The sequence below is a fragment of the Streptomyces sp. NPDC047706 genome, assembly GCF_043204795.1.
Lineage (GTDB): Bacteria > Actinomycetota > Actinomycetes > Streptomycetales > Streptomycetaceae > Streptomyces.
Genome location: NZ_JBIDCW010000002.1, coordinates 227,506 through 284,099 on the forward strand (window position 1 = coordinate 227,506; position 56,594 = coordinate 284,099).

Annotated in this window: 53 protein-coding genes (2 of these 53 only partly in view); 31 read left to right on the plus strand and 22 right to left on the minus strand. The window is 69.1% G+C overall.

The annotated features are described in order from the left end of the window. Nucleotides 1-158: the beginning of a (Fe-S)-binding protein gene (locus ACGF8A_RS02970; RefSeq protein WP_393103566.1), read on the minus strand. Its footprint begins 2,125 nt before the window's first position; only the first 158 of its 2,283 coding nucleotides appear in the window; the start codon lies at nucleotides 156-158; the stop codon falls past the left edge of the window. 205 nt (nucleotides 159-363) lie between these two features. Here ACGF8A_RS02970 and ACGF8A_RS02975 point away from each other — a divergent pair, with 205 nt between their 5' ends. The 7 genes from ACGF8A_RS02975 (at nucleotide 364) to ACGF8A_RS03005 (ending at nucleotide 8,535) form a co-directional block, all read left to right on the plus strand. Beyond that, complete coding sequence (locus tag ACGF8A_RS02975; protein ID WP_393103568.1) at nucleotides 364-1,389, plus strand: MraY family glycosyltransferase; 1,026 nt, start codon at nucleotides 364-366, stop codon at nucleotides 1,387-1,389. Nucleotides 1,390-1,483: 94 nt separating this feature from the next. Further along, on the plus strand, nucleotides 1,484-3,322 hold the full coding sequence (gene dnaK / locus ACGF8A_RS02980) for a molecular chaperone DnaK (RefSeq protein ID WP_393103570.1): 1,839 nt from the start codon (nucleotides 1,484-1,486) through the stop codon (nucleotides 3,320-3,322). After that, on the plus strand, nucleotides 3,319-3,969 hold the full coding sequence (grpE, locus tag ACGF8A_RS02985; RefSeq protein WP_393103572.1) for a nucleotide exchange factor GrpE: 651 nt from the start codon (nucleotides 3,319-3,321) through the stop codon (nucleotides 3,967-3,969). The genes dnaK and grpE overlap by 4 nt, the downstream gene beginning before the upstream one ends. 33 nt (nucleotides 3,970-4,002) lie before the next feature. Continuing rightward, a complete protein-coding gene (gene dnaJ / locus ACGF8A_RS02990; RefSeq protein WP_393103574.1) occupies nucleotides 4,003-5,199 on the plus strand; it encodes a molecular chaperone DnaJ in 1,197 nt (398 codons plus the stop codon). A 14-nt stretch (nucleotides 5,200-5,213) separates the two neighbouring features. Continuing rightward, nucleotides 5,214-5,666, plus strand: a complete 453-nt coding sequence (locus ACGF8A_RS02995) for a heat shock protein transcriptional repressor HspR (protein WP_393103836.1) — start codon at nucleotides 5,214-5,216, stop codon at nucleotides 5,664-5,666. Between the two features lie 420 nt (nucleotides 5,667-6,086). Beyond that, entirely contained in the window at nucleotides 6,087-7,196 is a 1,110-nt protein-coding gene (locus tag ACGF8A_RS03000) for a substrate-binding domain-containing protein (protein ID WP_393103576.1), read from the plus strand. Between the two features lie 292 nt (nucleotides 7,197-7,488). After that, the gene (locus ACGF8A_RS03005) at nucleotides 7,489-8,535 is read left to right on the plus strand and encodes a LuxR C-terminal-related transcriptional regulator (protein WP_393103578.1); all 1,047 of its coding nucleotides are present in this window, start codon (nucleotides 7,489-7,491) and stop codon (nucleotides 8,533-8,535) included. Nucleotides 8,536-8,636: 101 nt separating this feature from the next. On the opposite strand, the gene ACGF8A_RS03010 is transcribed toward ACGF8A_RS03005, so the two are convergent. Then, the gene (locus tag ACGF8A_RS03010; protein WP_393103580.1) at nucleotides 8,637-9,650 is read right to left on the minus strand and encodes a helix-turn-helix transcriptional regulator; all 1,014 of its coding nucleotides are present in this window, start codon (nucleotides 9,648-9,650) and stop codon (nucleotides 8,637-8,639) included. Between the two features lie 289 nt (nucleotides 9,651-9,939). On the opposite strand from ACGF8A_RS03010, the gene ACGF8A_RS03015 reads away from it, so the two are divergent. Beyond that, complete coding sequence (locus tag ACGF8A_RS03015; protein ID WP_393103582.1) at nucleotides 9,940-10,275, plus strand: hypothetical protein; 336 nt, start codon at nucleotides 9,940-9,942, stop codon at nucleotides 10,273-10,275. 298 nt (nucleotides 10,276-10,573) lie between these two features. Then, complete coding sequence (gene clpB, locus ACGF8A_RS03020; protein ID WP_393103584.1) at nucleotides 10,574-13,171, plus strand: ATP-dependent chaperone ClpB; 2,598 nt, start codon at nucleotides 10,574-10,576, stop codon at nucleotides 13,169-13,171. 33 nt (nucleotides 13,172-13,204) lie between these two features. On the opposite strand, the gene ACGF8A_RS03025 is transcribed toward clpB, so the two are convergent. After that, nucleotides 13,205-13,762 (minus strand): hypothetical protein, encoded by a 558-nt coding sequence (locus tag ACGF8A_RS03025; RefSeq protein WP_393103586.1) that lies wholly within the window; start codon nucleotides 13,760-13,762, stop codon nucleotides 13,205-13,207. A 134-nt stretch (nucleotides 13,763-13,896) separates the two neighbouring features. On the opposite strand from ACGF8A_RS03025, the gene ACGF8A_RS03030 reads away from it, so the two are divergent. Together ACGF8A_RS03030 and ACGF8A_RS03035 are read left to right on the plus strand one after the other, a co-directional pair. Then, nucleotides 13,897-14,424, plus strand: coding sequence for a YbjN domain-containing protein (locus tag ACGF8A_RS03030; RefSeq protein ID WP_393103588.1), 528 nt, complete (start codon nucleotides 13,897-13,899; stop codon nucleotides 14,422-14,424). 145 nt (nucleotides 14,425-14,569) lie between these two features. Then, entirely contained in the window at nucleotides 14,570-15,010 is a 441-nt protein-coding gene (locus ACGF8A_RS03035) for a UPF0158 family protein (protein ID WP_393103590.1), read from the plus strand. 256 nt (nucleotides 15,011-15,266) lie between these two features. Here ACGF8A_RS03035 and ACGF8A_RS03040 read toward each other — a convergent pair whose 3' ends face one another. Further along, nucleotides 15,267-15,527, minus strand: coding sequence for a Txe/YoeB family addiction module toxin (locus tag ACGF8A_RS03040; RefSeq protein ID WP_067029017.1), 261 nt, complete (start codon nucleotides 15,525-15,527; stop codon nucleotides 15,267-15,269). Between the two features lie 10 nt (nucleotides 15,528-15,537). Next, complete coding sequence (locus ACGF8A_RS03045) at nucleotides 15,538-15,795, minus strand: type II toxin-antitoxin system Phd/YefM family antitoxin (protein WP_393103592.1); 258 nt, start codon at nucleotides 15,793-15,795, stop codon at nucleotides 15,538-15,540. 828 nt (nucleotides 15,796-16,623) lie between these two features. Between ACGF8A_RS03045 and ACGF8A_RS03050 the strand changes: the two genes are divergently transcribed. The 5 genes from ACGF8A_RS03050 (at nucleotide 16,624) to haaN (ending at nucleotide 23,546) form a co-directional block, all read left to right on the plus strand. Beyond that, complete coding sequence (locus ACGF8A_RS03050; RefSeq protein ID WP_393103594.1) at nucleotides 16,624-18,393, plus strand: hypothetical protein; 1,770 nt, start codon at nucleotides 16,624-16,626, stop codon at nucleotides 18,391-18,393. Nucleotides 18,394-18,703: 310 nt separating this feature from the next. After that, nucleotides 18,704-21,457: a cyclophane-containing RiPP biosynthesis TPR protein HaaT gene (haaT, locus tag ACGF8A_RS03055; protein ID WP_393103596.1), complete on the plus strand. Its 2,754-nt coding sequence runs from the start codon at nucleotides 18,704-18,706 to the stop codon at nucleotides 21,455-21,457. Between the two features lie 139 nt (nucleotides 21,458-21,596). Further along, the gene (haaA, locus tag ACGF8A_RS03060) at nucleotides 21,597-21,800 is read left to right on the plus strand and encodes a HaaA family cyclophane-containing RiPP peptide (protein WP_393103598.1); all 204 of its coding nucleotides are present in this window, start codon (nucleotides 21,597-21,599) and stop codon (nucleotides 21,798-21,800) included. Between the two features lie 13 nt (nucleotides 21,801-21,813). Continuing rightward, entirely contained in the window at nucleotides 21,814-22,974 is a 1,161-nt protein-coding gene (locus ACGF8A_RS03065; protein ID WP_393103600.1) for an FxsB family cyclophane-forming radical SAM/SPASM peptide maturase, read from the plus strand. Nucleotides 22,975-23,066: 92 nt separating this feature from the next. Beyond that, nucleotides 23,067-23,546: a cyclophane-containing RiPP N-acetyltransferase HaaN gene (gene haaN, locus ACGF8A_RS03070; RefSeq protein WP_393103602.1), complete on the plus strand. Its 480-nt coding sequence runs from the start codon at nucleotides 23,067-23,069 to the stop codon at nucleotides 23,544-23,546. 465 nt (nucleotides 23,547-24,011) lie between these two features. On the opposite strand, the gene fxlM is transcribed toward haaN, so the two are convergent. The 6 genes from fxlM to ACGF8A_RS03100 form a co-directional block, all read right to left on the minus strand. After that, nucleotides 24,012-25,235, minus strand: coding sequence for a methyltransferase, FxLD system (gene fxlM / locus ACGF8A_RS03075; RefSeq protein ID WP_393103604.1), 1,224 nt, complete (start codon nucleotides 25,233-25,235; stop codon nucleotides 24,012-24,014). Between the two features lie 87 nt (nucleotides 25,236-25,322). Continuing rightward, the gene (locus ACGF8A_RS03080; protein WP_393103606.1) at nucleotides 25,323-26,498 is read right to left on the minus strand and encodes a lanthionine synthetase C family protein; all 1,176 of its coding nucleotides are present in this window, start codon (nucleotides 26,496-26,498) and stop codon (nucleotides 25,323-25,325) included. After that, nucleotides 26,498-29,548 carry a lantibiotic dehydratase gene (locus ACGF8A_RS03085; protein WP_393103608.1) on the minus strand — a complete coding sequence of 1,017 codons (3,051 nt, stop codon included), beginning with the start codon at nucleotides 29,546-29,548 and terminating at the stop codon, nucleotides 26,498-26,500. The genes ACGF8A_RS03080 and ACGF8A_RS03085 overlap by 1 nt, the downstream gene beginning before the upstream one ends. A gap of 79 nt (nucleotides 29,549-29,627) precedes the next feature. After that, nucleotides 29,628-29,831 carry an FxLD family lanthipeptide gene (gene fxlA, locus ACGF8A_RS03090; RefSeq protein WP_393103610.1) on the minus strand — a complete coding sequence of 68 codons (204 nt, stop codon included), beginning with the start codon at nucleotides 29,829-29,831 and terminating at the stop codon, nucleotides 29,628-29,630. Nucleotides 29,832-30,016: 185 nt separating this feature from the next. Then, the gene (locus ACGF8A_RS03095; protein ID WP_201301891.1) at nucleotides 30,017-30,184 is read right to left on the minus strand and encodes a hypothetical protein; all 168 of its coding nucleotides are present in this window, start codon (nucleotides 30,182-30,184) and stop codon (nucleotides 30,017-30,019) included. A gap of 8 nt (nucleotides 30,185-30,192) precedes the next feature. Further along, nucleotides 30,193-30,600 (minus strand): hypothetical protein, encoded by a 408-nt coding sequence (locus ACGF8A_RS03100; protein ID WP_393103612.1) that lies wholly within the window; start codon nucleotides 30,598-30,600, stop codon nucleotides 30,193-30,195. Between the two features lie 212 nt (nucleotides 30,601-30,812). On the opposite strand from ACGF8A_RS03100, the gene ACGF8A_RS03105 reads away from it, so the two are divergent. Further along, nucleotides 30,813-31,358: an ATP-binding protein gene (locus tag ACGF8A_RS03105; protein WP_393103614.1), complete on the plus strand. Its 546-nt coding sequence runs from the start codon at nucleotides 30,813-30,815 to the stop codon at nucleotides 31,356-31,358. Here ACGF8A_RS03105 and ACGF8A_RS03110 read toward each other — a convergent pair. Together ACGF8A_RS03110 and ACGF8A_RS03115 are read right to left on the minus strand one after the other, a co-directional pair. After that, entirely contained in the window at nucleotides 31,254-31,958 is a 705-nt protein-coding gene (locus ACGF8A_RS03110; RefSeq protein ID WP_393103616.1) for a 2'-5' RNA ligase family protein, read from the minus strand. The two genes, ACGF8A_RS03105 and ACGF8A_RS03110, sit on opposite strands and share 105 nt — an antisense overlap. 55 nt (nucleotides 31,959-32,013) lie before the next feature. Beyond that, on the minus strand, nucleotides 32,014-33,354 hold the full coding sequence (locus ACGF8A_RS03115) for a tetratricopeptide repeat protein (RefSeq protein ID WP_393103618.1): 1,341 nt from the start codon (nucleotides 33,352-33,354) through the stop codon (nucleotides 32,014-32,016). 221 nt (nucleotides 33,355-33,575) lie between these two features. Between ACGF8A_RS03115 and ACGF8A_RS03120 the strand changes: the two genes are divergently transcribed. The 4 genes from ACGF8A_RS03120 (at nucleotide 33,576) to ACGF8A_RS03135 (ending at nucleotide 35,580) form a co-directional block, all read left to right on the plus strand. Then, nucleotides 33,576-34,457 (plus strand): helix-turn-helix domain-containing protein, encoded by an 882-nt coding sequence (locus ACGF8A_RS03120; RefSeq protein WP_393103620.1) that lies wholly within the window; start codon nucleotides 33,576-33,578, stop codon nucleotides 34,455-34,457. Continuing rightward, on the plus strand, nucleotides 34,454-34,711 hold the full coding sequence (locus tag ACGF8A_RS03125) for a DUF397 domain-containing protein (RefSeq protein ID WP_393103622.1): 258 nt from the start codon (nucleotides 34,454-34,456) through the stop codon (nucleotides 34,709-34,711). The genes ACGF8A_RS03120 and ACGF8A_RS03125 overlap by 4 nt, the downstream gene beginning before the upstream one ends. A 27-nt stretch (nucleotides 34,712-34,738) precedes the next feature. After that, nucleotides 34,739-34,873, plus strand: coding sequence for an FAD-binding protein (locus ACGF8A_RS03130; RefSeq protein ID WP_393103624.1), 135 nt, complete (start codon nucleotides 34,739-34,741; stop codon nucleotides 34,871-34,873). Between the two features lie 269 nt (nucleotides 34,874-35,142). Then, nucleotides 35,143-35,580: a hypothetical protein gene (locus ACGF8A_RS03135; protein ID WP_393103626.1), complete on the plus strand. Its 438-nt coding sequence runs from the start codon at nucleotides 35,143-35,145 to the stop codon at nucleotides 35,578-35,580. Nucleotides 35,581-35,678: 98 nt separating this feature from the next. On the opposite strand, the gene ACGF8A_RS03140 is transcribed toward ACGF8A_RS03135, so the two are convergent. Further along, nucleotides 35,679-35,852, minus strand: coding sequence for a hypothetical protein (locus tag ACGF8A_RS03140; protein ID WP_393103628.1), 174 nt, complete (start codon nucleotides 35,850-35,852; stop codon nucleotides 35,679-35,681). Between the two features lie 33 nt (nucleotides 35,853-35,885). Then, nucleotides 35,886-37,265 (minus strand): hypothetical protein, encoded by a 1,380-nt coding sequence (locus tag ACGF8A_RS03145; RefSeq protein ID WP_393103630.1) that lies wholly within the window; start codon nucleotides 37,263-37,265, stop codon nucleotides 35,886-35,888. 375 nt (nucleotides 37,266-37,640) lie between these two features. Here ACGF8A_RS03145 and ACGF8A_RS03150 point away from each other — a divergent pair, with 375 nt between their 5' ends. Beyond that, on the plus strand, nucleotides 37,641-39,362 hold the full coding sequence (locus ACGF8A_RS03150) for a DUF262 domain-containing protein (RefSeq protein WP_393103632.1): 1,722 nt from the start codon (nucleotides 37,641-37,643) through the stop codon (nucleotides 39,360-39,362). Nucleotides 39,363-39,387: 25 nt separating this feature from the next. After that, entirely contained in the window at nucleotides 39,388-40,056 is a 669-nt protein-coding gene (locus ACGF8A_RS03155; protein ID WP_393103634.1) for a RadC family protein, read from the plus strand. An 18-nt stretch (nucleotides 40,057-40,074) separates the two neighbouring features. On the opposite strand, the gene ACGF8A_RS03160 is transcribed toward ACGF8A_RS03155, so the two are convergent. From ACGF8A_RS03160 to ACGF8A_RS03190, 7 genes are all read right to left on the minus strand, one after another. Continuing rightward, entirely contained in the window at nucleotides 40,075-41,217 is a 1,143-nt protein-coding gene (locus ACGF8A_RS03160) for a restriction endonuclease subunit S (protein WP_393103636.1), read from the minus strand. After that, entirely contained in the window at nucleotides 41,210-42,724 is a 1,515-nt protein-coding gene (locus ACGF8A_RS03165) for an N-6 DNA methylase (RefSeq protein ID WP_393103638.1), read from the minus strand. Before ACGF8A_RS03165 ends, ACGF8A_RS03160 begins: the two co-directional genes overlap by 8 nt. A gap of 1 nt (nucleotide 42,725) precedes the next feature. After that, the gene (locus tag ACGF8A_RS03170; protein ID WP_393103640.1) at nucleotides 42,726-43,622 is read right to left on the minus strand and encodes a nucleotidyl transferase AbiEii/AbiGii toxin family protein; all 897 of its coding nucleotides are present in this window, start codon (nucleotides 43,620-43,622) and stop codon (nucleotides 42,726-42,728) included. Next, nucleotides 43,619-44,218, minus strand: coding sequence for a hypothetical protein (locus ACGF8A_RS03175; protein WP_393103642.1), 600 nt, complete (start codon nucleotides 44,216-44,218; stop codon nucleotides 43,619-43,621). The genes ACGF8A_RS03170 and ACGF8A_RS03175 overlap by 4 nt, the downstream gene beginning before the upstream one ends. 85 nt (nucleotides 44,219-44,303) lie before the next feature. Then, on the minus strand, nucleotides 44,304-46,769 hold the full coding sequence (gene hsdR / locus ACGF8A_RS03180; RefSeq protein ID WP_393103644.1) for an EcoAI/FtnUII family type I restriction enzme subunit R: 2,466 nt from the start codon (nucleotides 46,767-46,769) through the stop codon (nucleotides 44,304-44,306). 151 nt (nucleotides 46,770-46,920) lie between these two features. Further along, nucleotides 46,921-48,111, minus strand: coding sequence for a pyridoxal phosphate-dependent aminotransferase (locus tag ACGF8A_RS03185; RefSeq protein WP_393103646.1), 1,191 nt, complete (start codon nucleotides 48,109-48,111; stop codon nucleotides 46,921-46,923). 86 nt (nucleotides 48,112-48,197) lie between these two features. After that, nucleotides 48,198-49,220, minus strand: coding sequence for a SpoIIE family protein phosphatase (locus ACGF8A_RS03190; protein WP_393103648.1), 1,023 nt, complete (start codon nucleotides 49,218-49,220; stop codon nucleotides 48,198-48,200). Between the two features lie 384 nt (nucleotides 49,221-49,604). Here ACGF8A_RS03190 and ACGF8A_RS03195 point away from each other — a divergent pair, with 384 nt between their 5' ends. The 8 genes from ACGF8A_RS03195 to ACGF8A_RS03230 form a co-directional block, all read left to right on the plus strand. Beyond that, entirely contained in the window at nucleotides 49,605-49,871 is a 267-nt protein-coding gene (locus tag ACGF8A_RS03195; RefSeq protein WP_393103650.1) for a hypothetical protein, read from the plus strand. Nucleotides 49,872-50,260: 389 nt separating this feature from the next. After that, the gene (locus tag ACGF8A_RS03200; RefSeq protein WP_393103652.1) at nucleotides 50,261-50,791 is read left to right on the plus strand and encodes a DUF2617 family protein; all 531 of its coding nucleotides are present in this window, start codon (nucleotides 50,261-50,263) and stop codon (nucleotides 50,789-50,791) included. 171 nt (nucleotides 50,792-50,962) lie between these two features. Continuing rightward, nucleotides 50,963-52,528, plus strand: coding sequence for a polyamine aminopropyltransferase (locus ACGF8A_RS03205; protein WP_393103654.1), 1,566 nt, complete (start codon nucleotides 50,963-50,965; stop codon nucleotides 52,526-52,528). 76 nt (nucleotides 52,529-52,604) lie between these two features. Then, entirely contained in the window at nucleotides 52,605-53,444 is an 840-nt protein-coding gene (locus tag ACGF8A_RS03210) for an SRPBCC domain-containing protein (protein WP_393103656.1), read from the plus strand. Between the two features lie 58 nt (nucleotides 53,445-53,502). After that, nucleotides 53,503-54,291 carry an aldose 1-epimerase gene (locus ACGF8A_RS03215; protein ID WP_393103658.1) on the plus strand — a complete coding sequence of 263 codons (789 nt, stop codon included), beginning with the start codon at nucleotides 53,503-53,505 and terminating at the stop codon, nucleotides 54,289-54,291. 10 nt (nucleotides 54,292-54,301) lie between these two features. Further along, nucleotides 54,302-54,850 carry an orotate phosphoribosyltransferase gene (gene pyrE, locus ACGF8A_RS03220; protein ID WP_393103660.1) on the plus strand — a complete coding sequence of 183 codons (549 nt, stop codon included), beginning with the start codon at nucleotides 54,302-54,304 and terminating at the stop codon, nucleotides 54,848-54,850. A 133-nt stretch (nucleotides 54,851-54,983) separates the two neighbouring features. Next, on the plus strand, nucleotides 54,984-56,015 hold the full coding sequence (fbaA, locus tag ACGF8A_RS03225) for a class II fructose-bisphosphate aldolase (RefSeq protein WP_393103662.1): 1,032 nt from the start codon (nucleotides 54,984-54,986) through the stop codon (nucleotides 56,013-56,015). Nucleotides 56,016-56,076: 61 nt separating this feature from the next. Further along, nucleotides 56,077-56,594, plus strand: partial view of an MFS transporter gene (locus ACGF8A_RS03230; RefSeq protein WP_393103664.1) — the 5' end (the start) only. The gene runs 943 nt beyond the window's last position; 518 of the gene's 1,461 nt are visible here — the first part of the coding sequence; it begins with the start codon at nucleotides 56,077-56,079; its stop codon lies off the right edge, out of view.

Sequence of the window (56,594 nt, forward strand, 5' to 3'; positions counted from 1 at the left end):
AGCGTCACACTGCGCTGATAGGGGTTGTCGGTCCGGGTGCCGGCGGGTACGGGCTGGCCCAGTTTGAAGTACCGGACGAACTGACCGACGGCGCGCGCGAGCAGGGCGACGCCGACCACGGTCAGGACCAGCGACACGATGATCGCGGCGAGTTGCATTTGGGGGCTCCTCGGGCCTGCGAGGGAGATTACTAAGCGGTAACTTACCCAGTCCGTCTGAGACTACCCGCATCCCTCGTCGCACTGTAGCCAGGCGTGGGGTGATCTGGATCGCTGAGGGCTGCCTCACGAACGGGACCCGTTACCTCCCGAACCGAACGTGTTATTCGTACCAAATTGATAGATTCACGCCTAATTTAAGACCGTGCTCTACGGCCTCGCCGCCGCCGTCGCGGCCCTCTTCCTCGCATCGCTGCTCACGGCCGCCCTGCGCGTGCCGGCGCTGCGCCTCGGACTGCTCGACCGCCGCCGCACCCGTCCCTTGCCGCTGCTCGGCGGGGTGGCCGTGGTGGTGACCACCCTCGCCGTCGCGGGCGCCGGCGAGTGGACCGGCGTCGCCCCGCTCGGCTCCGGCGTCGGCAGGCTCCTGATCGCCGCCGGGGCCGTCGCCCTGCTCGGTCTGCTGGCCGACCTGTGGCGGCTGCGGGCGCGGCTGCTGCTGTGCGGTACGGCGGGGGCGGCCGCCTGCGTGGTGCCGTACGAGGAGGCCGGCGTCGTCGGCGGGGTGCTGGCGGTCGGCTGGATCGCCGCCGTCGCCGTGGCCTTCCGGGCACTGGATCACGCGGACGCGCTGGTGGGGACCGTCGGAGTGGTGACCGCCTTCGGGGTGGGGGTGTGCGCGGCGGTGGAGCTGCTGGACGGGCTCGCGGTGCTGCTGAGCGTGCTGGCGGCCGCGCTGACCGGCTTCCTGATGCACAACTGGCACCCCGCGCGGATCGCGCTCGGCGCGTGCGGGTCACTGTTCACCGGGTTCGTGCTCGCCGCCGCGGTTGTGCTGACCCGTGTGGGGTACGCGCCCGGGAGTTCCGTGGGCCCCCTGTTCGCGTTCACCGCGGTGGCCAGCGCCGATGTGCTGCTCGTGGTGCTGGCGCGACGGTTCACCGGCAGGCCCGGGCCCGACCATCTGGCGCACCGGCTGCGGCGGCTGGGGCTGACTCCGCAGGGCGTGACCGTCGTGCTCGGCGCCCTCGCCTTCGCCGGGGTGCTCGTCGGTGTCCTGGTGCACGCCGGGTGGGCCGACGGGGTCGCCGTGCTCGGCGTCGCGGGCGCCGCGCTGGTCCTCGTGCTCGGACTGCTGCGGGTGAGAACGCGCGGTCGGTTGACGGCAACCTCCGCTCATGATGCCGCGTCCTTGCAGGTCACAGGGCGCTTGCGTGTAAGGAACGGATAAGAGTTGAGTCCGTATGACTCAGGTCTGTTGACCCCGGCGCGGACGTCATGCACACTTGAGCCTGTTCCACTCAAGTCAGCTGGAGGAATCAACCATGGCACGTGCGGTCGGCATCGACCTGGGCACGACTAACTCCGTCGTCAGCGTTCTGGAGGGCGGCGAGCCCACCGTCATCACCAACGCCGAGGGCGCCAGGACCACGCCGTCCGTCGTCGCCTTCGCCAAGAACGGCGAGGTGCTGGTCGGCGAGGTGGCCAAGCGCCAGGCCGTGACGAACGTCGACAGGACCATCCGGTCGGTCAAGCGTCACATGGGCACGGACTGGAAGATCGAGCTCGACGGCAAGCCCTTCAACCCGCAGCAGATCAGCGCCTTCGTGCTGCAGAAGCTCAAGCGGGACGCCGAGGCCTACCTGGGCGAGAAGGTGGCCGACGCGGTCATCACCGTCCCGGCCTACTTCAACGACGCCGAGCGGCAGGCCACCAAGGAGGCCGGTGAGATCGCGGGCCTGAACGTCCTGCGCATCGTCAACGAGCCGACCGCCGCCGCCCTGGCGTACGGCCTCGACAAGGACGACCAGACCATCCTCGTCTTCGACCTCGGTGGCGGCACCTTCGACGTCTCGCTGCTGGAGATCGGCGACGGCGTCGTCGAGGTCAAGGCCACCAACGGTGACAACCACCTCGGTGGTGACGACTGGGACCAGCGCGTCGTCGACTACCTGGTCAAGCAGTTCCAGTCCGGTCACGGCGTGGACCTGAGCAAGGACAAGATGGCGCTGCAGCGCCTGCGCGAGGCCGCCGAGAAGGCGAAGATCGAGCTGTCCTCCTCCACGGAGACCTCGATCAACCTGCCCTACATCACCGCATCCGCCGAGGGCCCCCTGCACCTCGACGAGAAGCTCACCCGCGCCCAGTTCCAGCAGCTGACCGCGGACCTGCTGGAGCGCTGCAAGACGCCGTTCCACAACGTCATCAAGGACGCCGGCATCCAGCTGGGCGAGATCGACCACGTCGTCCTCGTCGGCGGCTCCACCCGTATGCCCGCCGTCGCCGAGCTCGTCAAGGAGCTGACCGGCGGCAAGGAGGCCAACAAGGGTGTGAACCCGGACGAGGTCGTCGCCATCGGCGCCTCGCTCCAGGCCGGTGTCCTCAAGGGCGAGGTCAAGGACGTCCTGCTGCTCGACGTCACCCCGCTGTCCCTCGGTATCGAGACCAAGGGCGGCATCATGACCAAGCTGATCGAGCGCAACACCACGATCCCGACGAAGCGCTCGGAGATCTTCACCACGGCCGAGGACAACCAGCCGTCGGTGCAGATCCAGGTCTACCAGGGCGAGCGCGAGATCGCGGCGTACAACAAGAAGCTCGGCATGTTCGAGCTGACCGGTCTGCCCCCGGCGCCGCGCGGCGTCCCGCAGATCGAGGTCTCCTTCGACATCGACGCCAACGGCATCATGCACGTCACGGCGAAGGACCTCGGCACCGGCAAGGAGCAGAAGATGACCGTCACCGGCGGCTCCTCGCTGCCGAAGGACGAGGTCGACCGGATGCGCCAGGAGGCCGAGCAGTACGCGGAGGAGGACCACCGCCGCCGCGAGGCCGCCGAGTCCCGCAACCAGGGCGAGCAGCTGGTCTACCAGACGGAGAAGTTCCTCGCGGACAACGAGGACAAGGTCCCCGGCGAGATCAAGACCGAGGTCGAGGCCGCCGTCGCCGAGCTGAAGGAGAAGCTCAAGGGCGAGGACACCGCCGAGATCCGCTCCGCCACGGAGAAGGTCGCGGCCGTCTCCCAGAAGCTGGGCCAGGCGATGTACGCCGACGCCCAGGCTTCCCAGGCGACCGCGGGCGGCGCCTCCGAGCAGCCCAAGGCCGACGACGACGTGGTCGACGCCGAGATCGTGGACGACGAGCGCAAGGACGGTGCCGCGTGACGGAGGAGACCCCGGGCTTCGAGGAGAAGCCCGACGTCCCCTCCGGCGCCACTCCTGACGACGCCGAGCCGCAGGCCGCCCCGGAGGAGGGGGCGGCCACGGCAGGGGACGTGAAGCAGAACGCCGGCCTGGTGGCAGAGCTGGACCAGGCGCGTACGGCGCTCGGTGAGCGCACGGCGGATCTCCAGCGGCTGCAGGCCGAGTTCCAGAACTACCGCCGCCGCGTCGAGCGGGACCGCGTCACGGTCAAGGAGATCGCCGTGGCGAACCTCCTGACCGAGCTGCTGCCGGTGCTCGACGACATCGGGCGGGCCAGGGAGCACGGCGAGCTGGTCGGCGGCTTCAAGTCCGTCGCCGAGTCGCTGGAGACCGTGGCGGCCAAGATGGGCCTTCAGCAGTTCGGCAAGGAGGGTGAGCCCTTCGACCCGACGATCCACGAGGCCCTGATGCACAGCTACGCGCCGGACGTCACGGAGACGACCTGCGTCGCGATCCTCCAGCCGGGGTATCGCATCGGCGAGCGCACCATCCGCCCCGCGCGGGTGGCCGTCGCCGAGCCCCAGCCGGGCGCGCAGACCGTGAAGGGCGCCGAGGAGGGCGACGTGAAGGCCGACGACAAGGAGAGCGGTGGCCCGGACGAGGGCTGACGTTGAACGGATGAGAGAGGAGGGACGTCGAGGATGAGCACCAAGGACTTCATCGAGAAGGACTACTACAAGGTCCTCGGCGTCCCCAAGGACGCCACCGAGGCCGAGATCAAGAAGGCGTACCGCAAGCTCGCCCGCGAGTTCCACCCGGACGCCAACAAGGGCAACGTCAAGGCCGAGGAACGCTTCAAGGAGATCTCCGAGGCGAACGACGTCCTCGGCGACGCCAAGAAGCGCAAGGAGTACGACGAGGCCCGCGCGCTGTTCGGCAACGGCGGCTTCCGCCCGGGCCCCGGCGCCGGCGGCGGCACCTTCAACTTCGACCTGGGCGACCTCTTCGGAGGCGCCCAGGGCGGGGGAGCGGGCGGCGGCGGGGGAGCGGGCGGGGGCTTCGGCGGCGGACTCGGCGACGTCTTCGGGGGCCTGTTCAACCGGGGCGGCGCGACGACCGGCACCCGGACCCAGCCGCGCCGCGGCCAGGACATCGAGTCCGAGGTCACCCTCAGCTTCACCGAGGCGATCGAGGGCGCGACGGTCCCGCTGCGGATGTCCTCGCAGGCGCCGTGCAAGGCCTGCTCCGGCACCGGCGACGCCAACGGCACACCCCGCGTGTGCCCGACGTGCGTCGGCACCGGCCAGGTGGCGCGCGGCTCCGGCGGCGGTTTCTCCCTCACCGACCCGTGCCCCGACTGCAAGGGCCGCGGTCTGATCGCGGAGAACCCCTGCGAGGTCTGCAAGGGCAGCGGACGCGCCAAGTCGTCCCGCACCATGCAGGTGCGCATCCCGGCCGGGGTGTCGGACGGCCAGCGGATCCGGCTGCGTGGCAAGGGCGCGCCCGGTGAGCGGGGCGGCCCGGCGGGCGACCTCTACGTGGTCGTCCATGTCAAGGAGCACCCCGTCTTCGGCCGCAAGGGCGACAACCTCACCGTCACCGTCCCGGTGACGTTCACCGAGGCGGCCCTCGGAGGCGAGGTCAAGGTCCCCACCCTGGGCGGCCCTTCGGTCACGCTCAAGCTGCCGCCGGGCACCCCCAACGGCCGCACGATGCGGGCCCGGGGCAAGGGCGCGGTCCGCAAGGACGGCACCCGCGGCGATCTGCTGGTCACCGTCGAGGTGAGTGTTCCGCAGGACCTGACGGGGAAGGCTCGTGACGCGCTGGAGGCGTATCGCGAGGCGACCGCGGGCGAGGACCCGCGGGCGGAGCTGTTCCAGGCCGCGAAGGGAGCATGAGTGAAGCCATGGACATCAACGGCCGTCGACGCAACCCCTATGAGCTGACCGAGGAGACCCCGGTCTACGTCATCTCGGTGGCGGCCCAGCTGTCCGGCCTGCACCCGCAGACCCTGCGCCAGTACGACCGGCTGGGGCTGGTGTCTCCGGACCGCACGGCCGGGCGCGGCCGCCGCTACTCGGCCCGTGACATCGAACTGCTGCGCCAGGTGCAGCAGTTGTCGCAGGACGAGGGCATCAACCTGGCCGGCATCAAACGCATCATCGAACTGGAGAACCAGGTCGCGGCGCTCCAGTCCCGCGTCGCGGAGATGCAGGCCGCGCTGGACGGCGCGGCGGCGGCCATGCAGCAGCGTGAGGCCGCGGTGCACGCCTCCTACCGGCGCGACCTGGTGCCGTACCAGGAGGTGCAGCAGACCAGCGCGCTGGTGGTGTGGCGGCCGAAGCGGCAGCAGCCGTCGGACTGACCGACGTGGCGCGACACCGACGACGAAGGGGCCGGGAGGGCGAACCTCCGGGCCCCTTCTTCCTGTTCCGGCCGGCCGTGAGGCGGAGTTCGGGGGCTGGTCCGGCAACCGCACGGTCAGCGGGCCGGTCCGCCGTGAACGCGTTCTGCCCGTCCGGCGACCTCGGTGCCCGGCCCCGGGCCACGCCCCGGTGCTCGCTGCGGGCATCGAGCGGAGCGTCCCAACTCCTCGTGGGTGGAGGGCTGGTGAAGGCTCTCGGGAGAGGGTTTCGCGGTGTGTCCACGAGCTAAGCGGAACGTGATGTTGCCATCTCGTTAAGTGATTCCCCTTGACGCTGAGGGGCGCCGACGCGTTGGCTTTTCAGTCATCCGGGCCGCAACGCCGCGGCCACCTCCGGAAGCAGCAGAAGTGGGCTCATCCATGCGTCGTCGTATCGCCATATCCGTGGTCGCCTCGTCGTTGACCCTGTCGCTGACAGGCTGTGGCGTGCTGGGGGCGACGGGGGAAAGCAGCGACGCGAGCCCCACCAAGGGCAACGACATCACCGTGGGCCTGCTGCTGCCCGAGACGGCGAACACGCGCTACGACAAGTTCGACTACCCCATCATCAAGGAGCGGGTGGCCGTCCTCACCAAGAACCAGGGCGAGGTCCGGTACGCCAACGCCGACGCGGACGCCAACAAGCAGGCCAGCCAGATGCAGCAGATGATCGACGAACAGGTCGACGTCATCCTGCTGGACGCCGTGGACGCGCACGCCATCGCGGGCGGTGTGGAGAAGGCCAAGGAGGCGGGCATCCCGGTCATCGCCTACGACCGGCTCGCCGAGGGCCCCATCGACGCCTACATCTCCTTCGACAACGAACTCGTAGGCGAGGTCCAGGGCCGGTCCCTGATCGACGCGCTGGGCAGCGAGATCGACAGCTCCGACAAGATCGTCATGATGAACGGCTCGCCCACCGACCCGAACGCCAAGCAGTTCAAGCAGGGCGCGCTGTCCGAGCTGAGCGGCAAGGTGACGATCGCCCAGTCCTTCGACACCAAGGACTGGAAGCCGGAGAACGCCGAGGCCAACATGGCCGAGGCGATCCAGAAGATCGGCAAGGACAACATCGTCGCCGTCTACTCCGCCAACGACGGCATGGCGGGCGGCGTCATCAAGGCGATGGAGGCGGCCGGCGTGACCGAACTGCCGCCGATCACCGGGCAGGACGCGGAACTCGCGGGCGTGCAGCGGATCGTCTCCGGCGAGCAGTACATGAGCGTCTACAAGTCCTACCCGCAGGAGGCCGAGGCCGCCGCCGAGATGGCCGTGGCCAAGGTGCAGAGCAGGGACATCCAGTTCGACGCCCTCGCCCGCGACCGGGTCGACAGCCCGACCCACAAGGGCATCCCGGCCCAGCTGGTGTCGGTGGTCGCGCTGACCCGGGAGAACATCAAGGACACCGTCGTCGCGGACGGCATCCACAAGGTGTCGGACATCTGCACGGCCGAGTACAAGGAAGCCTGCGCGGCGATCGGGCTCAGGTAGCGGCGCCCGCTTCCGCGCACGGGTGAAGGGGTGGTTCGCGCCTGCGGCGCGCCGCCCCTTCGGTCATTCTTCCGGGCCGGACCCGGGCGCGGTGGCCCGGCGGCGGCCACCCTGGCGGGGGCCGGAGCACACCCCCGCCGGCTTGTTGCGAGGCGACAGGCGGGGGGAGGGAGAAAACTGGCCATAGCGGCGGTTTCCCACGGTCACCCTGGAGCGAGCCGTGTTGCGGAGCAGGTCCGGTCCGCGCATAGTTGCGCTGCGGAAGACGCTGGAACCGGGGGTGGAATGGGCCATGGCCGGGCACGGGACGGACGAGCATCCGCATGGTGCTGACCGACTGTGCGAGGCCGGGGATCGCGTGTATTCCCGGGCCGTACGGCGGGGCCGTGTGGCGCGCCGCGACGCGGAACCGGTGCCCTGTCTGCTGGAACTCGCCCTGCTGCACCCCGACCCCGACGACATGGACTGGCTCGTCCCGACCTCCCCGCAGGAGGTCATGACCCGGCTGCTGCGCGGGGTGTACGACGAGATGAGCGCCAGTCAGCGGCGGATGGGCTCGGCGGTGGCGGCCTTCGAGTGGTACGCCGGTCTGGGCGGTCAGGCGTCCTCCTCCGAGGGTGTGGCGATCCGCGTGCTGGACGGGCCCTCGCGTATCCAGGCGGCGCTGGACGAGGCGACGGCGGCGTGCACCACCGAGGTGCTCACCGTGCAGCCCGGAGGCATCCGGCGCGAGCACGAGCTGTCGGAGGGCCTGCACCGGGCGCTGGAGCTACGAGGGCGGGGCGTGCGGATGCGCGACCTGTACAACCACGTCGCGCGGCACGGGCAGGGCCTGCTGAACTACCTGGAGCTGATGGGGGAGGCGGTCGAGGCCCGCACCCTGGACGAGGTCATCGACCGCCTGATCCTCTTCGACCGCACGGTGGCCTTCATCCCCGCGAACGCCGACCGCACGATGGCTCTGGAACTGCGTCACCCGGCGCTGGTGGAGTACCTGGTGACGGTCTTCGAGCGGCTGTGGCGCCTGGCGATCCCGCTCACCGCGGCGCTGCCGGACACCGGCATCGAGGGCATCTCCCACCGCGAGCAGTCGATCGCGGCACTGCTGGCGGAGGGGCACCAGGACGCGGTGATCGCGGAGCGGCTGGGGATCAGCGTCCGCACCTGCCGGGCCCATATCGCCCGCCTCTCCGAGACGCTCGGGGCGGCGAGCCGGACGCAACTGGGCGTGCGGATAGCGCAGGTCGGCCTCGACGGCCAGGCCCGTCCGCTCTCGGCCGCAGAACTCGGCGTTCCTGAGCAGGGCTCGGCGAATCAGGGTTCTCCGACGGCCCGCTGAGGCCCTGGGAGCGGGGGATGGCCCCGCTCCCAGGGCCTCAGCGGGCCCGCTCCGGGCCGCAGTGGTCCCGCTCCGGGTCTCAGTGGTCGCGCTCCCAGGTCTCAGTGGTCGCGCTCCAGCATCCCCGACTGCGCGATGAGGTAGCCGAGCTGGGCGCGGCTGCCGCTGCCCAGGGCGGTGGCCAGCTTGGCGATGTGGGCCCGGCAGGTGCGGACGTTCATGCCCAGGCGCCGTGCGATGGCCTCGTCCACGTGGCCCTCCACGAGCAGCTTGGCGATGGAGTACTGGATCTCGGAGATGCCGTCGGGGGCGGTCTCGTAGGGGGCGCCGGCGCTGAGCGGCACCGCGCGGCTCCACATGAACTCGAACACCTTGACCAGGTAGCTGACCAGGCCGGGATGACGCAGTTCCAGAGCGACCTGGCGGTCGTCGCGGACCGGGATGAAGGCCACGCTCTCGTCGCAGATGATGAGCCGCTCGACCAGTTCGTCGATGGTGCGGTACTCCGCCTTCCCGTCGGCGAACTGCTCCATGTAGGCCAGTCGTTCGGGGCTGTAGCGGGCGGTGTGCTGATAGAGCGTCCGGATCCGCACCCCGCGCTCGATGAGCGTGCGGTCGCGTTCCATCGCCTCGATGAGCCGGTTCTCGGGGCGCTTGCCCCGGCTCGGCTGCACCGTGAGCACCTCGGACCGGCACTGGGCGGTGGCCAGGTCGAGCGCGTCGTTGATCCGGTCCAGGCCCTCCAGCACGGTGATCGAGTGCGCGGGCGTGATCTGCTGGGCGCTGAGGGCCATGAACGGCTCGAAGGCGTCCGCCAGTTCGATCGACGTCCGCCTGCGCTCGGTGATCTCGCGCTCAATGGGATTGAGCCGCTGGGCCAGGGCGACGGACGGCGGCAGCGGCACCAGCCAGTTCGGGTCGTCCGGGTCGGGGTGGAGCAGGGCGAACTCCATGAGGCAGGGCGCGGCTTCCACCTCCGTACGGGCGATACGTCCTGTACGGAGGGCGTTGGCATAGAGACGACCGCCTTCGTCACACAGCTCGGTCACCGCGTGAGGATGCGTCGCCTTCGTCCCATTCGATGCCAAATCTCCACCCCCCAGGGTCCTGAACATGCAGGAACATGATGCATCGATTGTGTGGCCATGACGTGCCTGAATGAGCCATCGTCTTATCCGACGGGGGAAGAGGGGACCTTCAAGTGAGGACGAAGCCGACTATGCGTAAGAGAATGCTTCGCTCGGTGCTTGTCGCCGCCTTCTCCGCCGTTGTGGCCTTCGGAGCACTGAATGGCCTCTCGGGCGCGAGCAGTGACGCGGTGACGGACGTTGCGCGGTCAGCATCAGTGGTGTCCGGTGATGGAGACGCTCTGGCGTTCCCGGCTGACACCACGTGGGACTGACCATGGCCACTCCACCCGACGACCGCTCATTCCGTAGAGAGATGGCCACCGCCTACCGCTCCGGCTGGCACTTCATCGACCTGGCCACCGCCATCCCCCACAGCGGTGACTCGTTGATGGTGACCGTGTTCGGCGAGCCCGTCGTCGTCACCCGTGACGACGACGGAGACGTACGGGCGTACCGGTGTCTGCGGCGGCCTCGGGGGGCGCCGCAGCCGGTACGGTGTGCCATCCGGTACGGAATGATCTTTGTGAACCTGGACCAGCGGGACCATCGTCTCGCGGAGCCGGAGCCGTCCGGCCCCATGACCATCTCGGCCACCCCCCGCAGTGCCTGACGCGATTCCCCCGTCGTAACAGATCGCTCAGGTGCTTCCCCCCGCAGCGGCGTCACCGTGACCTGAACACGGTGACGCCGCTGCAGTTTTTTGCGGATTTTTCCCGCTATCCCGGGTTATCGGCACGCGTTCGAGTGTGGCCGAAAAGTGCCACTCGCCGGCGTTGGCGCGTTCAGGGCTTCCTCCGGGTACCCCATAAAGGCCCCGAGTCGTTCCCACCCATTCCCTTGAGTGGAATAGACTCAACTTTGTGGAAGTTGCCTGAGTCAGTCGCTCACGCAAGGAGGAGAACGGACACGTGGACGCCGAGCTGACCAACCGGAGCCGGGACGCGATCAACGCGGCCGGCAACCGGGCCGTGACCGGGGGACACCCCGACCTCACCCCCGCGCACCTGCTCCTGGCTCTGCTCCAGGGGCGGGAGAACGAGAACGTCACCGACCTGCTCGCCGCCGTGGAGGCCGACCAGGCGGCCGTACGCGCCGGCACCGAGAAGGTCCTCGCCCAGCTGCCCAGCGTGACCGGATCCACCGTCGCGCCCCCGCAGCCGAACCGCGAGTTGCTCGCCGTGATCGCCGACGCCCAGGCCAGGGCCCAGGACCTCGGGGACGAGTACGTCTCGACGGAGCACCTGCTGATCGGCGTGGCCGCCAAGGGCGGGGCCGCCGGAGAGGTGCTGAGCCGGCAGGGCGCCGACGCGAGGAAGCTGCTGGAGGCATTCCGCAAGGCACGCGGCGGCCGCCGGGTCACGAACGCCGACCCCGAGGGTTCGTACAAGGCCCTGGAGAAGTTCGGGACCGACTTCACCGCCGCCGCCCGCGAGGGCAAGCTCGACCCCGTCATCGGGCGGGACCAGGAGATCCGGCGCGTGGTGCAGGTGCTGTCCCGGCGCACCAAGAACAACCCCGTTCTGATCGGCGAACCGGGCGTGGGCAAGACCGCCGTCGTCGAAGGGCTCGCCCAGCGGATCGTCAAGGGCGACGTGCCCGAGTCCCTGCGCAACAAGCGGCTCGTCGCGCTGGACCTCGGCGCCATGGTCGCCGGGGCGAAGTACCGCGGCGAGTTCGAGGAGCGGCTGAAGACCGTGCTCGCCGAGATCAAGGACTCCGACGGGCAGATCATCACCTTCATCGACGAACTGCACACCGTCGTGGGCGCCGGCGCCGGCGGTGATTCGGCCATGGACGCCGGAAACATGCTCAAGCCCATGCTGGCCCGCGGGGAACTGCGCATGGTCGGCGCGACCACGCTCGACGAGTACCGCGAGCGGATCGAGAAGGACCCGGCGCTGGAGCGGCGCTTCCAGCAGGTGCTGGTCGCCGAGCCCAGCGTCGAGGACACCATCGCCATCCTGCGCGGACTCAAGGGCCGCTACGAGGCCCACCACAAGGTGCAGATCGCGGACAGCGCGCTGGTCGCCGCCGCGACCCTGTCCGACCGGTACATCACCTCCCGCTTCCTGCCCGACAAGGCCATCGACCTCGTCGACGAGGCCGCCTCCCGGCTCCGCATGGAGATCGACTCCTCGCCCGTCGAGATCGACGAACTCCAGCGGGCCGTCGACCGGCTGAAGATGGAGGAGCTCGCCCTCAGCAAGGAGACCGACGCGGCCTCCCGCGAGCGACTGGACAAGCTGCGCCGCGACCTCGCCGACAAGGAGGAGGAGCTGCGCGGCCTGAACGCCCGCTGGGAGAAGGAGAAGCAGTCCCTCAACCGGGTCGGTGAGCTGAAGGAGAAGCTCGACGAACTGCGCGGGCAGGCCGAACGCGCCCAGCGTGACGGCGACTTCGACACCGCGAGCAAGCTGCTGTACGGCGAGATCCCGGGCGTGGAGCGGGACCTGGAGGCGGCCTCGGAGGCCGAGGAGGAGGTCGCCAAGGACACCATGGTCAAGGAGGAGGTCGGCTCCGACGACATCGCGGACGTCGTGGCCTCCTGGACCGGCATCCCGGCCGGCCGGCTGCTGGAGGGCGAGACGCAGAAGCTGCTGCGCATGGAGGAGGAGATCGGCAGGCGGCTCATCGGCCAGAGCGAGGCCGTGCGTGCCGTGTCCGACGCCGTGCGGCGCTCCCGCGCCGGCATCGCCGACCCGGACCGGCCCACCGGCTCCTTCCTCTTCCTCGGCCCCACCGGCGTCGGCAAGACCGAACTCGCCAAGGCGCTCGCCGACTTCCTCTTCGACGACGAGCGGGCCATGGTCCGCATCGACATGAGCGAGTACGGCGAGAAGCACAGCGTCGCCCGCCTCGTCGGCGCCCCGCCCGGATACGTCGGCTACGAGGAGGGCGGCCAGCTGACGGAGGCGGTGCGGCGCCGCCCGTACAGCGTCGTACTCCTCGACGAGGTGGAGAAGGCGCACCCGGAGGTCTTCGACATCCTCCTCCAGGTGCTGGACGACGGCAGGCTGACGGACGGTCAGGGGCGGACGGTGGACTTCCGCAACGCCATCCTGGTGCTGACCTCCAACCTGGGAAGCCAGTTCCTTGTGGACCCGATCAGCAGCGAGGAGGAGAAGAGGGAACAGGTGCTGGAGGTGGTCCGGTCGTCGTTCAAGCCCGAGTTCCTCAACCGCCTCGACGACCTGGTCGTCTTCTCCGCGCTGAACAAGGAGGAGCTGAGCCGGATCGCCCGCCTCCAGATCGACCGGCTGGCGAAGCGGCTCGCCGAACGCCGGCTCACCCTGGAGATCACCGACGAGGCGCTGGCCTGGCTCGCCGACGAGGGCATGGACCCGGCCTACGGGGCCCGCCCGCTGCGCCGCCTCGTCCAGACCGCCATCGGCGACCGGCTCGCCAGGGAGATCCTCTCCGGCGAGATCAAGGACGGCGACACGGTCCGCGTGGACACCTTCGGCGAGGGCCTGATCGTGGGACCGGCGACGGGCAAGACGCTCTAGGTGAGCCCTGGGTGTGCTGTCCGGACAGCGCACCTAGCCGCCGGCCGGTGAGCTTCTCGGCGGGCCGTGCTGACAGCCGGGGCAGATCGTGAACGCCGAGAAGCTCACCAGCGCGGTCTCGGCGTCCTGGTGCGCGATCTCCACCTGGACCCCGTGCGCGCCGGCGTCCCCCGGCAGGGCGTCCGAGCGGCGGAGGCCGAGACACAGGTCGGCGTCGGAGCTCGCGCAGGCCCGTCGGGGCTCCGGGGCGTCTGGGTAGCTGCCGGCCAGCCAGCCGCGCACGTTCGCGCGCGGCATCCGGAAGACGGCCCGGTAACCCGGGTCGGTCCCGTGCGTCACCGTGCACGACTCGATGCGGGCGCCCTCCGGCAGCGCGGCCCCGCCGAAGGCCAGCGCCTCGGCGCAGCCGGCCTTCTCGGCGACGTACCTGCCGACCTCCTCGTCGTCGGTCAGGAGCAAGGCCGGCACGCCCACGACGAGGACGCCCACGATCAGCACCGGCACGGCCGCGACGGCCGCGAAGATTCCCCGCCAGGCGCGGCCCCGGGCCTCATCCCGCCCCGTCGCCGCGTCGTCCCGTACCTCTGTCACGGTCCCCGCCCCCTGCCCGCACCGGCCGACCGGCCGGATCAAGTCCGCCGACGGCGGACAGACTACGGCGGGGCTTGCCACCCCCCTCCCCGCATGGGGGAGGATGGCGGAATCCGTACGAAGGGAAATTCACGGTGACCATCGACCCGTCCTCGATTCCGAACTTCGGGGGCAAGCCCCAGCCCGAGCCCCAAGGACCGGCGGGCCCCGTCGTCCCGGATCAGGACCTTGTGAAGCAGCTCCTCGACCAGATGGAGCTGAAGTACGTCGTCGACGAAGAGGGTGACCTCGCGGCGCCGTGGGAGCAGTTCCGTACGTACTTCATGTTCCGCGGCGAGGGTGACCAGCAGGTCTTCTCGGTGCGGACCTTCTACGACCGCCCCCACCCGATCGACGAGAAGCCGCAGCTTCTGGAGTCCATCGACGACTGGAACCGGCGGACCCTGTGGCCGAAGCTCTACAGCCACACCCACGACGACGGCACCGTCCGCCTCATCGGTGAGGCCCAGATGCTGATCGGCACCGGCGTCAACCTGGAGTTCTTCGTCTCCTCGACGGTCAGCTGGGTGCGCGCGGCGATCGAGTTCGACCGCTGGCTGGTCGAGCAGCTCGGCCTGGAGAAGGAGATCAACGACTCGGACAAGCCCGAGGACGAGGAGTAGGGCGGCCCGGGGCCCCGAGAGCCCGGTCAGGACACCGGCCGCACGGCCGGGTGCCCGGGCCGGGCTTCGCTGTCTTCGAGGCCGGGTTCCGACGCGCGGCCACGGGAGACGCGGCGTCCTGCGCCCGCTCGCGGTCGATCTGGAGATGCTCGCCATGCTGCTGGAGGGCGACCCGGCCGAGTCCGGTGGCCGGATCGATCTGTCCACCGGGGAGTGCCGGCCCGCGTTTACCGATGAGCTGGGGCCTGGGTTCGAGGCCGAGGAAGACGACGATCCCGAGCGCTGGCTGTACGTGCCGGCTGTGGGGTCCCGGGCCGGTTACCGGGACATGGAGCTGTTCATCGAAGAGGTCGAGGACGCCGCCCTTGCCGACCGGCTGCGGATCGCCATCGGTGGGCGGGGAGCCTTCCGGCGCTTCAAGGACGTCCTCGCCGGTGACGAGCGCTCCTGGAGCCCGTACCACCGGTTCCGCGATGAGCGACAGCGCGGCCGGACCCGCGCCTGGCTGGCCGAGGAGGGCGACTGCCCGCACGTCACCTTCCTCGTGGAGCCCAGCTCGGGTTCGAATCCTTCGGGGCCGGTATGACTCTTTGCTGCCTCTGGCCTGGATAATCCGGGGCGCTGTCACCGGGCCTGGCGGCGCCGGTTGATCGCCGAGTGAAGCGTGTCCGCCGACAGGCGGGCTGCGTGATGACCGTCGATCACCGGTGTCCCGGTCGACCAGGCGGCAGCCGAGAGCGGTGCGCGGAGGCTCGAAGCAACGAGGCCGAGTGCCCGGTGCATATACCGGTACGTCTGTGGCTGTCAGCGGCCAGTGCAGCGCTCCGGCAGCGCACGGCAGGTCAGCTTTCGTAGTGGTAGCGGCACTGTGCGATCAGGACACCGTCCTCGGTGGCCTTGTAGATCAGCCGGTGCTCGTCGTTGATACGGCGCGACCAGTAGCCCTGGAATCCGTGCTTGAGCGGTTCCGGTTTGCCGATCCCCTCGTTGCCGTTCCGGGCGATGTCCGCGATGAGCGTGTTGATGCGCTTCAGGATCTTCCGGTCCTGAAGCTGCCACCACAGATAGTCCTCCCAGGCGCGGGAGGAGAAGGTGATCTTCAACTTGCGGCCCTTATTCGTCGGTCGCCAGCTCGCGTACGGTGCCGCCGCCGCTTTCCAGCTCGTCGATGGACGCGAGCAGGCGTCGCGCGTTGACCGGGCTCCGCAGCAGGTACGCCGTCTCCTTCAGGGACTCGTAGTCCTCAAGGGAGACTATGACGACCGGCTCGCGTCCGGCCCGGGTGATGACGACCTCTTCGCGGTCGTCGGTGACGGAGTTGAGCACCTCGGCGTACCGTGCGCGCGACTCGGAATAGGTCATGGTCTTCACGATCAACCCTCCTTGACGTACAAGAAACTGTACGTCGGTGCCTGTGGTGTGGCAAGCGGCAGACTGACGGCCGTCACCGGGCGGTTCCGGGCACGAGAGTTCCGTGGCGGGACGGCAGGCGAAGAGGGATGCGGCGGCCGTCCCATAGGGCGGCGGTCAGTGCGCGAACGCCTTGCGGAGCTGTTCCGCCGCGTCCGCCAACACCTCAGTGCGTTTGCAGAAGGCGAAACGGACGAAGGGGGCGCCCGCCTCGCGGTGGCAGCTCTGCTTCCCTCATCACCGCCGCCCAGTGGGAGATCGACGACGCCACCTGGGCCTGGCTGGGCCACGACGGGCACCTCGCCCGACTCGGCGAGCACGGCCTGCGGGCGGCCGACGAGAAGTGGCGCACCTACCGGGCGACGTGGGCGCCCCGCCCAGCCGCAGCGTGGGGCGCCGACTGGCGCACATGGATCGCCCGGGAGCGCACTCCCAGCCCGGAACGGCCGAACCTGCGCCCCGAGGGCGTGCGGGCCAGCATCCGGCCGACGCGCACTTCGGCGGTCCTGATCACCCCCGGGCAACCGCCCGCACAGCTGACAAAGATCGACAATCTGTCGTGAAACGGGCGAGTGAAGGAATTTCGGCTGGTGGTAGCCCTGCTTGGAGTGACCGACAAGCGCCGCCGGGAGCGATTCCGCGCCGCCGGGTGCACCCATGCCCGGCGACAGCCAGTCCGGAATCAACCCGGCGGATTCGGGCTGAACCGCAGGGCGTTGAGCCGTAGACTTCGGCAGTCAACGCCGACGAGGTCCGGCTGTTGCGCGCGACTGCGGGGGAGGAGATCGCATGCAGGACTCTTCGGACTCGACGGAGATCGCCGATCCTGAGGAGAACGGCCGGAGCAATACCGCCGACTCACCTGTTGTGGACGATCCGACGTCCAACTCGGACATCGACTCGACGACGGCGTCGACGGTCCTGGTGGAGGTGCTCCCAGGGGTGGCTGTCGTCGCCGGTGAGGTCCCGCCGGAGCTGAAGCCCGATCTGATCGACTTCGGGATCGTCCCGGCTGCCGACCGCAAGCAGATCTCAGCGATCCTCGCCTCTATCGGGAACGCGGCAACCGTGGTCGGCAATCTCGGAAACGCGTTCGCCAGTGTGCAGGGGCTCTACAGGATCGACGCCACGGCACAGGCCCTGCTGAACAGCGGCGCGACGCTCGCCGTCAAGGATGGCGGGAACCTCGGAGCGGTGATGGTTCCTGGCCGCATCCTGCGTCAGGCCCGCTTCTACTCCGTGAATGCGGTGAGCAAGGCGCAGACCGCGGCCTCGATCGGGCCGGCGCTGGCCATGGTCGGCCTTCAGATGATGCTGAGTGAGGTCTCGGGCCTCGTCAGGACCAACCTCGCGGTGACAAGCCAGGTCCTCACCACCATCCGCAAGGATCAGTGGGCCGAACTGACGGGGCTCGTCGCCGCCGTCGATCGCGCGGTCGACCAGGCGCGAGAGATCGAATCGGTCCCGACGTCCTTGTGGGAGGACGTCGCGGGCAGTGGAGCGCTGCTGCAGAAGCAGCTTGAGCTCTACCAGGGGAACGTCCGCGACCACGTCAGGCAGATCGGTCGGGCCGACGCACGCGGCCACCGTGAGTATCTGCAGACGAACACCGAGGCGATCGCCTTCGACGCCTACGCTCTCCTGTCCTCCCTCAAGGCATGGACCGGGTACCACGCGCTCCGCGCCGCGAGGGCGAGAGCCGCTGGACGCGAAGACGCCGCCGAGGCGCAGTACGCCGAGGTCATCGCGCGCGACACCCGCGCGGAGTTCGACTCCGCTCTCGCCGAGTCGACGAGCCTCGTCGACGCGCTGACGCGGGAGCTGCGGATCACCGCCGAGCTCCCCGGACCGGACGCATGGCCGCTGCCGGGGAAGCGGAAGGACGTGAAGGCGGCCCGGGAAACCTCCGCCCGTCTTCTGAAGGCGATCGAGCCTCTTGCCGACGCTCTCCATCCGCCGGCCCCTCCGCTCGAGGCTCCGGGCGTCGTCTGCGCACCCGAATCGCTGGATCCAGAGCCGTACCTTCGCATCCTGCGATGGCTCCTCGAGGACGGTGAGACCCTGCGTGTCCTCGGCTTTCCCGACCAGCTCGATGCCCTTGGTCCCATTTCTGCGATCGTCGGCGGAGCGAAGGAGAAATTGGCGGCAGCCAGGGACAAGGCTGCGGCGAAGACACTGGTCACCGTCACGGATCGCCGCATCATCACGGCCAAGACGAACGCATTCCTTGAGCAAGCCGAGATCCGTCAGGACATCCCGATTGATCAAGTGCGATACGTCCGAGCAACGACCACACAGGACAGAAGCGCGCGCTTGGCGATCGACCTCATCACGCGCGACGAGAACATCCGGTGGCTCTTCCACACTGACATCGACAACACTCAAGTGGGCGCGCTTGCCGCCGTGCTTGCCGAGTCGATGACAATCCCGAACGTTGAACGCGATGAGCTGCAACGGCGGCGCTACGCCCCCATCGAGGCGGGCAAGAAGAGCGAGAGTGCTGGCACGAGGTCTACCGAACCGACTGGATCCGAGGCCACGACGTGCGATGCCGAGTAGGCCCCAAGCCGATTGACCAGTTCGTGGCTGGGGCCGATAGGGAAGCAGCCACTGCGTGATCATCAAGGGTTGCGTGGACTTCTGAAGATGGTGCGGTGGCCGTGGGCCCGCGCGCCTTGCGGCAACTGGTGCACGCCGTGGCTCAGACGCGCCCTTGACCAAGGTCTACGGAGGATTGTTCCGTTAGGGAAGTTGGGGAGTTCTACTCGGGGGTTGCCTTCGTGACCAGGTCGGTTGGCAGTGCGTGGTGTCTCGTCAGCGGCACCAGGGTGGAATCGGCCGCTCCCCTGGCTGCTGTTGGGGCCTCCGTATGAGACTCCGGCGCGGGATCGCGATCGCCGTCGTCGCCGGAGGCGGCGCTGTGACCACCATGCTGGTCGGGCTCGTCACGAACGCCGTGTCCGATGAGTCGCGGTGGCCGGGCTGGCTGGGGTGGTTACAGGAGCACGCCTGGTTCTCGTTCGTCGTGTTGGGCGTGACGATGGCGGGGCTGACGGCCCTGCTCGCCGGGCTCTCCGAGACGCGGCCTCCCACCCCTCCGGGCCGACCGGAGGATGGAGCAGGGCCAGGGGCCGCCCAGGTGCTGCGTTCGTTGCCTCGCGACACCGCCGCGTTCACCGACCGTGCCGCGGAGCTGGAGCGACTGGTGGGCTCGGTGCGGGCCTCACAGGAGAGTGGCGAGGGGCTGCCCGTTCACGTGATCGACGGCATGCCCGGCGTCGGGAAGACCACCTTCGCCGTGCACGCCGGCCACCTGCTCTCCGAGCGGTTCCCAGACGGACAGCTCTTCGTGAACCTCAACGGGCACACGCCGGGGCGTACTCCGGTGCAGGCCGGCGAGGCGCTTGCCTCGCTTCTCGCGGCTGCCGGCGTGCCGACGCAGCAGATTCCCGTCGGTGACGACGTCGGAGCGGTCACGGAGGCTCGGGCCGCCATGTGGCGGAGCAGGCTCGCGGGCAAGAAGGCGCTGCTGATTCTCGACAACGCTGCCAGCTACCGACAGTTGGAGCCACTGCTCCCCGGTGGGAGTGGGTGTCTGGTGTTGGTGACCAGTCGCAAGCGGCTGGTGGCGAACGAGGAGGTGGTCATGTCGGTGGACGCACTGCCGCCGGATCACGCGGTCGAACTCTTCGTACGGCTCAGCGGGCGGCCGGCCGACGCTCTCGGCCGGGATGTGGTGGACGAGTTGGTGCGGCTGGCCGGGTGCCTGCCGCTGGGCGTGTCGCTTCTCGCGGCACGGCTGCGGCACCATCCGTCCTGGACCGCCGAGGACCTGCGCGGGCGGCTGGTGGCGGCGCGGGACCGGCTGGGAGAGCTGCGAGCCGGGGAACGAGCCGTCACCGCGACCTTCGATCTCTCCTACCGGGATCTCGCGCCGGACCGGCAGGGCTTCTTCCGACAAGTCGGCTTCTTCCCCGGAACCGATCTCGACCCGCACGTCGGTGCGGCTCTTGGTGACGTCTCGGTCGTGGTGGCCCGTCGGCACCTTGAGGCGCTCTACGACGACCACCTGATCGACGAGCAACCGGGGAGTCGCTACCGGCTGCACGATCTCTTGCGCGACTACGCTCGCGGTCTCGCTGGCGAGGGAGACAGCATGGATCACGTACAGGCCGTCCAGCGTGTGTGCACCTACTACCTGGCCGCTCTCGTCGTCGCGAACGGGCACATCGTGCGCAGCGGCGCCGCGGTGCCACCGGCTCCGGACGACGCCTCGCGGGTGGAGACCCCGGCCCTGGAGGGGCGGGCGGATGCCCTGAGCTGGCTGGAGACCGAGCGGGCCAACATCCTGGCCTGCGTCCGGCGGGCGAACGGCCTCGCCCTGTACGACCTCGTGGTCCGGCTCGCCGCGGCCATGGCGCCCTTCCTGCGCCAGGCCGGCCCCTGGGACCAGGCCGTCGGGCTCCACCGGACCGCCGCCGAGGCCGCCCGCCACACCGGCGACCAGCGGGCGCGGGGCGATGCTCTCGCCGAGCTGGGTGTCGTACGCCGCTTCATGGCCGCCTACCCACAGGCGATCGAGGCCCTCAATGACGCCGTGACGGCGTACGAAGCGGTCGACCACCGGCGCGGCAAGGCGGACGCACTCAACCAGCTCGGCATCGTTTGGTACCTGACCGCGGACAACGAGGACGCGGCCCGCGCCCAGACCGAGGCCCTCGCCCTCTACCGTGAGCTGGGCAACCGGCTCGGACAGGCGAACGCGCTTGCCGATCTCGGCATGACACACCGGCAGATGAGCCGGTTCGACGCTGCGGTGGAGGCCCAGACCGAGGCGCTGGCGATCTACCGAGAACTCGGTGACCGGTACGGGGAGGCGAACTCCCTGCGGGATCTGGGTGTCGTGCACAGCCTTATGGGCGCGTACGGCCTGGCCGCGCGGCATCACCAGGAAGCGTTCGACATCTACCTGGAGCTGGACGACCGCGTGCACCAGGCTTACGCGCTGAACGAGTTGGGCGTCGTCCGACGGCTGACCGGAGACACCGAGGCAGCGCGGACGGCACACAGCCAGGCTCTGACGCACTTCACCGAGCTCGGTGAGCGGTTCGGCTGTGCGACCAGCGTCCGTCACCTTGGCGTCGTGGAGCGTGTGACTGGGGATGCGGCAGAGGCGATCCGGCTTCTGGTGGAGGCCCTGGACGCCTACCGCGAGCTCGGCAGCCGCGGGGGTGAGGCCGCCTCGCTGAGCGAGCTGGGCGTGGCGCGCGGCATCGTCGGTGAGCGCGACGGCGCGATCGAGGCGTTCCAACGCGGCTTGGAGATCCTGAGAGGCCTGGGCGACCGGTGCGGCGAGGCAGAGGTACTGAACCACTGGGGGATGCTGCTGTTCACCTCCGATGAGCCGACGGCCGCCCGCGGGCACTTTGGTCAGGCGCTCACGCTCGCGCGGGACATCCGCTGCCCGCTGGAGGAGGCGCGGGCGCTGGAGGGCATCGGCCGCTGTGACTGGACGGTTGACGGGCCAGGTCACGGCGTGGATTCGCTGCGGGCCGCCGTGACCGTGTACCGGCGGTTGGGAGTGAGCGCGTCCGTGGACGACATCGAACGGTTGCTGGTGTAGCGGTCCGGTTGACGCCGACCATGTGGCCGAATTTCCCGTGCCAGGTGGGTGGTTGAGGATGCTACATTTCCGGCTGATCTGTCGCTTCAACCCCGTCGCACCGTGCCACCTCTGGCACGTACCTCACGAGGAGCGTTGGATGCCGTCACCCACGTCCGTCACCGAGCCACGCACCATCACGCCCGCCGGGCCGGCGTCCACGGAGCCGACGGCGGCCGGAACCGCCGTCCTGGACCGCGTGGCCGCCCGCGTCCGGCAACGGCTGGAGGCAGAGGAGGGCGCGACGGGCCGGGTCGGCGACGGTGCCCACGCGGCCTCGCTCATCTGGCCCTGGCCGCTGTGAGCGCGTCCGCTCGATGACAGAACCCGAAGTCCCCGTTCCTTTCCGGACGTTCATCCTCAAGGTCGCCAACCGCTGCAACATCGACTGCGACTACTGCTTCGTCTTCAACTCCAAGGACCAGGCGGCGCGGCGCCTGCCCGCCCGAATGGACCTCGCTGTGGCCCAGGCTGCGGCCCGGCGGATCGGTGAGCACGCCTCCGCACACCGCCTTCGGACCATCCACGTCGTACTGCACGGTGGAGAGCCGCTTCTCGTTGGCGTCGGGCACATGGCCGGTCTGCTGGAGGCCGTCCGGGACGCCGCGCCGTCCGGGACCCGGGTCCTCTTCGAGCTCCAGACCAACGGGACGCTTCTGTCCGGTGCCTGGCTGGACCTCTTCGAGCGGTACGAGGTCGCGGTCGGCGTCAGCCTCGACGGGCCGCCACCTGCGAATGACCGGCACCGGCTGACCCACGCCGGGCGGTCGAGTGCCGCCTCCGCCGTGCGCGGTATCGAACTCCTGCGGTCGCGGCCACACCAGTTCGCGGGGCTGCTCGCCGTCGTGGACCTGGCCAACGACCCTGTGGAGGTCCACGACTACCTGGCGGCGTTCGAACCGCCGGTGATCGACTTCGGCCTGCCGCACGCGACCCACGACGACCCGCCGCACCGCTCCGACCCGAGCGTGCCCGAGTACGGGCTGTGGATGAGCAGGGTGTACGACGCCTGGCTCGCCCGGCCCGAGTATCGGCACAGCGTCCGGATGCTGGAGGACATCGTGGCCCTCAGCTCTGGCGTGCGCGGCTCGGTGGAGACACTCGGCCTGGCCCCGCCGACGAGCGTCGTGATCGAGTCCGACGGCTCCATCGAGGCCGTGGATACCCTGCGGTCGGTCGGGGAGGGCGCCTCCTGGCTCGGGCTCGACGTCCTTCGACACTCCTTCGACGAAGCGCTGTCGCACCCGAAGCTGCTGCACCGGCAGCACGGCAAAGAGGCGCTCGCCGAGCAGTGCCGCGCCTGCCCACTCGTGGACGTGTGCGGCGGTGGCTACCTCCCGCACCGCTTCAGCGAAGCCCAGGGCTATCGGAACCCGTCTGTCTACTGCGCGGACCTGGAGTACCTCATCCGACACGTTCAGAGCTCCCTGCGGCAGCACGGCTGGAGCCCCTACGCGCAGGCCGCCTCGTCGCCGTAGACGCGTGTGCCGTACCGCCAGGAGGGGATCACGCGTTGGAACGAACGAGTGCAGCAGCGACCGAAGCTACCGAGGAACGACAGGAGGCGCCGATGAGCGTGATGATTCGCCCGGCGGAGAAGCGGGACGTCTCGGCCGTGGCCGAGCTGATCGAGGAGATCGAGCGGTTCTACGGGGCGACCGACACAGATATCCAGCCGATCGAGGAGCGCCGCCTCCAGGTGGAAGAAGCCCTCTTCGGCGTGCCACCGCTGGCTTCCGCCCTGCTCGTCGAGGACGAGACCGGGGGCATTATGGGCCTCGCCGCGTATTCCTTCCTCTGGCCGGCCGCCGGTTCCTCGCATTCCCTGTTCCTGAAGGAGCTCTACGTCCGCGACACCCTGCGTCGGCAGGGCATCGGTGCTCGCCTCATGGACGAACTCCGCGCCTTGGCCGCCGCGCGCCCCGGCTGCAGCCGGGTGGAATGGATGGCCGACCGCGACAACCCAGGCGCACGGGCCTTCTACGAGTCGCGCGGGTTCACCGAGTCCGACGGGAAGATCGTCTACCGGGTCGACTCCAGCAAGGCGTGAGGGTGGTACGAGGCCAGTGGAAGTAGAGCGCTGCGACGAGTGCGGCGGCAAGATCGTCATCGGGCTCGGATGTGAGTGTTCGCCGGGCTCGTCGGCGTCGGCGCCCACGCGTTCCGTAGGCACGTTCGTGCAGAGGGAGTGGCGTACTCACCCGGATGACACGATCCTGATCTCCCCGAAGCAGGTCGCGCACAGGCCCGGATGGTGCGACCACATGACCGAGGACGACGTACGGCCCCCGCGCTGGGGGTGGATCCCGAATCCTCCACCTGGGCTCTGGGAGCGGTTGAGCAGTGCTTCTTCAGCGACCGCCACCGCGGGCAATCCGAGGCGACGGGCCGTGCGGCGGTGCACCGACGTGAGGCGAACCTCGCGCAGGGCTGACCACTGTGCTCCCACGCCGCCCTGTTCTCGTTCCGTGGGCGCGGCCGCACCTGGCAACGGCCACGCCCGCCTGCGTCAAGATCAGTAGCTGATGACGAGCCGCACGGAGGGCCGGTCGATCACGGCTCCGTCGGCGAGGTCGCTGTCCGGTGTCTCCACGGGGTAGGCCGTGACCACGGGTTCGGCGGTCCGGGCCGGGCTCCAGGCGCGGATCTGCGCGCAGATCCGCTCGGCGAGATTGGCGCCGGCCGGGCCATAGCCGACGGCTCCCAGCCGGAACCGGGGTTCTGTCTCGGAGTCTTCGGCGGTCCGCTCCAGAGTGAGGTACGCGATGGAGTCTCCCTCGACGAGGGCGGGGCTCAGGGCGGGTGAGGCGGGGCGGTGAAGGCCGGCCTCCACCGCTGCGGGCTTCGCAGTGATGCGGCAGGTCGCTCGCTCGGTGGCGCTCAGCCGCAGCCAGACGCCGTCGAACGACTCGACGGGCCCGATCGTCACACCGGTCCAGACGACCGACTTCGGTCGGGTGAGCGCGTCGCGAAGAAGTTCCGGGGCGATGGACTGATCCTCGTCCCAGTAGAGCCGGACGAGCCGGTCGTCGTCGATGTAATCGTTCCGCTCTCCGTCCTGGCCGATCACCGGGAGGAAGCCGCACATCTTGACGGAGTCGGACCGCATCCGCCTCTCCTCACGTTGGAAGGCCACGGCCCTGGAGAGCCCGCGCCACCGCAGCGGGACCACGAGGCGTCCGCCGACGGCCAGCTGGTCCCACCAGGCGCCGGGGAGGTCCCACATGCCGACCGTGGCGATCATTCGGTCGTACGGGCTGAACTCCGGGGCGCCGAGGGCGCCGTCCCTCGTGACGACGCGAACGTCTTCGTATCCGTTCGCGTCCAGCATCCGGCGGGCGTAGGCGGTCACGTCGGCGTCGATGTCGCACGTGGTGACCTGTCCGGACTTCCCGGTGAGGTGCTTGAGAAGGGCGGCGTTGTAGCCGGTGCCGGCCCCGATCTCGAAGATGTTGTCGCCTTCGCGGACGGCGAGCTGGGCCAGCATGAAGTGCACGACGTCGGGCTGGGAGGCGCAGCTCAGCGGGAGTGCGTCCTCGTCGGGGTTCTCCTTGATTGTCACGCTCTTGTTGGCGTACGCCTCCTCGATGGGTGCGTCGGGGAGGAAGGCGTGGCGGGGTACGGTCCGCATGGTGCCTTCGACGCGTGCGTCGCGGAGGCCGGAGAGGTCCTCTTTCAGGACGGCGTCGACCAGGCGGTTGCGCAGGTCCTCGGGGGAGGCGCCAGTGGTGGTGTTCATCGCGTCCTTTCGGAAGGTGCCAGGCTGTGCGTACGGGAGGGGTAGATCGTTCTCGTTTGTTCTGGTGTGCGGATGCGGTTCGCGGCGTCACTCTGTCAGAAGCAGGCAGCGGTCCCAGGGGGCGCTGATCGCCGTGTTGACGGGGTCGGTGAGACGGACCAGGTGGATACCTGCCGTGCCGTCCATCAGGCCGGCGCCGTCCGGCAGTCCGTGGTGGTCCAAGTGCTTGTCGAGCCGGGCGTTCAGGCGGCGTAGATGCGACGCGAGTTCGTCGTCGAGGGCGTCGGCGGCGGCACGCAAGACGGTCTGTATGAGCCCCGCCCAACCGTGGCAGAGGGATGCGTCGGTGAGCTGGGCGAGCTGCTGGTCGTCGGCCAGGCATCCGGCCAGGGCCTGCTCAGCTTGCCGTTGCCGGTCACGGTCGCCGAGGGCGATGCCGGCGAGTTGCTGGGCGCGGGCGATGCCGGGGGCGCCGTAGCACCAGGACGGGCGTCTCGGCCCTGGGCGCTGGAGTTCGCCGAGTCGGTGTTCGGCTCGGGTGATCAGGTCCGGCCACCAGGCGCGCGAGCCGGTGTTGTTGCGCCACCGGTCGAGCCAGTCGCAGATTCGGGTGATGGCTTGCGTCTGTCCGGGCATCGTGTGGCCGTGTCGCAGTGCCGTGGCCAGCAGCGCCAGCGGTCCGGCAATGCCGTGGGCGAGGCCGAAGTTGCCGTGTCCGCCGGGCCATCGTGGCGTCGGTCGCAGATCGGGGCTGTCTCCCGTCCACCAGCCGGGCAGACTTTGCGCTTCGATGGTGATCGGTTCCGTCAGCCGCACCAGGTAGGCGAGGACGTCACGAAGCTCCGTCTTGTGGCCGCGGTGCAGGTGGTACACGCCCAGCCCGGTCAGTCCGCTGATGAGGTCGTACTCGCCCAGGGTGGGCAACGCGCCGTGATCGATGCGGGCGTGTGCCCGCTTGAGTCGTTGGCGTGTGACGTCGGCGAGGTGTGTGTCCAGGGTCGCCAGGGCGCGAGTGGAGGTGTTCGTGTGCGTGAAGCTGAGGACGTACGCGACGGCCGGGGCGCCCTCGTACAGACCGCATGCCTCGGGGGCGGCCTGGATCGGGCCCTTGAGCATGGCGGCGGCCCATGGCCGGAGCGCGTCCCTGTTGTCCTCGCGAGTGTGGGCTCTGACGGCGTGCAGCAGGGCGACTCCCGCCGCGCCGGAGTACAGCGACTGCCCCCAGCCGGGCCCGGTGGGTGTGGGCGGCGCGTCGTAGTTCATCAGCGGCTCTCCCCCGGCCAGGCGGCCCATGCGACGGCGGACTGACGGGCAAGGCGGCGGCAGATCCTCTCGTCCTCCCGGTCCAGGCCACGCAGGCGGTTGTGGTGCATGTGCAGCAAGGATTCCAGGACGGAGTCGAGGTCCATGCTCTCGGCGAGGCCCTCGCGATACAGCGCCAGGGCCACGGCTCGACGGTGCCACGCTTGGGCGAGCTCTTCGCCCCAGCTTCGGGCACGAGGCGTAGTGCGGCGAACGAGTTCGATGGCCTGGTCGCTGACGCCTCGCTCGACGCGAGCCGGAGGCGCGGGCCGGTTCGCCAGCCACCGCATTCCCTCGTCGGGGCCGAGCAAGCCGCAGGCGGTGTCCACCATGCCGACCGCGGCCAGCGCGCGTCCGTCGACGCCGTCGACTCCGGGGCCCTGCAGGGCGGCGAAGGCGTAGGCCGAATCGGCCGTGAACACCGCCTCGGCACAGCGCAGGGCGGCGCCTGGGCCGTAACGGCCGATCTCGGGGGTGTACGTGTCGAACACGAGCCTGCTGCTGAGCCCCTCGCGGCGCAGCCCGGTGGCCCATCCGGCGACGAGCTCGGTGCAGGCGGCGTACTGTCCGGTGCTGCGGGTGCGGATGCGCAAGCGGAGGTGGTCGAGGTCGTGCGGGGTGCGGTAGCGGACGAACCACCACTCGGGCGTACCTGGGAGTTGGAGCACGAGCCGCGCGAGGTGGGTGCCGATCAGCTCATCGAGCTGTTCGGGGTGGCTGTAGATCTTGGCGTTCAGCCAGGGTGCCTGTACCGCCCCCGGTACGGGCCCGAGGGTGCTGTTGGTGAGCACGGGGAGGAAGCCGGAGAGCGGGTCGGGTATCGGCCGGCGGGTGCTGGTCATCGGCAGGGCGATCTCGTGGACGTGGCCGCCGATCCAGCCGTAGGTCTCCTCGGCCGGCGCCTCCGTCAGCACGGCATGGCCTTCCCGGTCCAGGTGGGCGCGTAGGACGGTGGCGTGGGCGGGCACGTCGAGTTGGAGCCGACGTGTCCGGTCGTCCTCCCGCAGCTCGACGGCACCGTGGCAGTGCCACCGCTTCCGCCACCGGCCGAGGGCGTCAGTCCACTCCCGCATGTCCGCGCTGCGGCTTGGAAGGTCGTCGGCGGTCAGGTTCCAGCGACTGGGAGAGAGGATCACGCGCCCGTAGCGGACGCGCGGCAGGAACGGCAGCCGTGCGCCGTGCGGCCCCCAGTCGAAGCTGGTCCAGGCAGGGCCGAAGGAGCGGGTCAGGTGCGCCAGGAATCGGGCCAGGGGCGGGGGTTGCTTGTCCAGAGCCATGGCGTGGAAGACCTGCGGGTCCATCAGGCGACGGCGGGAGATGCTGACAAGGTACAGGCGGGTGTGCGTGGCCGTGACCGCGAGGTCGTCGACGTCGATGAGCGTCGTCGAGGTGTCGTCGGGGCTGCGGTGCTCGCCCAACGGGATCACGTGTGGGAGATAAGCGGGGATGCGGGCGACGTTCTCTGTGTGCGGGTAAAGGGGCGGGAAGGAGAGCTGCGCGGTCAGCGCGTTCTCGACGCCCGTGGGAACTTGGCGGTAGATCTCATCGAGTCCCGTGCCGGTGGCGACCGGAGTGAACCGGGACGTGAGTGTTCCCGCGGCGCGTGCCGGTGTCACCGTGAGCGTGAAGTCCCCGTGCTCCAAGGCGGACAGGCTGGCGGCGTGCAGGCGCCCGCACATTTCCACGTGGGGTGGTGCCTCCTGCCCGGTCGGCGCCTCGCCGGCCAGGCGGTCGATCAGGTCGTCGGTGAGGACGATCTCTCTGCTGCCGTCGGCCAGAGCCTGCCAGGCCAGGGCCAGCAGCCGCTCGTCACGCTCGGAGACTGTCGGGGGCGGTACGGTCATGCGGCTGCCGGGGTACTCGGCTGGGTAGCCGAGCCCGGACGCCGGGTCGACGACCTCCTTCACCGGCACGAGCGTGCCGGTGCCGTACCGCTCCCAGAACGCGACCTGGTACTCCTTCCACACACCCTGGCCTGCCGGTCGGCGCGTGAGCCGCAGTAAGGCGTCCGCCGCCCTCTCCATCTCGAGCGCGACGCTCTCGGGGATCCGTACCTCGGCATCCAGCCCCAGGTCGACGGCCAGCGGGCTTCGACCCGCGTCGGAGAGCCGACGCAGCCGACCCGTGAGTTCCTCCCGAGATAGCCCTTGCGCGTTCGTCGGGCGCCGGTTGTGCTCGTGTACGGCGCGTTGCACCGCTTCCAGCTCGTGCAGAACCTGCGCGACCTGCGGCACTGTGCCCGCGTCCGCGCCGTGCAGCCGCTCGATCAGGTGGGACAGCGGATCGGTGTTGGTCATCGGCGCGCGCAAACCGGTGATGAGGAACTTCTCACGCACCAGTGCGCCGAGCAGTGTGCGGATGTTCTGTGGCTCGGTTCGGGGGAAGGAGGCGGCCAACTTCTCGGCAAGGGCGGCGAAGTGGACCGGCCGGCGTGCCAGGTCCTCGATCACGCGTACCGCGCTGGTGCGCCGGACGGTGGCGCCCATTGGTCCGCCATGCGGGACGTGAAGGCGTCCGCCGCGGCGCGCCGCCAGATTGTTCAGGACGACATCCAGGCGCTCCAGCAGGGCCGGGCACGCCTCCAAGCGGACGATGACGTCGTCCAGCCACTCGGTGTCCACCCGTGCCACGGCCCGGTGTGCGTCTCCCCACCTCACGTGTGGCGTCGAACCCACGCTGGCCGCGGTGACTCCCGCGAAGAGGCCGAACGGGGTCGGTCGCCCGGTGGCGCGCAACAAGTAGCGGACAGTGGCCATGGCGGCGCGCCGGACCTGCTTGGAGCGTGTCGGCTGCCCGGCGCAGATCGCGTCGACCCGCGTGGCGAGATCGCCGCTCGCCTGCCGGACTGCGTCGGCGAACCGCGCATCGGCCCACACCTGCCTCAGCCACCTGCCGCACGCCTCCGTGTCGGACGGGTCAGGCCACCATGTCGGCAGACCCGTCAGCGACATCGCGGCGGCCCGGAGCAGCGCCGCGCCTGTGTGCTGGTAGAGCTTTCCGTCGCTTCCCATCCCCATGCCTCCGCCGTCAGTGCTGTGAACGAGCGGGGTCGGGGGCGGCAGCGCCCCCGACCCCGTGCACGGGCCGTCGTCAGACGGCGCTGGCGCAGGACGAGGCGCAGGAGGCCGCGCACCCGTCACCGGTGCCGCATGCCTTGGGGAGCAGGTCGGAGCCGATCTCCGTGACGATGGTCAGGTCGACGTCGAACGGGTCGGCGGGCGCCTCGGGGGCGGCCGTCGCAGCGGACGCCCCGGTGGTGGCCGTCATGATCGGGCTGAGCATGGTTGTGGTCATCGCACTTCCTCTTCTGTCGGAAGGATCCGAACGGTTCGTCGTGCTGCCCGGCCTGCGTATGGATTGCCGCAGGGCCGAGTTTCTGCGTTCGCACCTTGGGTGCGGCCCCTCTCCGGTTGACCGGATTCCGTGGGGGAAGTGGATTCGGAACATCCGGAGAGGGGGGTCGAGGACACGGGCCGGGTCTACCGGGCCTGGCCCGCGTAGAGCGTGGTCAACGTTGTGCCGGTCACCAGGACGGGCAGGAACAGAACCTGGAAGGTGCCGAAGCCGAACCGACCGACGTACGTCGCCGGATGCCGCAGCACCCATCCGACCTGGTCGAGCAGCCGCAGGAGCGGCCGTTGCCGCATCCGGGCCATCACGCTGCCGACCTCCGTGCGCCCGTGGAGCCGGCGGCATCGACGACCGCCCACGGCGTCGTGATCAGCGCTCCGGTCCGAGCCTGCCAAGCAGCAAGGTTCGCCCTGTCCTCCTCCAGATGCCCCAGCATCACGAGCAGAGGGGTGACGATCCCGGCCGCCTTCCCCTGCTCGACCGCGGCCAAAGCGTTGTGCCAGCCCTCGCACAGGGCGCGGCTCTCGAACGGTGCCGCCCGGTCCACGTGCGTCTCGACCGCCTCCCAGCCGGAACCGGAGATGTACCGCCGTGCGCTGGCCACGCTGTGGTCGGCGGCCTCACCGAGCGACGCGGGCAGGCAGGCGTACAACACCAGGCGCGTGCCCGGGGGCACCTCGTGTGGTGCGGTCTGCCTCGCACTGCCGCTCATTCCGCGTTACCTCCAGCCAGGTGAGCCGAGACGCCAAGGGTCCGGCGCCTCGACGTAGAGCCTCGCCGGGGGCAGTCGGCGGCGGTACGCCGTCAGCACGCCGTTCGTCCGCCGTCCGGCGGCGCGCGAAGAGGCGGAGGCGCGGCGTACCGCCGCGGCTCACGCGTGGCGAGGCTGACCGGTCCAGTGCCAAGCGGAAACGAGAAGCGGCGATGGACGCGGTGGACGAAGAGCGCCTCTGCAGGCGGACGCCAGTACGGCGTCATTGGGTGAAGCTGGCCGATTGCACCGAGCCTTCGGGCCTCGCGCGCAGACACGTACGAGAGCTCCTCAAGGGGCGTGCCGCGCCGGAGCGGGTCGACGACGCTGTTCTGATCGCCTCGGAGCTCGTGGGCAACGCGCTCAGGCACACAGCCGGCGGACCGGACTGCATGTGCGTGGAGGTCTACCGGGACATGGCGGTACTGCGAGTCCATGACGCGGGACGGGATGTCTCCAGGGTCCGGGCACGCTCCGCGGAGGAGGCGGTGGAGGAGTTGACGGGCAGTGGTCTCGGACTGCTGCTCGTCGGGGAGTTGGCCTCCACGTGGTCCGTCCGGCCGACCGCGATCGGCAAGGAAGTGGTCGTAATTCTCGCGCTGGACGCCAGCGGGCTACCCGAGCGTGACGTGCCTCCGCACATCCCAGCGGTACGTCCGCCCCTCACGGCGGAGCTCCACCAACTGGACAACGGACACGGAGAGTTCGACAGCCGGTAGAGCGCGAAGCCCTGAGACCGCCTCCACAACGGGCGCGGCGGGGCGCCGACGGTTGTTGTACGCGAGGCTCAGGTGCGGCCGGAAAGCGGACGTCGGCTTCTTAGGGGCCAGACCGACGCTGCTCCCTGCCTTGGCGAGCGCGTGGTGCAGCCGAAGCAGGGGTTCCCAGGGGCCGAGGGACAGCCGGACGGCGCCGCGGGAGCCGGCCAGCGGCATGGCGCGTACGGAGAACGCGGAGGGCAGCAGCGCCTCGGTGTCCCGCGCCAGGTTGTCCAGCTGACCCGGGGTGACGACGCCCGGCGTTCCCACTCGGGCGAGGGTGATGTGCAATCCGTCCGTCGGCACCGGGTCGAGGCCGAGGGGCGCCAGCTCCTCCTGGCAATGCCCAGCGAGAGTCGCGAGCCGCTGATCGTCCGGGAAGGTCAGCATCCAGTAGTACGCACGGCTGCCGTCCGACCAGCCGGGGCGTGCCCAGTGGTCGGTCATCTCGTCGAGTGCGCTGAACGCCGCCCAGTCGTGGGCCGCGGTGACCGCCGGATCGTGCGTGTCGGCGGGAGGCTCGGCGGGGAACGCGGCGGGATCGGCACTGAGCAGGGGCACCCGACGTACTCCTTCGGCTTCACACTGCCCCGGAGCACGACGACACCCACGGCGCCTACGACGCGGATGACGCCATGGCCAGGGCCGCTGGCTGCGAGCTCCAGGTCCGGAACTCCTCGCCATAATCGCGTACCGCCGAATGATCACGCCACGACCCGGCCTGCTCATGCAGGTCACGGGAGCGTTGGTAGACGGAGCTGATTGGTGTGCCTCCGCACAACCGCAGGGCCTCACGGCCCAGCGCCATCGCGTGATCGATGTCCGGCGTGCGCTGCTGCAGCAACGCGGTGGCGACGTCGAGGCGTACGAGCGAACGACTCCAGGAGGAGGCCGAGTGCTCCACCAGATCGTCGATGTGCTCGGCATCGCGCAGTACCTGCGCCGCGTTGCGCAGCGCCACCTGTGACGTGACGGCGTTGGCCAGCGTCCGCGCCCGTCCGTACGGCTCGAAGGAGATGCAGGAGGTCAGCCCGACGGGTACCTCGTGGAGGTCGGAGAGGCGGAGTGCCTGTCCGATGGCCTGCTCGACGGCACGCCGTTCGCCGGTCTTGCCGAGGGCCCGGGCCCGGCCGTTGGCGAGCAGGCGGATGGACTGTGCGTGGCGCGGGGCCCGCTCGACAGCCGTAGCGGCGCAGGCATCCGCCTCGTCGTACCGGCCGGCGTAGTAGAGGCTGAAGGAGAGGGTGCCGCACGCCCAGAGGTCGGTGTCCAGGTCGCCGATCTCACGGCTGAGATCCCGGGCCTCGGTGCAGTACGCCTCCGAGAGCGCGAAGTCGCCCGTGTTCACCGCCATGTAGCCGAGCAGGCCGGAGGCGCGGGCAGCGAGGCGGAAGAGCTCCCGGCGTGTGCGTGGGGGCTGGCGGCCGTCGAGGAGGGTGTGGGCGAGCTGCCGCACCTGGCGGGCCTGGGGGCGGAGGACGTACGGCCCGTCCTGTTCGTACCGGCTGGCGATGCCCTCCAGGGAGGAGTCGAGGAACGCGAGCGTCGCGTCGTCGGCGTTGCTGGCCGTGAGCTGCCGGGTGCGGGTGACGATGTCCAGTGGGTTCTCGTCGCCTTCGCGAGGTGGAGGCGCACTCGTCGCCTGCTGGCCCGTGCTCGACTCCTCGTCGCGGTCGTGCGCCGAGTCGCCGTCGTACGCCGTGGAGAACAGCTCGGACACGGGCCTGCCCAGCATGTGCTCCAGCACCCGGCAGGCGTCAGGACGGGGCAGAGTCAGCAACTCCCCGCCGTACCAGCGGTCGAACTGACGTGGAGAGACCTGGAGGGACGCCAGGCGGGGGTCTCGGTCGAGCTCTGCCAGCCGGGCGGCGGCCCGCTCGTACTGGGCGGCGAAAGCCTCGTGCGTCGTCAGGTGCCGTTGCTGGAGCAGCTGCCGAAGCAGCGTTGTCCGTGGCATGGCCCACCCTCCTGGTGCGGCGTGCAGGACCGACGCGAAGGCGCGTGCAGGTAGCGAGGTCGTGGCCTGCTTGCCCATCGGTCGGCTGCGGCGCATGCCCGTACGAACGCGCGCCGTGACTCCTGACAGCATGCCGACGCAACCAGCAACTAGGCAATATGTCTAGTGAAGTTGACCCGTATGGGTTGTAGAGGTGTCGCTGGTACGGAGAGACTTCCGGCATGGCCTTGAAGAGAATCCTGGTCCCGCAGTCGGTGTACCGGCGACAGCTCGCGGCACGGCTGAAGGAGCTGCGTGACGCGACCGGGCTCACCCTCACCGAGGTCGCCGACCAACTGGAGGTCAACCAGGGGTCGCTGAGCCGGATCGAGAACGGCGAACGCGGCACGACGCCGGTCCTCGTCCGGGCACTGCTGGACCTGTACGGCGTCAAGGACGAGGACCGGCGCGCCGACGTGCTCGACCTCGTGCGAGCGGACAAGGAACAGCAGAAGCCCTGGTGGCGGAAGTACTCGACGGTGCTCACCCCGACGCGCTACGACGGGTACCTCGCGCTGGAGGCCGGCGCGACACACCAGGCCAACTACCAGCCGATGCTCGTACCGGGGCTGCTCCAGACCGAGGACTACGCGCGCGCCGTGATCTCCCAGATGAGGAAGGACCTGTCCCCGCCGCAGGTCGAGTCCCTGGTCAGGGTCCGCATGGAGCGGCAGAACAGCCGCCTCGGCGGCGAGACCCCCGCCAGACTCTGGGCGATCCTCGACGAAGCCGTGCTGCGCAGGACGGTCGGCTCCGTTGAGGTGATGCGCGACCAGATGCGGAAGCTGGCGGAATCGAGCGAGCGGCCTAACGTCACCGTGCAGCTCCTGCCGTTCTCGCTCGGCGCGCATCCGGGGCTATACGGCCCGTTCGTCATCCTGACGTTCCCACACCCCACGCCGAACTTGGTGTGGCTGGAGAATCCCAAGAACTCCGTATATCTCGAGTCCCCACAGGATGTGGAGAACTACACGGACATCTTCGACCAGTTGAGGAACACCGCCCTCGACCCGTCGGAGACCCGCACCCGCATCGCACGCATCAGCAAGGAGCTCGAAGAGTGAGCACGCCCAGCATGGCCGCCCCGCACGATGTCACGACAGCTCCGTACGACGTCGATCTCGCGCACGCGCGGTGGCGGAAGAGCTCGTACAGCGGGGGTGCGAACGACTGCGTGGAAGTCGCTGCAATGGGCGACCACGCCGCAGTGCGCGACTCCAAGGACATCGGCCGCCTGCCGTTGCTGTTTTCGAAGGCGGCGATGCGCGCGCTGGTCAGCGAGATCGCCAACGGGTCAATCAGTGAGCATCGGGGCTGAGCAGAGAGCTGGGGCGTGAGGAGAGTCATGACAGTCGTCGTCGTGGGCGCAGGCGCCTCGGGCCTCACGACCGGCATGGCGCTGATAGAAGCCGGGCTCTCTCCGCGGCTGGTGGCCGAGGAGATTCCCGTGCGCACGTCGCTCGCGCCCGGCGCGATGTGAGGGCCGAACCTTGTCGAGCCCTGGGCGAAGGTCTGGGAGTGGAGCCTTGCGTCGCTTGGCGTCTTCAGGAGGCTCGCCGGGACGGCGCGCCCGGTGTTTCTGTCACCCGGCGCTGACAACCCAGATGCCGCAGAAGATGATCAAAAAATGATGGAGGGTTCACGCACCGCTTGGAATGGGCCGGGCCATCGGGGCCGCGAACACGTCGACGGTGCAATGACATTGAGGAAGCTAAGGTGGGATCCGTCGCCGAACGAGGGAGTTCCAGCATGGACCCGATTACCGCAGCGGCCCTCGCCGCGCTGGCCGGCGGTCTCGGCGGCGAAGCCGGACGTCAGGCATGGCAAGGACTAACCGCGCTGGTGCGGCGCCCGTTCGGGCGAGCCGCGACACAGGGAACACAAGACGACGGGACACCCCAGGTCAGCTCCGGCGAACTCGAAGTCGCCGCGCTGGCGGGTGACCCTGCCGACCCGATGCGTGCCCAGGCGCTGGCCACCGCCCTCGGCGTACGAGCGGCCCTGGATGGAGAGTTCCGCGTACTGCTCGATGAGTGGTGGCAGCAGGCACAGGCCAGCTCCTCGGGCGGCGACGTGCACAACAGCATCAGCGGCGGCACCCAGAATGGCCCAGTGCTCCAAGGCCGGGACTTCTCAAGTCTCACCTTCAACGTGACGCGCAACACAGCCTCCTCCGAAGGGGACTGATCGGAAGGAGGCTGGGCAAAGCTCGCAGCGGCGCGTCACCAGGTCGGGCGACCTGGGCGAGTCAGCCGACGCATGCCGCCTGGAACGCCATGAGCGTGTCAGTCAGCTGCTGCCTGAAACTCGGCCCCTTCCTTGTCCGGGTGGCTGCCACGGCGGCCGATCACACGCTCGACTTGCTGCACAGATGTCGCCGGAAGCACGAGGGTGCCCTTCTTGAAGCCGGTGTCGATGCCGGTGTCGGCTCCCCTCAGGTCCCGGAATCCGAACGTCACAGCAGGGGGTTCCTGATCGATCTACCGGGGGAATCACTCAGACTGCGCGTTCAGCCAAGCCTCCATAATCATCGACGCCTCCTTTTGCTCGGCCGCAGACTGCTCTAGATCTTCTTCCCATTCCACGCAGCTAAACAGCCCTCTCTGCCGCCATTCATCCAACGGAGCTTCGAGGTCCTCACCATTAGCCTCGTCGAGAGCGCGCTTTGCCGCGCTGTAGACCAACCGCAATTCGGCACCGACGACATGGTATTCATCGTGTACCGGAAGAAGCCGCTCATGCAGGGGCAATTTCCTGTCTACCTCGACGTATCCGAGGTAACTGGTAACCGCTTCACGCATCGCCTCGTGCAGGTCCACCGTCTGCCCTTCACTGAGCCCAGAAACGGTGGCGACGGCGAGGTTACAGGACCGGATCAGAGTAGTAAGCCCAGGCACTGTGAGGGACTTCAAGAGTGCGGGTTCCCGAGCAAGGAAATGAGCAGCGAGGTCAGCGGCCGCCACACCGTTACTGTCGAAGAGTAGACTCGCGACGGCCATACCCACATCACGCCGATACTCGGGGACGACCCGCGAGACCTGGGTCAGCACATCTCGGTCGATCTGCCCGGGAAACACCTTACCTTCATCAAATAGTAGAGCGATACTCTTTCGGCTCACGGTTTCCCTTCCCTGCAGTTGATCACCATAGAGCTGCGACAGCTCCGACCTTGACAGTTCGTTACGAAAGTCAGCCCACGTCAAACCGGGCGGATCCGGCAGAACAGATCTCTTTGCATAATCAAACTGAGCCTGCGCCAGGGTTTCCGGCTGCCCGAACACAAGCGCCGAGATTCGAATGTTCCCCTCTTCTGATACCGACGCCACAGTTCCGATACCCGAGACGACCAGCGGCTCCCGAGCAGCTTCATGGAGCGTTGTATTCGCCGTCGCCGTCGTAAGCCAACGCGGGTCGAAGGTGATGATCACCTTCCTTGCCCCGACAGGGAAGACGAGGTGGGGATCCTTGGTCAGGACTCCAGTCGGCTCCTTCAGCGGAACCTCGGGCGGGTTGTTGCAGCGCACAGCGCTTTCGAAGGAGACCAGAAGGCCACGATGCACCTTCTCTGCCGTGCGCTCGCAGAGCGTAACCGCCTCCGCGTCCCATGTCTCGAACAAGGGGCGAACGATCCGGACGAACTCCCCTGGCGCCATCCCCTGCCCGCCAAACGGTCTCGTGCTGTCGAGTCCGGCTCTCCTTGCCGCAGCCGCCACCGCGTTGCCCTGCGTGAGCATCGCCACCCGTGGCAGGTTGACCAAGTCGACACTGGAAAACCGGGCTCGCCAGATCTGTGACGACCTGCGCAATTCCTCGGCGAGGGCCTCGTCGGTATGCTCGGCTACCGGCAGCGGGCCCGGCATCGTGATATTCACGTCGCCGTGGATCGCCCCTGCTTGGATGGCCGGGCCAGCCACCTGCCCAGAGAGGTCGTTTCTGACATCAGACGGTTCCGGGGAGGCGCCCTCTCCGCCCCCTACTTGCTCCACTGCTGCCTCCCGCTCATTCTCACGCCACGTGACCAGCCCACCTGGCAGGCAGTAAACACCATCTGCCGTACCCGCAAAGGGTGTTCAGGTCGACCGAAGGCTGCCGGCGTCCGGCCGCCGCGCGAGTGAGCTCTGCTGGCCACGACAGTGCCGATGCATCTGTGCCGATCCGGTCTCGAGCACGTCTGTCTGTCAGTGCTGCTCCCTAGGATGCACAGTGAACACTCATCCAAGGATCACGGCATACGGGGGGCATGCTCAGTGAGCGCAACAGGCCGCAGGCGCCAGTCCGCCAGCCCGGAACCGACGATCGTGCCGGTCTCCCGGCTCGCCGACCGTGTGCTGACCGGCGAGATCGTGCTGCCGAAGTACCAGCGGGCGTTCGTGTGGGGGCCGCACCAGATCCTCCACCTCCTGGATTCGGTCCTGCGCAACTACCCCATCGGTAGCCTGCTGTTGTGGGACACCACGGAGCAACTCGCCAGCGAGGAGACCGTCGCGGGCTTGGACGTGGACCCGCCGCGTCCAGGTCGCCCCGTCAAGTACATTCTCGACGGCCAGCAGAGGCTCGCCAGCATCATCGGCGCACTTCACGGCGGCACCGGCTCCTGGGACATCGCCTACGACCTGGAAGAGGAGCGCTTCTTCCAGCGCACCCCGGAGAGTCCGACCGGACCGCACATCATTCCCATGCGGAAGGTGAGCTCGGCGGGATCCCTCTTCGGGCAAGTGGCTGAGTTGTCCCCCGAGCTGCGCGAGCGCGCGACCGAGCTGTACGAGCAGTTCGCCAATTACCTGGTGCCAGTGGTGACCTTGGACCACATGTCGGCGGAGGAGTCGGCGGAGGTCTTCGTACGGATCAACAGCACGGGCACGACGATGAACATTGTCGACGTGGCGCGGGCTGGCACATGGAGCCCCGACTTCGACCTCAAGGAGGAGATCGAATCGCTGCTCCAGGTCCTCGACGCGAAGCGCTACGGCCGGGTCGACACCAAGACCATGCTTCGCACGATCGCGGTTGCCTCCGGATTCGGGTTCTCCACCAAGGACATCAACCGTCTGAGAGAACTCGACAAGGAGCGGTTGCGGGAGGCTGTGGCCGAGGCGGCGAAGGCGGCCGAGCGGGCGGTGGACTTCCTCAGCACCCAGATCCGTACACCGAAGGCCGATGCGCTGCCCTACTACAACCAGTTCGCGGTGCTCGTCGAAGTGTTCCGGCAGCTACCGAAGCCTTCGTCCGCGCAGTACGACGCGTTGCGCCGCTGGTTCTGGCTGACCGCGAGCGGTGAGTACTTCAAGGGCTGGAGCGAGGCCCAGATGGGTCCCGACCTGCAGGCGATCACTTCCTTCGCTAAGGGCGAGGCCCAAGAGATCGAGACGGGAGCGGCACTCCCGCGGAGCGCCGTGTGGCGGCGGAGCGCTTTCTCCAAACGGAACGCACCGAGCAAGCTTCTCGCTCTCCTCCTTGCGTACGAGGACCCGCTGGACCTGCTCACCGGGCAACGGATCGACGTGGGCAGGGCCTTGTCGTGGCAGAACGACAAGGAGTTTCACCACTTCTTTCCCAAGGCGTTTCTGCGGTCGCGCGGGGTGAGCAGCGCCGGGGCGAACGTCTGCGGCAATCTGATCATGCTGACCTCCCACAGCAACATCTGGGTGACCGACCGGCCGCCCTCGCAGTATCTGCGGGACCTGGCCGATATCGAGGGCGAGGGACCGCTACGTGAGCGGTTGAGCACCTGCCTGGTAGAGGAAGACGCCTACCAGGCGGCGCTGCGGGACGACTACGACACATTTCTGCGCGTGAGGTCAGAGACCTTGCACCGGCGGTTGATGCAGTTGATCGGTGGAGCGGCGGGACCGGTGAGTCCCGCCGCGAGGGGTGAGGCGCAGTCATTGCCCGATGACGAGGGGCTGGAGGAGGAAACGGACTCCGACTCCCTCCTGGACGAACCGATCGACCGCGATTCTGCAGACTGAGGGATGAGGTGGGGCCGGAATGCGGATGGCGGATGTACCGGTTGCTGACCGGCCCCGGGAGCGGTTGCTGGACCGAGGAGCGGAAGCGCTCTCCGATCGCGAACTCCTTGCCCTGCTGATTGGCTCAGGCACAGGCGGTTGCGATGCGGTGGAACTGGCGGGGCAGCTCATCGCCCGGCACGGCGGGCTGTACGAACTCTCCCGGACACCGGCACACGAGCTTATGGCGGGGCTACCAGGGATGGGGCCGGCGAAGGCGGCGCGCGTCGCGGCCGCCTTTCAGCTGGCGCAACGGGCAGCACCAGCCGAGGTCCAGAGTCGGCAATACGTTCGCGGATCCGCCGACCTGGCCAGGATCGCAGCACCGCTGCTGAGGGGCCTGAGGCACGAGCGGGTCGTGGTCGTGGTGTGCGACGCGGCTGGCGCGGTCCTGCGGAAGGCGACGCTGACCGAGGGTGCTGTTGACCGCTCTCTTCTTCCTGTCCGCGATGTGCTGGCCCTGGTCCTGGCCACGAGCGGCACGGCCTTCGGCGTAGCCCACAACCACCCCACAGGCCACGTGGAGCCCAGCGAGCCCGACCGCCGCGCGACAGCCCGCCTGGCGGCGGGAGCAGAGGCGGTCGGGCTCCGGTTCCTGGACCATGTGGTGGTCACGGACCGGGAATGGCGTCGGGTGGAGGCTATCTCCGGCTGAGAGTCGGCCCTGGGCCGACTACAGCTGTCCGGAGAACGCGGCGTTGAGGAGGGCGGGGCGGACAGCGGTTAGAAGTTCATCGCGGTGGCGCTGGCGGTTATCAAGGGTCCGAACTTTCTGCATGAATGCATTAACATCGGCTGTCGCCTGCTTGTGGCGGTCGCGCGGAATGCTGGGAATCTCCATGGCCATGAGAAGACCAGAGCGAAGGCGCGGAAGTTGGAGATTATGAGTGGCGTTTAGGACCTTGTTCAGAGTGGATTTGCTCCGCAGGCCAGCCGCAAGAAGCTCGCCAGGCATGATGCCGTTAGGACGCAGTACATACTGCTCCACGCTGCACAGCCCAGCCCGGTCGGAAAGCCACACCTTGTTTAGATACGGGCGCAGATAACCATAGAGAACATCCCCAGCTGCGAACCTGAACTTACGTCCCTTCTCATCACCGAGCGGGCGTGATCCGATTCGCGTGCCGAGGTGTGGTGCAATGTGTTCCAGGCCCACGAACTCTTTGGCCGGGCTTGGGTCGTCACCAGGATGGACAGTGTCGCTCACCAGTGTGCAGGCATCGTCCACCCTAACGGTGCCGGTTGCCCAGCGGGCAAGTACCTGATCGAGCCCAGATACCGCAAGCTGGCGGGCATCTTCCGCGCCAGGAGAGACTGCGACCGTTGTGCCAAGTTTCGACATGAGCTTATCGAGCTTGTCGGAGACCCGGCGCTGCTCGTCCGGGGCAGGAAGAGACACCGTAGCCTTCTCGAAATTCTTCGGCGAGAGGGTCTGGTTACGGGCTACAGTCCCCGTCGAAGCTGAACGGATCAATGAGAGTCCGTCCGAGCTCTGGAAATAGTAGTTCAGATATCGAATATCGACGTCACTAGTAGGGCGATAGCTCAGAAACCTAGCCGACCCGACGAAACCCTCCTCGCTCTCCGTCGAGATTCCGATGGCGCCCTCCCAGGCCATGATGTTGCTGACGATAAGCCGACCAGGATGGACCTCGAAATATTTGAGCTTACTCAGATCACAACCCAAGCAGGGATCACGATGAAAGATCCCGTTGCCGAAAGACTTGATGCCGATCTGCCTGTACTCGGCATCGGGATCGACGTCGACGGGGATACGTTCCAACGTCAGGACGTCACCAAGCTGAACTTCATTCACCTCCACAGCTGACCCCTACCTCGTCGCGCAGCTCCTTCAGAAGCCCCAGAATCTCGTTCTCCGTCTTAATGAGCTCATTCACAAGATCCTCCGGCGATCGATGCGCCAGGTCCTCCCCACCATGGGGATTCGGGATGTCGAGGTTGAAGCCCGCCTTTTCGATCTCAGTAGCCGTTACCTTCCACGCGTTGCCGCCCTCTTCGCGGCCCTCCCGTTTTGCACCGCCCCACCAATCCACGCACGGCTCGAACTCCTCGAACCGCATCGGCTTGGTCTTGGTATAGCTGCGGCGGCCGTCCGGAAGGGGGAGCTCGTAGAACCAGACCTCCTCCGTTGGCTTGCCCTTCTCGAAGAACAGCAGGTTCGACGGAATCTGTGTGTACGGCGCGAAGACGCCCTGGGGCAGGCGGACGATGGTGTGCAGGTTGCACTCCTTCATCAGCTTCTGCTTGATGCGAGCACCGATGCTGTTCTCGCCGCTTGCGAAGAGGCTGCCGTTCGGCAGGACAATCGCGCAGCGTCCACCCTTCTTCAGCTGGTCAAGGATGGCGTGCAGGAAGAGCCAGGACGTCTCCTGGGTCTGGTAGCCCTTCGGGAACTTCTCGACCACCGACCGTTCTTCCTCACCCCCGAACGGCGGGTTCGTCAGTACCACGTCCACCCGGTCCGCCGCCGTAGCGTCCCGCATCTGCAGCAGGGCGTTCTCTCGGACCAACCGCGGCGCACCGATGCCGTGCAGCAGCAGGTTCATGCTGGCCAGGAGGTACGGGAGGGACTTCTTCTCAATGCCGCGGATGTCGTCGTGCAGCTGCCTGCGCTGGGTGTCGGTCTCCACTCCCTGCACCAGGTCCTCGTATGCCTGGACAAGGAAGCCACCGGTACCGCAGGCCGGATCGAGGATCGACTCCCCGAGTTTGAGGAACGACTGCTGCACCATGAAGCGGTTGACGGGGCGAGGGGTGTAGAACTCGCCGGAGTCGCCGGCTGCGTCTCGCATCTCCTTGAGGATCGACTCGTAGAGGAACGCCATCGTGTGGATGTCGTCCGAGGAGTCGAAGTGGATCTCGTCCACCAGGTTTACCAGGTCCCGTAGGAGGGTCCCGGACTGCATGCGGTTGTTGACGTCCTTGAAGATGGTCGACAGAACGTTCCGCGGGTCCTCGGCGTCGCCGTCGGCGCCCTTCAGTTCGGCAAGATGCGGGATGAGTTCGTCGTTGACGAAGGTCTTCAGTTCGTTGCCGCTGAAGTCCGGCTTCGTCGCCCAGTCCTCCCACCGGTACGGCTTCTCGATCGCCGGACGGTAGTCGGGGTCAAGCAACGGCCCTACCTGCTCGACGCGCTGGTCGAACGCCTTGAGGAACAGCAGCCAGGAGAGCTGGGGGAGGCGGTCGAGGTCACCATTAAGTCCGGCGTCCTTGCGCATGGTGTCGCGTGCCGATTTGATGACGGACGCGAGTCGCGCCCTTGACGTGGTGGCCACAGCCGCCTTCTTCTTGGTGGACGCCATCTCAGTCTTTCTGCTTCGGTTCGGCTTCGCTGTTGTCAGATGCCTCGCACCAGAAACCGCGCACCAGGTCGAGCGCGGCGTCGAGTCGAGGGGGAGTGTCAGTGAGACCCTCGGCCAGTTCGGGGTAGATCTGGGCCCAGTTCGGAGGTGGTTCCGGGAGCACCGCCGGCACCTCATGTGTCGCCCGTACGGCGAATACATGCCGTACGGCATCGACTACGGATGTGTCCGGGACCAGGTCGCTCTCGATGAGTAGTACCAGGTCCACCAGGTCCTTGACTCGGGTGTTGGGTCGGTCGCCGTAGTCGCGGGTGAAGGCATGCAGCTTCTCGGCAAAGTGCTGGCGGCGATCCACAGCCTCGATGTCCCGGGGCGGAGTTCCGGCGAAGCCCAGGGTGTTGGGCAGCGGAAGCCTCTCGGTCAGGGCGATCTCCTCTCCCCGTGCGACGACATCGACGCGTACGGTCGCGAAGATCCTGCCTGCCAGTCGGGACTCGACGGAGAAACGCCAGCCGCCCCGCCCTGCCGTGTCCGCCTTGAGCTCGATGGGAGGGGACACCTGGAACAGGAAGCCATCCTTGTCCTCGTCCACTGCGAGTACGTCGATGAGGAGTTCACGCACTGCTGGGCCGTCAAGCTCTGGTTCGCCGTCCGGGCGGGCAGCGAGGTCCATGTCCTTGGTTGTGCGCGCTCTGCCACGCAGACGGAACTCCATCACTGCCCCGCCCTTGAGGACCCAGCCCGCTGCCGGGTCAGCGGAGAGGCGGGCTGCGACTCGGTCGAAGACGACGAGACGGCGCCGCCTAGCTAGGTCTGTACCGGTATCGGCTGCCTGTTGCTTGAGCCGGACCTCAAGGGCCCGCCGGAGCGCGGTGGCGTCACGATAGCGATCGGTCACTGCGTCTCCTGAAGCGCCCGCTCGATACCGAGTTCCGCTCGCGCGCCCAGCCGCTGGGCCGTGTGCAGGAGGCGTCGCCGGGTGGCCAGCCCCCGTTCCAGAGCCTCGGCGACGGCGGAGTCCACTACGTCCTGGTCCACCTGCGCGGCCGCGCACTCGATGATCGCCCGCACCGGTGTCGTCACGCGGTAGCCGTCACGCTCCTCGATCTCGTCCTGGGCGAGTTCGGCCCGGTGAAGGATCACGGCATCGTCCTTCTGCCGAAAGCCGGGAGGGACTGTGAGGTGGATCTGTGAGGGGTTGGCCGTCCCCAGGTCGTGGACAGACAGGGCAGTGGTGTGGGAAACGATCGCGCGCCCCCTGCTCCACAGGGACCAGCGGACCAGATGGTCGTCCTCACCGCCGGGCAGGACGTCAAACTCACGGAAGCGGTAGATACCACGGTCGACGGCGGTCCAGTTGCCACGCTGGGCGTGGTACCGCTGGGCTTGATACGAGTACCCAACCTCAAGCGCTTGAGCTGCTGTGAAGTAACCACGCTGCCCGCTGGCGATGCGCCAGAGGGCATCCCTGGTGTCCGTACGGTCCCTGAGCACTTTTCCAGCCTACCAGGGACGAATACCTAGCAGTCGCTTTTAGTTTGCCGATGCCCGTCTACATCAAACTACAGTTTTATTTTACTTACGAAGCTTCCAATAGTCGCTTGCTCAGCTCGTCAATGGCCTCGTGCAGAGGCTTCGCGCCGCCGAAGCGGTTCGCCAGCTCGACCACCGAACCCATCTCGGTGAAGGGCCGCACCCCCAGGGTTTCCGGTTTGAGCTGGGGAGAGCCATGCTCGGCGAACTTCAGCAGCATCTCCTCCAGCACCTGTCGGGCTTGAGGCTGGAAGGACTCCAAGAAGTTCCGGTGCTCGTGCAGGAACCGGTACAGCCGTTCCTCCCGGCTGACCAGCGGCAGTCCCCAGGCGACGTTGAGGAGCAGGTCGACCGGATCGACATCCGGGCTGCCGAACTCTTCAGGCAGTTCCTCCGCCTCGACGTCGGCGGCGTGCAGGATGGCCATGAGTTCGCGCCGGCTCTTGGCGACGGCCCACTGGGAGCGCAGCTTGTCCGGTGCGAGGTCGAGTTCGAGTACGCGGTCGTGTACCCACTGCTGGATGGTCACCAGCCTCATCGTCCGGCCGTCCGTGTCGAGCTGGTAGCGCCGCTCGCCCCACTTATAGACGTGTACCCCGTTGACCACGTAGCGCCTGCCACGGGATTGGATGCGGTCCACCTCGTCAGGGTCGTCCACCCTGTCATCGGCACGGCGCTCGCCGAAGCTGCCGCCGTCCGTCTGGTCGTACGCGGCCTCGGACTCGGCCACGCTCTCCGAGTCGATCTCATCGCCCTCGGGGGTCTCCGGTGCGCTCCCGACCACATGCCCTTGCTCGTCGGCGGTATCGCGTACGACGCGGAGCGGAGGACCGTCGAACCCGGGGTCGTTGAAGAGCCGGGTGGCCTCGACGAAGTCGATGATGTCGAAGGACCCCTTGCCGATCTCCGGGCACAGACGGGTGCCCCGACCGATGGTCTGTTTGAACTCGGACATTGAGCCGATGCGCCGGAACAGGACGATGTTGCGTACGGCCGGCAGGTCGATGCCGGTGTTGAGCAGCTTCGACGTCACGGCGATCACTGGTTCGTCGGAGTCGTCCTTGCGGAAGTCATCCAGCAGAGCCCGGCCATGGGGGCCGTCGGCGTCGGTGATCCGCACAACATAGTCGTGGTGCGCCTGCACCTCCGCCGAGGCCGCGTTGAAGAGGGCCGTGCGCATGCGTGCGGCGTGGTTGTTGTCCTCGCAGAACACGATGGTCTTGCCGTGCTTGCCGTCCTCCGCGGTGGAGCGCAGGTAGTCGATGACGTACTGCGCCGCCGCCTCCGTGCGCTCCAGGATCACCATGACCCGCTCGAAATCCTTCGGGCCATAAACGCCCTCCGGGATCTCGTTGCCGTACTTGTCCCGCTGCCCTGGCTCGGTCTGGTAGCCCTCCATGTCCACGTTGAGCCGGACCCGGCGCACCCGGTACGGGGCCAGGAAGCCGTCCTCGATGCCGTCGGCCAGCGAGTAGGTGTAGACGGGCTCGCCGAAGTAGTCGAAGGTGTCGGCCTCCTTCTTGCTGATCGGGGTGGCGGTCAGACCGAGTTGGGTCGCAGGTGAGAAGTGCTCCAGCACGCGACGCCACTGCGAGTTGTCCCGGGCGCTGCCCCGATGGCACTCGTCCACGATGACAAGATCGAAGTAGTCGGGTTCGTAGCGACGGAAAAGTTCTTCCTCGTCGCCCTTCTCCAGCGCCTGGTACAGAGCGAAGTAGATCTTCCGGCCTCGCACCGGCTCGCCGCTGATCTTGTGGACGTCGTCCTGGCCGAAGACAGGGAGGAAGTACTTGTCCTTGGGGTCGTCGACAAGCATCGAGCGGTCCGACAGGTACAGAACCCTGGGTTTGCGGCCAGGGATCCACTGGGACCTGTAGAGCTTGGCGACCGTCTGAAGGGCCACCATGGTCTTCCCCGTACCGGTGGCCAGCACGAGGAGGATCCGCTTCTGCTCTGCGGCGATGGCCGCGAGAGTGCGTGCTACCGCGACGCGCTGATAGTAGCGGGGTCGCTTGGCGGTGTTGTCCGAATTTCGCAGCGTGTGATCGTAGGGGGCGGCCAGGAGTTCGCGCCCTACGCTGGAGTCCGCCTGCTGGTCGGCCAGATAGCGGCTCCACAGCTCCTCGGGGGTGGGGAAACGGTCGATCTCCCGGATTGTGGGTGCAGTACCGCTGTAGTCGATCTCCACGATCTGCCGACCGTTGGTGGCGTAGGCGAAGGACAGCCCGAGCTTCGCGGCGTACCGACGAGCCTGCTCCACGCCGTCGTTGGCATCGACGCGATAGCGCTTGGCCTCGACGACACCGATGGGAACGTCCGGCGTGTACTCCAGCACATAGTCGGCAACCAGAGGGTCGCCGTAGACGTGCCGCTTCGGCGTGGGTGTGAGCCGCCCGTCGTTGATGCGGAACTGCGGGCGAATCTGATCACTGGTCCACCCGGAATCCACGAGGGCAGGTATGACCAGTGCCCGGCATGTCTCGTCTTCTGTCATCCCCTGTGCAGCTGTCACCACACGGAGAGTAGTGCCGCTGATCGCGGCTGTCCTCACCGTTGGCGAGATCCAGCCTCTCCCTGACGTGCAGCGGACGGTGTCGCCCCCGATGGCTCACTCAGGCCGGAGATCACGCCCTGCGCGCGGCGCGGCCTGAGGGGGCGTGACTTCAGGACGCCAGGTGTCGCAGCCGACTGGCAGCCTCGTCGAGAACGTCGTCCCTCTTGCAGAAGGTGAAGCGGACCTGGCTGCGGCCGGCGTCGGGGTTGTCGTAGAAGACGGAGTTGGGAATGGCGACGACGCCGCAGCGCTCGGGTAGCGTGCGGCAGAAGGCGTAGGCGTCCTTCTCGCCGAAGGGGGTGATGTCGGTGGTGATGAAGTACGTGCCCTGGGGCTGGTAGACCTCGAACCCGGCTGCCCGCAGTCCGTCGCCGAGCAGATCGCGCTTGCGGCGGAGATCGGCACGGAAGCCGTCGAAGTACGAGTCCGGCAGCCGCAGAGCTTCGGCAATCGCGTACTGGAACGGGCCCGCGCTGACGTATGTCAGGTACTGCTTTGCCGTCCGGACGGCGGAGACGAGCGGGCTGTTCGCCGTGACCCAGCCGACCTTCCAGCCGGTGAACGAGAACGTCTTGCCCGCGGACGAGATCGTCACCGTCCGTTCGCGCATGCCTGGGAAGGCCGCCAGCGGCACATGCTCGGCGTCGTCGAAGACCAGGTGCTCGTACACCTCGTCCGTCACCACCAGCAGATCCCGCTCGACGGCCAGCTCCGCGATGGCGGTCAGCTCCGCGCGCGTGAGCACGGTGCCGGTCGGGTTGTGCGGGGTGTTGATGAGCAGCAGGCGGGTGCGGTCGGTGACGGCGGCGCGCAGTTCGTCGAGGTCCAGCCGGAACGAACCCTCGTCGGGGCGCAGCGTGACCGGCACCCGGGTGCCGCCCGCCATGGCGATGCAGGCCGCGTACGAGTCGTAGTACGGCTCGAAGGCGACCACCTCGTCGCCGGGCTCGACCAGTGCCAGCAGGGCGGCGGCGATCGCCTCGGTGGCGCCCGCGGTGACCAGGACCTCGGTGTCCGGGTCGTAGGACAGGCCGTAACGGCGCCGCTGGTGCGCGGCGACGGCGGTGCGCAGCTCGGGGACGCCGGGGCCGGGCGGGTACTGGTTGCCGCGCCCGTCGCGCAGGGCCCGTACGGCCGCCTCACGGACCTCCTCGGGGCCGTCGGTGTCGGGGAACCCCTGGCCCAGATTGATCGAGCCCGTGCTCAGGGCCAGCGCGGACATCTCCGCGAAGATCGTCGTTCCGAACTCGGCGAGGCGGCGGTTGAGGAAGGGGCGTTCGGTGGAGGTCATGGCGGTCATCCTGCGCTCAGGCTGTGGCGTTCCTCAACCTGGCACCGGCGCGTCGGCACGTCGGTGTGCGGCACGGGCGAACAAGGGCCGGATGATCAGGCGAGGCTCGCCTCGGCCCATACGACCTTGCCGCCGGGCACCGGGCGGGAGCCCCATCGGCGGGAGAGCCGGGCGACCATGGCGAGGCCGCGGCCGTTCTCGTCCGTGGTGCGTGCGCTGCGCCGGTGCGGGCAGCGGGGGTCGCTGTCGGACACCTCGATGGTCAGGGCCTGGTGCTGGATCAGACGCAGGCCGATCGGGCCGGTGCCGTGGCGGACGGCGTTGGCGACCAGTTCGCTGATGATCGACTTCGTGGAGTCCTCCAGGGCTTCCATGCCCCATGCGGCCAGCTGACCGGCGGCCAGGTCCCGGGCGCGGCGGGCAGCGGTCTCGTCGGGGGGCAGGGCCCAGCCGGCGACCTGCACCGGGGCGAGGGCGCGGGTGCGGACCAGGAGCAGACCGGCGTCGTCGCAGGCCGCCTGAGCCTGGACGGGCTCCATCGCGCGCGTGGCGAGGTCGTCCGGCGGCAGATCCGGTTGTTCGGGGGCGATGGCCGGACGCTGCATGCCCTCCCCGATGTCCTGGCCGCGGGTCTCGGCCATGCCGTCGGTGCAGAAGGCGAGCAGGGTTCCCTCGGGCAGTTCCAGCTCCATGTCCTCGAAGGTGATCCCCAGCACCATGCCGAGGGGGTCTGCGGTGGGCACGCCGACGTCGGTCGCGGAGACGAGCCACCGCACCGCCCCGTCCTGCCCCCGCACCGACGTGATCCGCAGACCGGCGGGGAGCACGCGGCCGTCCCGGTGACGCACTGCCGGCGCGCCCGACCAGCCGTTCCGGGCTCGGCACTGCTCGACGTACGCCGACATGGTCTGCGCCGCGCTCATGCAGGGCAGGACGAGGGCGGCGGGCCGGCCGGCCATCTCCCGGGCGGAGTGCCCGACGAGGTGCTCGGCGGCCCGCGTCCACGCGACCACGGTCCCCTGCTCGTCGAGCAGCGCGAACGCCGTGTCGGAAAGGTCGGAGGCGTGTATCTGCTCGCCGAGTGTGACTCGGTCGGCGGCGATCGTGGTCCTGGGCATCGGGCTTTTCCGTCCTCGGATGGCTGGAGCATGGGCCGCGTGGGCATCCAGCAACGGGGTGACTCGCCATGGGGGCATCGAGCGTCACATTTGCCTCTTATCGGACAATTGACCGGATGATGCTCCGCCCTGTGACAACGACGCCGCCGTGGCCCACGCCCCCTCCGGCCGCCATGACGGCCCGTCGAGGCCGGGGCCCAGGCAGCCCGGGACGCACCCCGAGCTGCCTTTCTGCGCAGGTCACGGGCGATTTCTCCGGAAAGACCCTCAGAAGTTCCTCAACTCTGCTTTGGGCCGCGCGGCGATCGGGCATCTCCTCGCCACGCAAGAGAACGAGGCGCCCACGGGGGGCCGCTTCGGGGGAAACGGAAGGAGGGTGACGCCATGATCTCCGGCATCATCCTGGCGCTGTTCACGGCCTTCGTGCTCGTGTGCATCGTGGCCTCGGTCCGCAGTGGCAGGAGCGCGGTGGGCGGCCGGTCCCGCCGTCGCGGCCGTTCGTACGGCGGGGGCGGCGACAGCTGGTGGGCAGGCGGCTCGGGGGGCTCGTCCTCCTCCTGCGGGAGCGGTTCGTCCGGCGGCTCGTCGTGCGGCGGCGGCTCGTCCTGCGGCGGCGGAGGCGGCGGTGGTGGATGCGGGGGAGGCAGCTGACACGGGGCAGCCGAGCTCCTGAGGGGGGACCGCATCCCCGCCGCCGCGGCGCCCGCCGGGACGCTTCCGGGCGGGCGCCGTCCGTGCGCCGGTCCAGCCGCCGTTCGCGCTCGCTCCGGCGTGGCGCCGGCCTCGCTCAGTCGTACGCCCTGGTTGAACAGTTGAGCTGAGGAGTCCTCTGAGGGATGGAAACCCCACGAAGTTGGGTAAAAACGCTGTGGCGTTGCCACAGTTCATGATTCCCTCTACATCACCAACGCGGCCTCGGACGTCCTGCGGACCCCGCCACCGACCGGGCTCCTGACAGGGCCGCCGGGCCGATCTCCCGGTGTCGACCGGGGCGCGCCGGACCCACACCGCCTTTCTTTGCGTGCTAGCGGAGCCGACCCATGCTCACGACCCTGAACACCTCCTACACCGACACGCGGGCGGCCGACCTCGCCTGGGCGCTGGGCCGTGAACCACTGCCCGCCCTCGCCGTCCTCGACCTCGAACTGGGCGGGGTGAAACTCCAGTTGCGCCTGCTCGGCGCGTCCCACCAAGTGCTCCTGGAGGAGGAGCGGGGCAACTGCTCGGAGACGGTGGCGTGCATTCCGGGCAGCAGTACGCCCCTGCCGCTCGGGGTCGCCAAGCGGGTGGGGGACTGGGAGTACGAGTTCGCCGCGCGCGTCGAGGCACTGTCGCCCGGCTCCTTCGCGGGCCGCGCCCAGGAGTTGCTGGCCCTCGTCTCCGACCACCCCAACGGCCTGGTCGGCGTCTTCCCCGGCAGCCCGCACGCCTTCACCGCCCTGCTCGCCCAGCACCACGGGGGCCAGGTCCACTGGCGCACCTGGCACGCGTACCCCCAGGACGGCCAGCTGGTCGCGACGCGGACGAGAGTGGGGGTCGGAGCGGCGGTGGGCACCGACGGCGGGAAGTGACGCGTACGGCCACCGGGTGAGAACGGGATGCCGCCGTCACGCCGTTCGGGCCGGGGCGGGCCGGGGCGCGAACCGGACGAGGCCGGTCCAAACGCGTCGGTCCCCGACATCACGCTGTTCCACACGTGTGGGTGACGAATACCCCTGCACCCGTGACGTAACGTCGCAGTCGTGATCGACCCGCACGCGCCGGCCCCACCCGGCGCCCCGCCCTGGCGCGCTCCCGCCCGGATCCCCGTGCGGCAGGCGACCGGGCGGTTCCTGGTCCTCGCGGGTGTGTTCGTCTGCGCGGCCTGCGGACTGGTGTACGAACTCGAACTGATCGCCCTGGCCTCGTACTTGATCGGCGACTCGGTCACCCAGGCCTCCGTCGTGCTGTCCGTCATGGTCTTCGCGATGGGCATCGGCTCGCTCGCCGCCAAGCGGCTGCGCCGGCACGCCGCCGCCGGTTTCGGCGCCGTCGAGGCGATCCTCGCCCTGTTCGGCGGCTGCAGCGCGATGGCCCTGTACGCCGTCTTCGCCTGGACCGGCGACTGGGGCGGCCTGTGGGCCGACGGCCCCCGCTGGCTGCTGGTCGCCTTCTCCCTGGCCATCGGACTGCTGATCGGCGCGGAGATCCCCCTGCTGATGGAGCTGATCCAGCGCATCCGCCGCCAGGACGCGGGCGGCGCCGTGGCCGACCTCTTCGCCGCGGACTACGTCGGCGCCCTGGTCGGTGGTCTCGCCTTTCCCTTCCTTCTCCTGCCCTTCTTCGGCCAGTTGACCGGCGCCCTGCTCACCGGCGCGGTCAACGTCGTGGCCGGCGGCTGCCTGGTCCTCGGCCTGTTCCGGCGCGACCTCACCCGCCGCGCCCGCCGGCTGCTGATCGCCGCCAACGTCGCCGTCCTCACCGTCCTGGCCGTGGCCGCCGCCCTCGTCGACGACTTCGAGCGTGCCGCCCGCAGCGCCGTCTACGGCAGGGACGTCCGTGTGGCGGTGCGGACGGACGTCCAGGAGATCGTCCTGACCGGAGGCACCGAGGGCCGGCCGCTAGACCTCTTCATCGACGGCCGCCTCCGCGTCAGCGGCCGGGACGAACGCCGTTACCACCAGGGGCTGGTGGGCCCCGCGATGAACGGCCCGCACGCGCGCGTGCTGATCCTCGGCGGCGGGGACGGGCTGGCGGCCCGTGAGGTGCTGCGGCATCCGGGCGTGCGGCACGTCGAGGTCGTCGAACTCGACGCGGAGGTCGTGCAGTTGGCGAACCGGGATCCGGCGCTGTCGGAACTGAACGGCCACGCCTACGACGACCCGCGCGTCCATGTCACGACGGCGGACGCGTTCCGCTGGCTGCGAGGAGCGCCCACGGCGTCGTACGACGTGGTGATCGCTGACCTGCCGGACCCGGGCATCACGGCCAGCACCAAGCTGTACTCCCAGGAGTTCTACGGCCTCGCCCGGCGCGTGCTGGCGGACGGTGGGCGGCTGTCGGTGCACGCCGGCCCGGTCGACTCCCGCCCGGACGTCTTCTGGACGGTGGAGACGACGATCCGCGCGGCGGGCCTGCACACGGCACCGCACCGGGTGCCGGGCCACGTCTCCGCGCCCACCGCCGGCCGCCCCGGCCGCACCCCGGACGACTGGGGTTTCGTCCTGGCCGCCCCCGGCGGCACCCCGCCGCTGGACAGGGCCGTCCGCGTCCCGGCGCCACGGATGACGGGGCTGCCTGTGTCGACGCTGGTGCATCCGAGGTACTGAGGGCACGGGAGAGACTCCGGACGAGTCGTTCCCGAGGGGGGCGTACATTCGGTCACCCCGGGTAGGCTCCGTCGGCATGGAGCATGAGGTGTTCGTTCCGGTTCCCTCCGCTCGGCTGGACGCGGCGCTGGCCGACCCCGCCCGGGTCGCCCGGGCGGTTCCCGGGCTCCAGCAGGAGGCGGGTGCCGAGCCCGTCGCCGGGCGGCTCAAGGTGCGGGTCGGCAGTCACTCGATCACCTACCGCGGCACCGTACGCGTCACCGCGCGGGACGACGGTTCGTACGCCGTCGAGGGCGACGCCACCGAGGCCCGCGGCACGGGAGAGGTCAGGCTCGCCCTCACCCTCCGCCTCCGCGAGACCGACGGCGGCACCACCCTCACCGTCCAGGGCAGCGCCACGGCCGACGGCCGCATCACCGAGCTGCCCGCCGAAACGGTCCACTCCGCGGTGACCCGCCTGCTCGACCGCACGGCGGAGAACCTGGCATCCGACGCGGGGCAGGAGGCTTCCGCCGAGGCGCGGCAGCGGGACGACGCACCGCGGGCACCCGACGGGCAGGCGCCCGCCGAGGAGCCGTCCGTCTTCGACACCGAGGTCCCGCCCCCGTCCCTCGACCGCTCCGCCGACGAGCCCGCCCCGGCGGGCGACGACGCGCAGGAGTCCGCGGAGCCCGCCGCCGCCCAGACCTTCACCGGGGACGACGAGCCCCCCGCGGAAGCCGCGCACGCGCGCCGCACGATGATCGGCCGCAGCGCCGAAGAGGTCGACCACGCCCCGCCCCGGGGCCGCTACGCCCCGGTACCGGCGCCGCAGACCACCGCCCAGAACCCCGCCCTGCGCTGGGCGGCACCCGCCGCCGCGCTGGTCGTGGCGGGAGCCATCGTCCTGGGCCGCGCCCTGCGCCGCCGCCACTGAGCCGACCACGACCACGACCCCGACAGGCCCTCTTGATCCGCCCCAGTAGGGTCGTCCCGTGAGTAACGAACCCATCACGCTGACCGCGGGCGACGCGGAAGTGACCGTGCGGCCGGACAACGGCGGCCGCGTCGCGGGGCTCCGCGTCGGCGGCACCGAACTGCTCCGCCAGGGCGACCGCTTCGGCTGTTTCCCGATGGTCCCCTGGTGCGGCCGGACCCGCGAGGGCCGCTTCCACAACGGCGCCGTCCTGCACCAGCTGCCCCTGAACGCCCCGCCGCACGCCATCCACGGCACCGCCCGCGACGGTGTCTGGAGCCCCGCCCGCGTCACGGCCGACGAGGCGGTGCTGACGTACGACCTGGTGGAGCCCTGGCCCTACCCCGGCCGCGTCACCCACGCCGTCGCGCTCACGCCGGACGCCCTGACGCTGACCATGGCCGTCGAGACGTACCACGACTCCTTCCCGGCGCAGATCGGCTGGCACCCCTGGTTCAACCGGAACCTCGGCGGGGCCGGCGCACAGCTCGACTTCGCCCCCGCCTGGCAGGAGGAACGCGGCGACGACCACCTCCCCACCGGCAAGCGTCTCGACCCCGGGCCCGGCCCCTGGGACGACTGTTTCGGCATGCCCGGCGGCGTCGACGTCACCGTCACCTGGCCGGGACGGCTGGAGCTCAGGGTCACCAGCCCCGAGGAGTGGGTCGTGGTCTACGACGAGCAGGAGGCCGCCGTCTGCGTGGAGCCGCAGACCGGCCCGCCCAACGGGCTCAACACCCTCCCGCGCCTGGTCACCCCCCTGGAGCCACTGGAGGCCACGACGACCTGGCGCTGGAGGCGGCTCTAAGCTGGGCACCATGACGGACGTACGAGGCGCGCTGCTGCAGCAGATCAAGGACAAGGCCGTGGTGCACGGCAAGGTGACCCTCTCCTCCGGTCTGGAGGCGGACTACTACGTCGACCTGCGCCGCATCACGCTCGACGGCGAGGCCGCCCCGCTGGTCGGCGAGGTGCTGCTCGACCTGACCGCGGACCTCGAGTTCGACGCCGTCGGCGGGCTCACCATGGGCGCCGACCCGGTGGCCGCCGCCATGCTGCACGCCGCCGCCGCGCGGGGCCGCCGGGTGGACGCGTTCGTCGTGCGCAAGGCCGCGAAGGCGCACGGCCTCCAGCGGCGGGTCGAGGGACCGGACATCGCGGGCCGCCGCGTGCTGGTCGTCGAGGACACCTCCACCACCGGCGGCTCCCCGCTCACCGCCGTCGAGGCGGTGCGCGAGGCCGGCGCCGAGGTGGTCGCCGTCGCCACGATCGTCGACCGGGCGACCGGCGCCGCCGAGAAGATCGAGGAGGGCGCCGGGGTGCCCTACCTGTACGCGTACTCGAAGGACGAGCTGGGTCTGGACTGAGCAGCCCTGCCGGGCCTCTCGGAGCATCCCGTTCCGTCTGGAAGGATGGGGCCGACGATGACGTCGCACCCCAGGTCTAGGTCAGGGCCGTAAGTACGCAGAACGCCAACCCGCACATACAAGGAGCGGACAGATGCCCATCGCAACCCCCGAGGTCTACAACGAGATGCTCGACCGGGCGAAGGCAGGCAAGTTCGCCTACCCGGCCATCAACGTCACCTCGTCCCAGACCCTGCACGCGGCTCTGCGCGGCTTCGCCGAGGCCGAGAGCGACGGCATCATCCAGATCTCGACGGGCGGTGCCGAGTTCCTGGGCGGCCAGCACAGCAAGGACATGGTCACCGGCGCGGTCGCCCTGGCCGAGTTCGCGCACATCGTGGCCCAGAAGTACGACGTGACCGTCGCCCTGCACACGGACCACTGCCCGAAGGACAAGCTCGACGGGTACGTCCGTCCGCTGCTCGCGGTCTCCGAGGAGCGCGTCGCGCGCGGCGATAACCCGCTCTTCCAGTCCCACATGTGGGACGGCTCCGCCGAGACCCTGGCCGACAACCTGGCCATCGGTCAGGAGCTGCTCGCCCGCGCCGCCGCCGCGAAGATCATCCTCGAGGTGGAGATCACGCCGACCGGTGGCGAGGAGGACGGCGTCACCCACGAGATCAACGACAAGCTGTACACCACGGTCGACGACGCGATCCGCACCGCCGAGGCGCTGGGCCTGGGCGAGAAGGGCCGCTACCTGCTGGCCGCGTCCTTCGGCAACGTGCACGGCGTGTACAAGCCGGGCAACGTCGTCCTGCGTCCCGAGCTGCTGAAGGAGCTCAACGAGGGCGTCGCCGCCAAGTACGGCCGCCCCGCCGACGCCAAGGTCTTCGACTTCGTCTTCCACGGCGGCTCCGGCTCCACCGAGCAGGAGATCCAGACCGCGCTGGAGAACGGCGTCGTCAAGATGAACATCGACACCGACACCCAGTACGCCTTCACGCGTCCGGTCGCCGACCACATGTTCAGGAACTACGACGGTGTCCTGAAGGTCGACGGCGAGGTCGGCTCGAAGAAGACCTACGACCCGCGGACCTGGGGCAAGCTCGCCGAGGCGGGCATGGCCACCCGTGTCGTCGAGGCCTGCCGGAACCTGCGGTCGGCCGGTACGAAGCTGAAGTAGTACCAGGACTCATCGGCAGGGCCCGGCGCGAGCGCGCCGGGCCCGCTGTATACCTGGGAGCATGCCCGATGTCCGGCTGTCCTCGTCCCAGGGCAAGTGGATCCTGTTCACCACCGTTCTCGGATCCGGCATGGCCCTGCTGGACTCGACCGTCGTCAACGTCGCCCTGCCGCGGATCGGCGCCGATCTGAACGCCGACCTGGCGGTGCTCCAGTGGACGGTCAACGCGTACATGCTCACGCTGGCGGGGCTGATCCTGCTGGGTGGCTCGCTGGGTGACACCTACGGCCGCCGGAAGATCTTCATCGTGGGCGTGGTGTGGTTCGCGGTAGCCTCGCTGCTGTGCGGGCTGGCTCCCGACGCCGGAGTGCTGATCGCCGCGCGGGCCCTTCAGGGCATCGGCGGCGCGCTGCTCACGCCGGGCTCGCTGGCCCTCATCCAGGCGTCCTTCCACGCCGACGACCGGGCGCGGGCGGTCGGCCTGTGGTCCGGCTTCGGCGGCATCGGCGCGGCCGTCGGCCCGTTCGTCGGCGGCTGGCTGGTGGACGGCCCCGGCTGGCGCTGGGTCTTCCTGCTCAA

What these genes read in the sequence shown, in the direction of transcription:
- ACGF8A_RS03190 (WP_393103648.1), bottom strand. Translation starts at nt 49,220, where the DNA reads ATGCCCAGGACCACGATCGCCGCCGACCGAGTCACACTCGGCGAGCAG.
- ACGF8A_RS03210 (WP_393103656.1), top strand. Translation starts at nt 52,605, where the DNA reads ATGGAGCATGAGGTGTTCGTTCCGGTTCCCTCCGCTCGGCTGGACGCG.
- haaT (WP_393103596.1), top strand. Translation starts at nt 18,704, where the DNA reads ATGAGACTCCGGCGCGGGATCGCGATCGCCGTCGTCGCCGGAGGCGGC.
- ACGF8A_RS03195 (WP_393103650.1), top strand. Translation starts at nt 49,605, where the DNA reads ATGATCTCCGGCATCATCCTGGCGCTGTTCACGGCCTTCGTGCTCGTG.
- fxlM (WP_393103604.1), bottom strand. Translation starts at nt 25,235, where the DNA reads ATGAACACCACCACTGGCGCCTCCCCCGAGGACCTGCGCAACCGCCTG.
- fxlA (WP_393103610.1), bottom strand. Translation starts at nt 29,831, where the DNA reads ATGACCACAACCATGCTCAGCCCGATCATGACGGCCACCACCGGGGCG.
- ACGF8A_RS03095 (WP_201301891.1), bottom strand. Translation starts at nt 30,184, where the DNA reads ATGCGGCAACGGCCGCTCCTGCGGCTGCTCGACCAGGTCGGATGGGTG.
- ACGF8A_RS03015 (WP_393103582.1), top strand. Translation starts at nt 9,940, where the DNA reads ATGGCCACTCCACCCGACGACCGCTCATTCCGTAGAGAGATGGCCACC.
- ACGF8A_RS03005 (WP_393103578.1), top strand. Translation starts at nt 7,489, where the DNA reads ATGGCCGGGCACGGGACGGACGAGCATCCGCATGGTGCTGACCGACTG.
- ACGF8A_RS03120 (WP_393103620.1), top strand. Translation starts at nt 33,576, where the DNA reads ATGGCCTTGAAGAGAATCCTGGTCCCGCAGTCGGTGTACCGGCGACAG.
- ACGF8A_RS03010 (WP_393103580.1), bottom strand. Translation starts at nt 9,650, where the DNA reads ATGTTCAGGACCCTGGGGGGTGGAGATTTGGCATCGAATGGGACGAAG.
- pyrE (WP_393103660.1), top strand. Translation starts at nt 54,302, where the DNA reads ATGACGGACGTACGAGGCGCGCTGCTGCAGCAGATCAAGGACAAGGCC.
- ACGF8A_RS03105 (WP_393103614.1), top strand. Translation starts at nt 30,813, where the DNA reads ATGGACGCGGTGGACGAAGAGCGCCTCTGCAGGCGGACGCCAGTACGG.
- ACGF8A_RS03165 (WP_393103638.1), bottom strand. Translation starts at nt 42,724, where the DNA reads ATGGCGTCCACCAAGAAGAAGGCGGCTGTGGCCACCACGTCAAGGGCG.
- ACGF8A_RS03035 (WP_393103590.1), top strand. Translation starts at nt 14,570, where the DNA reads ATGCTCGCCATGCTGCTGGAGGGCGACCCGGCCGAGTCCGGTGGCCGG.
- dnaK (WP_393103570.1), top strand. Translation starts at nt 1,484, where the DNA reads ATGGCACGTGCGGTCGGCATCGACCTGGGCACGACTAACTCCGTCGTC.
- ACGF8A_RS03100 (WP_393103612.1), bottom strand. Translation starts at nt 30,600, where the DNA reads ATGAGCGGCAGTGCGAGGCAGACCGCACCACACGAGGTGCCCCCGGGC.
- ACGF8A_RS03130 (WP_393103624.1), top strand. Translation starts at nt 34,739, where the DNA reads ATGACAGTCGTCGTCGTGGGCGCAGGCGCCTCGGGCCTCACGACCGGC.
- ACGF8A_RS03080 (WP_393103606.1), bottom strand. Translation starts at nt 26,498, where the DNA reads ATGAACTACGACGCGCCGCCCACACCCACCGGGCCCGGCTGGGGGCAG.
- ACGF8A_RS03085 (WP_393103608.1), bottom strand. Translation starts at nt 29,548, where the DNA reads ATGGGAAGCGACGGAAAGCTCTACCAGCACACAGGCGCGGCGCTGCTC.
- ACGF8A_RS03050 (WP_393103594.1), top strand. Translation starts at nt 16,624, where the DNA reads ATGCAGGACTCTTCGGACTCGACGGAGATCGCCGATCCTGAGGAGAAC.
- haaA (WP_393103598.1), top strand. Translation starts at nt 21,597, where the DNA reads ATGCCGTCACCCACGTCCGTCACCGAGCCACGCACCATCACGCCCGCC.
- dnaJ (WP_393103574.1), top strand. Translation starts at nt 4,003, where the DNA reads ATGAGCACCAAGGACTTCATCGAGAAGGACTACTACAAGGTCCTCGGC.
- fbaA (WP_393103662.1), top strand. Translation starts at nt 54,984, where the DNA reads ATGCCCATCGCAACCCCCGAGGTCTACAACGAGATGCTCGACCGGGCG.
- ACGF8A_RS03135 (WP_393103626.1), top strand. Translation starts at nt 35,143, where the DNA reads ATGGACCCGATTACCGCAGCGGCCCTCGCCGCGCTGGCCGGCGGTCTC.
- ACGF8A_RS03115 (WP_393103618.1), bottom strand. Translation starts at nt 33,354, where the DNA reads ATGCCACGGACAACGCTGCTTCGGCAGCTGCTCCAGCAACGGCACCTG.
- ACGF8A_RS03185 (WP_393103646.1), bottom strand. Translation starts at nt 48,111, where the DNA reads ATGACCGCCATGACCTCCACCGAACGCCCCTTCCTCAACCGCCGCCTC.
- ACGF8A_RS03200 (WP_393103652.1), top strand. Translation starts at nt 50,261, where the DNA reads ATGCTCACGACCCTGAACACCTCCTACACCGACACGCGGGCGGCCGAC.
- ACGF8A_RS03000 (WP_393103576.1), top strand. Translation starts at nt 6,087, where the DNA reads ATGCGTCGTCGTATCGCCATATCCGTGGTCGCCTCGTCGTTGACCCTG.
- ACGF8A_RS03155 (WP_393103634.1), top strand. Translation starts at nt 39,388, where the DNA reads ATGGCGGATGTACCGGTTGCTGACCGGCCCCGGGAGCGGTTGCTGGAC.
- haaN (WP_393103602.1), top strand. Translation starts at nt 23,067, where the DNA reads ATGAGCGTGATGATTCGCCCGGCGGAGAAGCGGGACGTCTCGGCCGTG.
- ACGF8A_RS03065 (WP_393103600.1), top strand. Translation starts at nt 21,814, where the DNA reads ATGACAGAACCCGAAGTCCCCGTTCCTTTCCGGACGTTCATCCTCAAG.